This window comes from Helicobacter pylori (genome assembly GCF_014496485.1).
Lineage (GTDB): Bacteria > Campylobacterota > Campylobacteria > Campylobacterales > Helicobacteraceae > Helicobacter > Helicobacter pylori_DD.
Window position 1 is genome coordinate 1 of record NZ_JACTAX010000010.1, and the last position, 57671, is coordinate 57671.

The 57671-nt window shown below is 39.7% G+C and carries 51 protein-coding genes, 7 tRNA genes and 3 pseudogenes (1 of these 61 running past the window's edge); 20 read left to right on the forward strand and 41 right to left on the reverse strand.

Going from position 1 to position 57671, the window contains the following annotated elements; all coding sequences use genetic code 11:
• Window positions 1-647, forward strand: a pseudogene (locus tag IC572_RS05915) (hypothetical protein); the annotation flags it as partial.
• A gap of 183 nt (window positions 648-830) precedes the next feature.
• Here IC572_RS05915 and asd read toward each other — a convergent pair.
• Window positions 831-1871, reverse strand: a complete 1041-nt coding sequence (asd, locus tag IC572_RS05920) for an aspartate-semialdehyde dehydrogenase (protein ID WP_187855389.1) — start codon at window positions 1869-1871, stop codon at window positions 831-833.
• Window positions 1858-3186, reverse strand: a complete 1329-nt coding sequence (hisS, locus tag IC572_RS05925) for a histidine--tRNA ligase (RefSeq protein WP_187855391.1) — start codon at window positions 3184-3186, stop codon at window positions 1858-1860. The genes asd and hisS overlap by 14 nt, the downstream gene beginning before the upstream one ends.
• A 61-nt stretch (window positions 3187-3247) precedes the next feature.
• On the opposite strand from hisS, the gene waaF reads away from it, so the two are divergent.
• On the forward strand, window positions 3248-4297 hold the full coding sequence (gene waaF, locus IC572_RS05930; protein WP_187855393.1) for a lipopolysaccharide heptosyltransferase II: 1050 nt from the start codon (window positions 3248-3250) through the stop codon (window positions 4295-4297).
• Window positions 4298-4486: 189 nt separating this feature from the next.
• Here the strand turns inward: waaF and IC572_RS05935 are convergent, their stop codons facing one another.
• Window positions 4487-4705: a hypothetical protein gene (locus IC572_RS05935; protein WP_000744170.1), complete on the reverse strand. Its 219-nt coding sequence runs from the start codon at window positions 4703-4705 to the stop codon at window positions 4487-4489.
• Window positions 4706-4921: 216 nt separating this feature from the next.
• Between IC572_RS05935 and IC572_RS05940 the strand changes: the two are divergent.
• A pseudogene (locus tag IC572_RS05940) lies at window positions 4922-5912 on the forward strand (aldo/keto reductase).
• A gap of 512 nt (window positions 5913-6424) precedes the next feature.
• Here IC572_RS05940 and fusA read toward each other — a convergent pair.
• The 17 genes from fusA to IC572_RS06025 form a co-directional block, all read right to left on the reverse strand.
• Entirely contained in the window at window positions 6425-8503 is a 2079-nt protein-coding gene (gene fusA, locus IC572_RS05945) for an elongation factor G (RefSeq protein WP_187855395.1), read from the reverse strand.
• A gap of 11 nt (window positions 8504-8514) precedes the next feature.
• Window positions 8515-8982: a 30S ribosomal protein S7 gene (gene rpsG / locus IC572_RS05950; protein WP_187855397.1), complete on the reverse strand. Its 468-nt coding sequence runs from the start codon at window positions 8980-8982 to the stop codon at window positions 8515-8517.
• A gap of 15 nt (window positions 8983-8997) precedes the next feature.
• A complete protein-coding gene (gene rpsL / locus IC572_RS05955) occupies window positions 8998-9405 on the reverse strand; it encodes a 30S ribosomal protein S12 (protein WP_001142321.1) in 408 nt (135 codons plus the stop codon).
• Window positions 9406-9493: 88 nt separating this feature from the next.
• Window positions 9494-18166, reverse strand: coding sequence for a DNA-directed RNA polymerase subunit beta/beta' (locus IC572_RS05960; protein ID WP_187855399.1), 8673 nt, complete (start codon window positions 18164-18166; stop codon window positions 9494-9496).
• Window positions 18167-18387: 221 nt separating this feature from the next.
• The gene (gene rplL / locus IC572_RS05965; protein ID WP_001018228.1) at window positions 18388-18765 is read right to left on the reverse strand and encodes a 50S ribosomal protein L7/L12; all 378 of its coding nucleotides are present in this window, start codon (window positions 18763-18765) and stop codon (window positions 18388-18390) included.
• Window positions 18766-18807: 42 nt separating this feature from the next.
• Window positions 18808-19302 (reverse strand): 50S ribosomal protein L10, encoded by a 495-nt coding sequence (rplJ, locus tag IC572_RS05970; protein WP_042633184.1) that lies wholly within the window; start codon window positions 19300-19302, stop codon window positions 18808-18810.
• Window positions 19303-19410: 108 nt separating this feature from the next.
• Window positions 19411-20115 carry a 50S ribosomal protein L1 gene (gene rplA / locus IC572_RS05975; protein WP_001085839.1) on the reverse strand — a complete coding sequence of 235 codons (705 nt, stop codon included), beginning with the start codon at window positions 20113-20115 and terminating at the stop codon, window positions 19411-19413.
• Between the two features lie 44 nt (window positions 20116-20159).
• Entirely contained in the window at window positions 20160-20585 is a 426-nt protein-coding gene (rplK, locus tag IC572_RS05980; protein ID WP_001085997.1) for a 50S ribosomal protein L11, read from the reverse strand.
• Window positions 20586-20602: 17 nt separating this feature from the next.
• Window positions 20603-21130, reverse strand: coding sequence for a transcription termination/antitermination protein NusG (gene nusG, locus IC572_RS05985; RefSeq protein WP_001846772.1), 528 nt, complete (start codon window positions 21128-21130; stop codon window positions 20603-20605).
• A gap of 29 nt (window positions 21131-21159) precedes the next feature.
• Complete coding sequence (secE, locus tag IC572_RS05990; RefSeq protein ID WP_000362125.1) at window positions 21160-21339, reverse strand: preprotein translocase subunit SecE; 180 nt, start codon at window positions 21337-21339, stop codon at window positions 21160-21162.
• A gap of 141 nt (window positions 21340-21480) precedes the next feature.
• Window positions 21481-21556 (reverse strand) — tRNA-Trp (locus tag IC572_RS05995).
• A 39-nt stretch (window positions 21557-21595) separates the two neighbouring features.
• A complete protein-coding gene (rpmG, locus tag IC572_RS06000) occupies window positions 21596-21754 on the reverse strand; it encodes a 50S ribosomal protein L33 (RefSeq protein ID WP_000865159.1) in 159 nt (52 codons plus the stop codon).
• A gap of 33 nt (window positions 21755-21787) precedes the next feature.
• Window positions 21788-22987: an elongation factor Tu gene (gene tuf / locus IC572_RS06005; protein ID WP_001040574.1), complete on the reverse strand. Its 1200-nt coding sequence runs from the start codon at window positions 22985-22987 to the stop codon at window positions 21788-21790.
• A gap of 127 nt (window positions 22988-23114) precedes the next feature.
• Window positions 23115-23189 (reverse strand) — tRNA-Thr (locus tag IC572_RS06010).
• Window positions 23190-23218: 29 nt separating this feature from the next.
• Window positions 23219-23295, reverse strand: a tRNA-Gly gene (locus tag IC572_RS06015).
• Window positions 23296-23311: 16 nt separating this feature from the next.
• Window positions 23312-23396, reverse strand: a tRNA-Tyr gene (locus IC572_RS06020).
• A gap of 27 nt (window positions 23397-23423) precedes the next feature.
• Window positions 23424-23499: transfer RNA gene (locus IC572_RS06025), tRNA-Thr, on the reverse strand.
• A gap of 186 nt (window positions 23500-23685) precedes the next feature.
• On the opposite strand from IC572_RS06025, the gene IC572_RS06030 reads away from it, so the two are divergent.
• Entirely contained in the window at window positions 23686-25422 is a 1737-nt protein-coding gene (locus tag IC572_RS06030; protein WP_187855401.1) for an ABC transporter ATP-binding protein/permease, read from the forward strand.
• 10 nt (window positions 25423-25432) lie between these two features.
• Here the strand turns inward: IC572_RS06030 and IC572_RS06035 are convergent, their stop codons facing one another.
• From IC572_RS06035 to IC572_RS06070, 7 genes and pseudogenes are all read right to left on the reverse strand, one after another.
• Complete coding sequence (locus IC572_RS06035; RefSeq protein WP_187855403.1) at window positions 25433-26101, reverse strand: HAD family hydrolase; 669 nt, start codon at window positions 26099-26101, stop codon at window positions 25433-25435.
• Between the two features lie 101 nt (window positions 26102-26202).
• Complete coding sequence (locus IC572_RS06040) at window positions 26203-27192, reverse strand: DNA adenine methylase (protein WP_187855405.1); 990 nt, start codon at window positions 27190-27192, stop codon at window positions 26203-26205.
• Between the two features lie 8 nt (window positions 27193-27200).
• Window positions 27201-27887 (reverse strand): annotated as a pseudogene (locus tag IC572_RS07805) (HNH endonuclease).
• Window positions 27888-27981: 94 nt separating this feature from the next.
• On the reverse strand, window positions 27982-28497 hold the full coding sequence (cysE, locus tag IC572_RS06055; protein WP_000886329.1) for a serine O-acetyltransferase: 516 nt from the start codon (window positions 28495-28497) through the stop codon (window positions 27982-27984).
• Between the two features lie 318 nt (window positions 28498-28815).
• Window positions 28816-28902, reverse strand: a tRNA-Leu gene (locus IC572_RS06060).
• Between the two features lie 53 nt (window positions 28903-28955).
• A tRNA-Leu gene (locus tag IC572_RS06065) sits at window positions 28956-29042 on the reverse strand.
• A gap of 70 nt (window positions 29043-29112) precedes the next feature.
• On the reverse strand, window positions 29113-29430 hold the full coding sequence (locus IC572_RS06070) for a F0F1 ATP synthase subunit C (protein WP_000669961.1): 318 nt from the start codon (window positions 29428-29430) through the stop codon (window positions 29113-29115).
• Window positions 29431-29692: 262 nt separating this feature from the next.
• Here IC572_RS06070 and IC572_RS06075 point away from each other — a divergent pair, with 262 nt between their 5' ends.
• Window positions 29693-30808: a hypothetical protein gene (locus IC572_RS06075; protein WP_120866260.1), complete on the forward strand. Its 1116-nt coding sequence runs from the start codon at window positions 29693-29695 to the stop codon at window positions 30806-30808.
• Window positions 30809-30887: 79 nt separating this feature from the next.
• On the opposite strand, the gene IC572_RS06080 is transcribed toward IC572_RS06075, so the two are convergent.
• The 10 genes from IC572_RS06080 to IC572_RS06125 form a co-directional block, all read right to left on the reverse strand.
• Complete coding sequence (locus IC572_RS06080; RefSeq protein WP_187855407.1) at window positions 30888-32954, reverse strand: polyribonucleotide nucleotidyltransferase; 2067 nt, start codon at window positions 32952-32954, stop codon at window positions 30888-30890.
• Between the two features lie 2 nt (window positions 32955-32956).
• A complete protein-coding gene (locus IC572_RS06085; protein ID WP_164500476.1) occupies window positions 32957-33661 on the reverse strand; it encodes a phosphoribosyltransferase in 705 nt (234 codons plus the stop codon).
• A gap of 14 nt (window positions 33662-33675) precedes the next feature.
• Complete coding sequence (locus tag IC572_RS06090; protein ID WP_187855435.1) at window positions 33676-35937, reverse strand: LPS-assembly protein LptD; 2262 nt, start codon at window positions 35935-35937, stop codon at window positions 33676-33678.
• 1 nt (window position 35938) lies between these two features.
• Window positions 35939-36418 (reverse strand): RDD family protein, encoded by a 480-nt coding sequence (locus tag IC572_RS06095; RefSeq protein WP_187855409.1) that lies wholly within the window; start codon window positions 36416-36418, stop codon window positions 35939-35941.
• Between the two features lie 48 nt (window positions 36419-36466).
• Entirely contained in the window at window positions 36467-37741 is a 1275-nt protein-coding gene (gene purD / locus IC572_RS06100; RefSeq protein WP_187855411.1) for a phosphoribosylamine--glycine ligase, read from the reverse strand.
• Window positions 37742-38123: 382 nt separating this feature from the next.
• Window positions 38124-38468, reverse strand: coding sequence for a hypothetical protein (locus IC572_RS06105; protein WP_187855413.1), 345 nt, complete (start codon window positions 38466-38468; stop codon window positions 38124-38126).
• Between the two features lies 1 nt (window position 38469).
• Complete coding sequence (locus IC572_RS06110; RefSeq protein ID WP_187855415.1) at window positions 38470-38940, reverse strand: hypothetical protein; 471 nt, start codon at window positions 38938-38940, stop codon at window positions 38470-38472.
• A 441-nt stretch (window positions 38941-39381) separates the two neighbouring features.
• Window positions 39382-40068, reverse strand: coding sequence for an ABC transporter ATP-binding protein (locus tag IC572_RS06115; RefSeq protein WP_000959617.1), 687 nt, complete (start codon window positions 40066-40068; stop codon window positions 39382-39384).
• Window positions 40062-40766, reverse strand: a complete 705-nt coding sequence (locus IC572_RS06120; RefSeq protein WP_000370662.1) for a di-trans,poly-cis-decaprenylcistransferase — start codon at window positions 40764-40766, stop codon at window positions 40062-40064. Before IC572_RS06120 ends, IC572_RS06115 begins: the two co-directional genes overlap by 7 nt.
• A 39-nt stretch (window positions 40767-40805) precedes the next feature.
• Window positions 40806-43646, reverse strand: coding sequence for an FAD-binding and (Fe-S)-binding domain-containing protein (locus tag IC572_RS06125; protein ID WP_187855417.1), 2841 nt, complete (start codon window positions 43644-43646; stop codon window positions 40806-40808).
• A 71-nt stretch (window positions 43647-43717) separates the two neighbouring features.
• On the opposite strand from IC572_RS06125, the gene IC572_RS06130 reads away from it, so the two are divergent.
• The 3 genes from IC572_RS06130 to crcB are packed head-to-tail and all read left to right on the forward strand — an operon-like array spanning window position 43718 to window position 45172.
• A complete protein-coding gene (locus IC572_RS06130) occupies window positions 43718-44050 on the forward strand; it encodes a rhodanese-like domain-containing protein (protein WP_000888808.1) in 333 nt (110 codons plus the stop codon).
• 2 nt (window positions 44051-44052) lie between these two features.
• On the forward strand, window positions 44053-44733 hold the full coding sequence (locus tag IC572_RS06135; RefSeq protein ID WP_187855419.1) for a uroporphyrinogen-III synthase: 681 nt from the start codon (window positions 44053-44055) through the stop codon (window positions 44731-44733).
• Window positions 44734-44779: 46 nt separating this feature from the next.
• Complete coding sequence (gene crcB, locus IC572_RS06140; protein WP_127956123.1) at window positions 44780-45172, forward strand: fluoride efflux transporter CrcB; 393 nt, start codon at window positions 44780-44782, stop codon at window positions 45170-45172.
• A gap of 50 nt (window positions 45173-45222) precedes the next feature.
• Here crcB and hemW read toward each other — a convergent pair whose 3' ends face one another.
• Window positions 45223-46260, reverse strand: coding sequence for a radical SAM family heme chaperone HemW (gene hemW / locus IC572_RS06145; protein ID WP_187855437.1), 1038 nt, complete (start codon window positions 46258-46260; stop codon window positions 45223-45225).
• A gap of 95 nt (window positions 46261-46355) precedes the next feature.
• Between hemW and IC572_RS06150 the strand changes: the two genes are divergently transcribed.
• The 6 genes from IC572_RS06150 to folP all read left to right on the forward strand — a co-directional run bounded on the left by IC572_RS06150 (window position 46356) and on the right by folP (window position 50825).
• Window positions 46356-46646: a c-type cytochrome gene (locus IC572_RS06150; RefSeq protein WP_000756025.1), complete on the forward strand. Its 291-nt coding sequence runs from the start codon at window positions 46356-46358 to the stop codon at window positions 46644-46646.
• Between the two features lie 161 nt (window positions 46647-46807).
• Window positions 46808-47275: an RNA pyrophosphohydrolase gene (locus IC572_RS06155; RefSeq protein ID WP_000902591.1), complete on the forward strand. Its 468-nt coding sequence runs from the start codon at window positions 46808-46810 to the stop codon at window positions 47273-47275.
• Between the two features lies 1 nt (window position 47276).
• Window positions 47277-48494: an aspartate kinase gene (locus IC572_RS06160; RefSeq protein WP_001941890.1), complete on the forward strand. Its 1218-nt coding sequence runs from the start codon at window positions 47277-47279 to the stop codon at window positions 48492-48494.
• On the forward strand, window positions 48491-49033 hold the full coding sequence (locus IC572_RS06165) for a HobA family DNA replication regulator (RefSeq protein WP_187855420.1): 543 nt from the start codon (window positions 48491-48493) through the stop codon (window positions 49031-49033). Before IC572_RS06160 ends, IC572_RS06165 begins: the two co-directional genes overlap by 4 nt.
• Window positions 49030-49686 carry a DNA polymerase III subunit delta' gene (locus IC572_RS06170; protein ID WP_033613187.1) on the forward strand — a complete coding sequence of 219 codons (657 nt, stop codon included), beginning with the start codon at window positions 49030-49032 and terminating at the stop codon, window positions 49684-49686. The genes IC572_RS06165 and IC572_RS06170 overlap by 4 nt, the downstream gene beginning before the upstream one ends.
• Window positions 49683-50825: a dihydropteroate synthase gene (gene folP / locus IC572_RS06175; protein ID WP_187855422.1), complete on the forward strand. Its 1143-nt coding sequence runs from the start codon at window positions 49683-49685 to the stop codon at window positions 50823-50825. The genes IC572_RS06170 and folP overlap by 4 nt, the downstream gene beginning before the upstream one ends.
• Before the next feature lie 87 nt (window positions 50826-50912).
• Here the strand turns inward: folP and IC572_RS06180 are convergent, their stop codons facing one another.
• The gene (locus IC572_RS06180; RefSeq protein WP_187855424.1) at window positions 50913-51374 is read right to left on the reverse strand and encodes a hypothetical protein; all 462 of its coding nucleotides are present in this window, start codon (window positions 51372-51374) and stop codon (window positions 50913-50915) included.
• 123 nt (window positions 51375-51497) lie between these two features.
• Here IC572_RS06180 and IC572_RS06185 point away from each other — a divergent pair, with 123 nt between their 5' ends.
• The 6 genes from IC572_RS06185 (at window position 51498) to IC572_RS06210 (ending at window position 56823) form a co-directional block, all read left to right on the forward strand.
• Window positions 51498-51695, forward strand: coding sequence for a hypothetical protein (locus tag IC572_RS06185; RefSeq protein ID WP_000225330.1), 198 nt, complete (start codon window positions 51498-51500; stop codon window positions 51693-51695).
• A 53-nt stretch (window positions 51696-51748) separates the two neighbouring features.
• Entirely contained in the window at window positions 51749-52645 is an 897-nt protein-coding gene (locus IC572_RS06190; RefSeq protein WP_001246329.1) for a DMT family transporter, read from the forward strand.
• Window positions 52646-52648: 3 nt separating this feature from the next.
• Window positions 52649-53896 (forward strand): glycosyltransferase family 39 protein, encoded by a 1248-nt coding sequence (locus IC572_RS06195; protein ID WP_187855426.1) that lies wholly within the window; start codon window positions 52649-52651, stop codon window positions 53894-53896.
• 78 nt (window positions 53897-53974) lie between these two features.
• Window positions 53975-54526 (forward strand): DUF507 family protein, encoded by a 552-nt coding sequence (locus IC572_RS06200; protein WP_001237425.1) that lies wholly within the window; start codon window positions 53975-53977, stop codon window positions 54524-54526.
• A complete protein-coding gene (gene carA, locus IC572_RS06205) occupies window positions 54526-55653 on the forward strand; it encodes a glutamine-hydrolyzing carbamoyl-phosphate synthase small subunit (protein ID WP_187855428.1) in 1128 nt (375 codons plus the stop codon). Before IC572_RS06200 ends, carA begins: the two co-directional genes overlap by 1 nt.
• A gap of 165 nt (window positions 55654-55818) precedes the next feature.
• Window positions 55819-56823, forward strand: a complete 1005-nt coding sequence (locus tag IC572_RS06210) for a formamidase (RefSeq protein ID WP_000534792.1) — start codon at window positions 55819-55821, stop codon at window positions 56821-56823.
• Window positions 56824-56920: 97 nt separating this feature from the next.
• Here the strand turns inward: IC572_RS06210 and IC572_RS06215 are convergent, their stop codons facing one another.
• Window positions 56921-57163 (reverse strand): hypothetical protein, encoded by a 243-nt coding sequence (locus IC572_RS06215; protein ID WP_187855430.1) that lies wholly within the window; start codon window positions 57161-57163, stop codon window positions 56921-56923.
• Between the two features lie 113 nt (window positions 57164-57276).
• On the reverse strand, window positions 57277-57671 hold the 3' portion of the coding sequence (gene maf / locus IC572_RS06220; protein WP_187855431.1) for a septum formation inhibitor Maf. Its footprint extends 178 nt past the window's final position; only the last 395 of its 573 coding nucleotides appear in the window; the start codon falls outside the window, past its right edge — the gene reads right to left on this strand; it ends in the stop codon at window positions 57277-57279.

Here is a 57671-nt window from a genome sequence, read left to right on the forward strand (position 1 = left end):
CATTTGAAAATGAAATTAAAGGATTTATTAAAAGGACACAAAGTAGGGTTCGTGCGTATGGGTATCCAAAGACTTTCAATATTGATGAGATAGAAAATTGGGAGCAACAAGCAATTAAAACAAGAGAGCAACGAAAATGTGCGGTAAGTAAAAGTTACAGACAAAGTTATAACCACAACATTAAAGTCAATAACCTTGTTAAGGCTTTAAGACAAGGTAAAAAAGTGAGTAGGACATTGATTGCTAAAGTGCTTGCTAACACCATTGACACCGATGCAGGTTATTGCTTTATCTCAGATTTAGCGACACAACTTGACAATATTAGTCCTAGACTATCTAAAAGCATCGTTACCGCCATAGAGCAAGCAGAGGGAGTAAGACTAACTTATGCGTTGATTGACAAAATCACCTATAATTCACTCCACAATACCTTGAATTTCATTTTTGATATTGATAACCCTTTGAGCGACCAAGCGTTTGAGAAGTTAGTGATTGAAGTCCCACGAGAAGCGTTAAAGAATGTGAAGTTACCACAAATCAAAAATGTATTGACCGCTCAAATCTTTGATGGTGCTTACCACTTTAGAGGTAACGACTATAAATACCAATACCAGACATCACCTGAATTGTTGGATATGTTTGAATAGGAAAGTTACTTAATAACGCTAGTGCTATTTTATTGAATACTGACAATTAAAGCCTTAATGTTTTAAAAAGTAGGGTTTTAGTTGCTTCATTTTTAATAAAACTCATTAAGGGGATAAGGGTTTTAGAACAATCCCCTCTAACTCTCTAATAACGCTTTTTAAAGAATTACCGCTTGACTAAAACTAAGCGTTCTTAATGTAATGCATGGCGATTTTGAGCGCGTTGGTGGCTGCCCCCACTCTTAATTGATCCGCCACGCAAAAGCCGTGCAAAGTTTTCTTATCAAACAAATCCTTCCTCAAGCGCCCTATAAAGATGCTATCCGTGTGGCTCGCTTTTAGGGGCGTGGGATAAAGATTATGGCTAGGATCATCGCAAACAACCACGCTAGGGGCGTTTTTTAAAACTTCATAGACTTCTTTGAGATCGAATTCTTTTTCAAAAGCGATACTCAAACTCTCGCTATGGCTCCTCAATACCGGCACGCGCACGCAAGTCGCGCTGATAGGGAAATCCACGCCCATGATTTTATGGGTTTCATGCGCCATTTTCAGCTCTTCTTTCGTGTAGCCATTCTCCTTAAAAGTGTCAATATGAGCGATCGCATTGAAAGCGATCGGATAAGCGAAAGCCCCGGCTCGCAAAACCTGGTTTAAATCAATAGCGGGGTCTTTTTCCAAATATTCTAATGCGGTTTTTAGCTCATTTTTTAAACTTTCTATGCCCTTATTCCCTGCCCCACTCACGGCTTGATAGGTGCTAACAATCACGCTTTTTATCTTAAAATGAAGGTGTAAGGGGTTTAAGATTTGCGTCATTTGAATGGTAGAGCAATTAGGGTTAGCGATGATATTTAAAGGAGCGTTAAAAATTTCTTTAGCGTTGATTTCAGGCACGACTAAAGGCACATCTTTATGCAATCTAAAAAAGCTCGTGTTATCAATCACTAAGGCCGTTTTTGAAGCGCTTGTAGCAAATTCTTCGCTCACGCTCCCCCCAGCGCTAAAAAAGGCGATGTCTATTTTTTCTCTTTCAAAAACTTCATGCGTGGTTTCTAAAATTTCATAGTCTTTATTGAAAGCTTTGATCTTTTTACCAGCGCTCCTAGCGCTAGCGAGCGGGACAAATTTTTTAATCGGAAAAAAAGAATTTTCTAAACCTTTAATCAGCTCTTGGCCTACCGCCCCACTAGCCCCGACAATAGCGACATTATAAGTCTTCATCGTTTTCTCCAATGATTTCAAGGGCTTTTAAAAAACTCAAGCAATTCAACTGCATGCCTGAATGCATGTTTTTCAAGCTTAAGGTTTCGCTTTTAAATTCTTCTTCGCCAATGACAGCCACAAACTCATGCCCCTTGTGGTTAGCGTAAGAAAAGGGTTTTTTGATTTTTTGAGCTTCTGGATAGACTTCGCTAAAAATCCCGCTTTGCCTTAAAGACTCCGCTAAGCGGTTGGCGTAAGAAAAATACTCTTCATGCATGCAAGCGATTAAGACTTTAGCCTGGGTGGAACGCTCGTCTAATAATTGCATTTCACTCAAAGCCACAATCAATCGATCAATCCCAATAGAAGCCCCCACCCCTTGTAAATTTTCTTTAGAAAAATTTTTAGTCAAATGATCATAACGCCCCCCTGAACACACGCTCCCTAAAGACTTCATATCATTAAGCGTGGTTTCATACACAATCCCTGTATAATACCCTAATCCCCTAGCGATAGAAAAATCAATTTTATACAGGTTTTGAGAAATTTGCAAATCCCCTAGCAGCTGGTATAGCCTTTCTAAATCCTGTATGCCCTTTTTCAGACTTTCATTATAGTCTTTCAAATAAGCAATTTTTTCAAAAAATTCCACATGGCTTAAATCGTTTTGTTTGATTTGAACCATTTCTAAAAGCTCTTTAATGGTGTTTGAATCTAAATCGCACTCTTTTTTTAATTCCTCTTCAACCCCATTCAAGCCAATTTTTTCTAATTTATCTACAATGCGCAGCACTTCATTCACCTGAGAGATCCCAAAATATTCGCATATCCCATTCAAAATTTTTCTGTGGTTGATAGAGACGCAAAAATCTTCTAAATCCAGGGCTTTTAAAGAAGCGATAATCACTTGAATGATCTCAGCATCGCACACCAAACTCTCGCTCCCTATAAAATCAAAATCGCATTGCGTAAATTCCCTGTAACGCCCTTTTTGCGCCCTTTCGCCCCTAAAGACATTGCCTATGGCGTAGCGTTTAAAGGGCATGCCTAGGGTTTGGTGGTGTAAAGAGACAAAGCGCGCTAATGGCACGGTCAAATCAAACCTTAAAGCCACATCCCTATCCCCATGGTCTTTAAAACGATAAATTTCTTTTTGAATATCGCTGCTCGCATCAGGCAATAACGTTTGAGCGTATTCCAAATGAGGGGTTTCAATCGGCACAAAACCAAAACTTTGAAACACGACTGAAACTTTAGCGAGCAACTGGGCTTTTTGTATCGCATCTTTAGGCAAGCGGTCTTTAAACCCGCTCAACACTTTAGGGGTAATCATTCCATTTCCTTGTATTTGTATGCTAAAATTTTAGCTTAAAATCTTTAAAAAAGGGCTATTGATGAGCGTAAATGCGCCCAAACGCATGCGTATTTTATTGCGTTTGCCTAATTGGTTAGGCGATGGGGTGATGGCAAGCTCGCTCTTTTACACCCTTAAACACCACTACCCTAACGCGCATTTTATCTTAGTGGGTCCACAAATCACTTGCGAACTTTTCAAAAAAGATGAAAAAATAGAAGCCGTTTTCATAGATGACACCAAAAAATCCTTTTTCAGGCTGCTAGCCACTTACAAACTCGCTCAAAAAATAGGGCGTTGCGATATAGCGATCACCTTAAACAACCATTTTTATTCCGCTTTTTTGCTCTATGCGACAAAAACGCCCGTTCGCATCGGTTTTGCTCAATTTTTCCGTTCTTTGTTTCTCAGCCATGCGATCGCTCCTGCCCCTAAAGAGTATCACCAAGTGGAAAAGTATTGCTTTTTATTTTCGCAATTTTTAAAAAAAGAATTGGATAAAAAAAGCGTTTTACCCTTAAAACTGGCCTTTAACCTCCCCACTCACACCCCAAACACCCCTAAAAAAATCGGCTTTAACCCTAGCGCAAGCTATGGGAGCGCTAAAAGATGGCCAGCTTCTTATTACGCTGAAGTTTCTGCTGTTTTGTTAGAAGAAGGGCATGAAATTTATTTTTTTGGGGCTAAAGAAGACGCTATCGTTTCTGAAGAAATTTTAAAACTCACTAAAGGCTTATTAAAAAACCCCTTATTGTTCCATAACGCTTACAATCTGTGCGGGAAAACAAGCATTGAAGAATTGATACAACGCATCGCTGTTTTAGATTTATTCATCACTAACGATAGCGGCCCTATGCATGCGGCTGCTAGCGTGCAAACCCCCTTAATCGCTCTTTTTGGCCCCACTGATGAAAAAGAGACTAGCCCCTATAAAGCTCAAAAAGCGATCGTATTGAACCACCATTTAAGCTGTGCGCCTTGCAAGAAACGAGTTTGCCCTTTAAAGAATGAAAAAAACCATTTGTGCATGCGATCTATCACGCCCCTTGAAGTCCTAGAAGCCGCTCACACTCTTTTAGAAGAGTCTTAAACGCCTTTTATGCACTTTTTTAAAACACAGCCACATTAATAAAACTCTGTGTATATAAAAGATTTAAACTTTATTTTTAAAGGCGTGAGAAGAGCGATAAATCCCATCAAAGGTTTTAAAAAATGGTAGGAAATTATAGAATAGTATCCAAAAAAGCGTTTTTAAAAACGCTTTTTTGAGTCAAAGCCATTAGGCCACTGAGTTTTTAGGTTTTTTGGCGTCTTTTTTATCTTTGTGAGCCACTAATTGAGAGCTTAACTCAGGTTTTTTGGCGTCTTTTTTATCTTTGTGAGCCACTAATTGAGAGCTTAACTCAGGTTTTTTGGCGTCTTTTTTATCTTTGTGAGCGTATGCAGAACTCACCGCTAAAACTGATAATAAAACACCTGTCAAGATTTGCTTTTTCATACGAAACTCCTTGTGATGATCTTAAAAGCGAGAGAATTATATTTCTCAAAAGTAAACGAATAGAAACCAATCAAATTTTTGATTGGTTTGGTGGTTTTGCTACCTTAAAAAAACTATAATACAAAAAACTTGATAAATTATCTTTGGTTTTAGAAAGTTTGACAAAAATTAAGATTACGGTTATACTAAAAAACAATATGAAATCAAGGAGTTTGTATGCAACAGCGTCATTTAGGCCCTTTAAAAGTGAGTGCATTAGCTCTAGGGTGCATGGGCATGACTTTATGGGTATGGGGAAGTCCATGATAAAAAGCAGATGGTTAAACTTATCCATAAGGCTTTGGAATTGGGTATTAACTTTTTTGACACTGCAGAGGCTTATGGGGAAGATAATGAAAAGCTTTTAGGCGAAGCGATCAAGCCTTTTAAAGACAAGGTTGTGGTAGCGAGCAAGTTTGGGATTTACTACGCAGATCCTAATGACAAATACGCAACCATGTTTTTAGACTCCAGTCCTAACCGCATTAAGAGCGCCATTGAAGGGAGTTTGAAACGCTTAAAAGTAGAATGCATTGATTTATACTACCAACACCGCATGGATACTAACACGCCCATAGAAGAAGTGGCAGAAGTTATGCAAGCTCTTATTAAAGAAGGAAAAATTAAAGCTTGGGGGATGAGTGAGGCAGGGTTATCTAGCATCCAAAAAGCCCATCAAATTTGCCCTTTAAGCGCGTTGCAGAGCGAATATTCCTTGTGGTGGCGTGAACCTGAAAAAGAGATTTTAGGTTTTTTAGAAAAAGAAAAAATTGGCTTTGTCGCTTTTTCGCCTTTGGGTAAGGGGTTTTTAGGTGCGAAATTTGAAAAAAATGCCACCTTCGCTAGTGAGGATTTTAGAAGCGTTTGTCCTAGGTTTAATCAAGAAAATCTAGCCAAAAATTACGCCTTGGTGGAATTAATCCAAGATCATGCACACGCTAAAGGCGTTACACCAGCCCAACTGGCTCTCTCGTGGATTTTGCACACGCAAAAAATCATTGTCCCTCTCTTTGGCACCACCAAAGAATCCAGGCTCATAGAAAATATAGGGGCTTTGCAGGTTTCTTGGAGTCAAAAAGAATTGGAGATTTTCCAAAAAGAATTGACTGCAATCAAAATAGAAGGGGTCCGCTACCCTGAAAGAATCAATGAAATGGTGAATCAATAAAAGTATTGGGTATTTATAATTGCATTGGCTCTTTTAAAAGAGGTCAGTGTGTTTTTATCCCCCTAACAAACTTTTTAAGGCATTTTAACAAGGCTTTGTTTTAATAAAAAATTGATTATAAAAATTTGAAAAATACCAAAAAGCGTTTTTTAAGATTGAATACAAAAGAGCTTGTTATGAGTCAAGCGGAATTTCCTGTAAGGCGGTCTATGAATTAGGGATTTTTAAAGAGCATTGCTACAAAACACCCCTAACCCCTTAAGAAAACGAATTCCACCATGAAATAAAATCTAAAACGATTAAACGAAGCAACCAAAACCCCATTTTTAAAAATCAAAGTTTTAGTTACCCCTATTTGACAAGACATAGAGCCAAAAATCAATCTTATAGCAAAAAAGGCAATTAGAGAGATAAAAAGGGATAAAAACACTCAAAAAGCCTTTTTAAATCCAAAAGAAAAAAGTTTAAATAGTGCCTACAACACCCTCTCGTAAGAGAGCGTTATAATCAAATCAGCCTTTGCGCTTTTCTACAATTTCCTTAGCGATATTGCTAGGCACTTCGCCATAATGATCAAACTCCATGGAGTAAGTCCCACGCCCTTGAGTGGCTGATCGTAAATCCGTAGAATAGCCAAACATTTCCACCAACGGCACAAAAGCATTCACGATTTTCAAGCCTAATCGGTCATCCATAGAATTGATTTGCCCTCTTCTTCTATTCAAATCGCCAATCACATCGCCCATGTATTCTTCAGGGACTTCCACTTCCACTTTCATCATAGGCTCTAGTAAAACCGGATTAGCCGCGCGACTCGCTTCTTTAAACGCCATAGAGCCAGCGATTTTAAACGCCATTTCTGAAGAATCCACATCATGGTAACTCCCATCATAAAGGGTAACTTTAAAATCCACCACCGGATAGCTTGCCAAAACGCCATTTTGCATCGCTTCTTGAATACCCTTATCCACCGCAGGGATATATTCTTTAGGGATCACGCCCCCTGAAATTTCATTCACAAATTCATACCCACTGCCAGGCTCTTTAGGCTCAAGCTTGATAAACACATGCCCGTATTGCCCACGACCACCGCTTTGCTTAGCGTATTTATGCTCTTTACTCACGCTTGAGCGGATAGTCTCTCTAAAGGCGACTTGCGGCTGACCGATTTCAGCTTCCACCTTAAATTCTCTTTTCAACCTATCCACGATGATTTCTAGGTGCAATTCACCCATACCGCCAATGAGGGTTTGCCCGGTTTCTTCTTGAGTCATCACCCTAAAGCTTGGATCTTCTTCAGCGAGCTTGCCTAACGCCACGCCCATTTTTTCTTGGTCTGCTTTCGTTTTAGGCTCCACAGCGATGTGAATGACTGGCTCAGGAAATTCCATCCTCTCTAAAACGACCGCATTTTTTTCATCGCAAAGCGTGTCCCCAGTTAGCGTGTCTTTTAAGCCCACAAACGCGCAAATCTCACCCGCATAAACTTCTTTAATGTCTTCCCTCTTATTGGAATGCATTTTAAGGAGTCTTCCCACGCGCTCTTTTTTATCTTTGGTGGAGTTATACACATAGCTACCGGATTCTAGCTTGCCACGATACACGCGCACAAAAGTGAGTTGGCCCACAAAAGGATCCGTCATGATTTTAAACGCCAAACCGGCAAACTCGCCATCATCGCTGGATTTCACAAAAGCTTCTTCTTCGGTTTTTGGATCAATCCCCTTAATATCCACAACCTCCGTAGGCGCTGGCAAGTAATCAATGACCGCATCCAACAAAGTCTGCACACCTTTATTTTTAAAAGAAGAACCACAAAGCATGGGGACAAGGCTCATGTTCAAACAACCTGTTTTAATGCCTTTTTTGATTTCTTCAACGCTTAATTCCTCACCGCCTAAATACTTTTCCATCAAGGCTTCATCTTGCTCGGCTACGGCTTCTACAAGCTTTTCTCGGTATTCTTTAGCCCTTTCTAACAAATCGCTAGGGATTTCTTCCACATCGTATTTGGCCCCCATGGTTTTATTATTCCAAACAATCGCTTTCATTTGGACTAAATCAATCACGCCAATGAAAGTGTCTTCAGCCCCAATAGGGATATTAATAGGCACAGGATTGGCTTTCAAGCGAAGCTTAATCTGGTTTTCTACATTATAGAAATTCGCCCCAATCCTATCCATTTTATTGACAAAAACAATCCTAGGCACGCCGTATTTATTCGCTTGACGCCACACGGTCTCGCTTTGAGGCTGCACGCCCCCAACCGAGCAAAACACCGAAACCGCACCATCTAGCACGCGCATGGATCGTTCCACTTCAATAGTGAAATCCACATGCCCTGGAGTGTCAATCAAATTGATTTGGTGATCCTTCCAAAAACAAGTCGTTGCCGCAGAAGTGATAGTGATCCCTCTTTCTTTTTCTTGCTCCATCCAGTCCATTGTCGCCGCGCCGTCATGCACTTCGCCAATCTTATGGCTCACGCCTGTGTAGAATAAAATCCTTTCAGAAGTGGTGGTTTTCCCGGCATCAATGTGAGCGGCGATACCGATATTTCTGATCCTGTTTAATGGGGTTTTTCTAGCCATTCTAACTCCAATTACCAGCGATAGTGCGCGAACGCTTTATTCGCTTCTGCCATTTTATGCACATCTTCTTTTTTCTTAAAAGCCGCACCCTTATCGTTAGCCGCATCCATAAGCTCGTTAGCCAATCTATCCACCATCATTCTTTCATTGCGTTTTCTAGTCGCTTCTAAAATCCAACAAATGGATAGCGACTGCTGGCGACTCGCTCTCACTTCTACCGGCACTTGATAGGTAGCCCCACCCACTCTTCTGCTGCGCACTTCCACTAAAGGACGCACTCTTTCTAGGGCTTTTTCAAACACTTCAATCCCTTTTTCACCGCTTTTTTCTTCAATCTTATTAAAAGCTTTGTAGATGATTTTTTCCGCTACGCTTTTCTTGCCGTCGAACATCATCTTATTGATAAACTTGGTAACCACTTTGTTCCCATAAACAGGATCGCCCAAAACCTCCCTAACGGGTGCTTTTCTTCTTCTCATGTTTTTGTTTTCCTCTTATTTTTTCTTGTTGTCTGTTGCTTTCTTGTCGGTCGCTTTAGCTTTTTTAGTCCCATATTTAGAGCGTGAAACCGTTCTTTTATTGACCCCTGCAGTGTCTAAAGCACCACGAACAATGTGGTATTTCACACCGGGTAAATCCTTAACCCTACCCCCACGCACTAACACAATGGAGTGCTCTTGCAAGTTATGCCCTTCACCAGGGATGTAACTGATCACTTCAAATTTACTAGTCAAACGGACCTTAGCGACCTTTCTTAAAGCCGAGTTAGGCTTTTTAGGGGTAGTCGTATAAACCCTAGTACAAACCCCTCTTCTTTGAGGGCATTCCACTAATGCAGGTGATTTCGTTTTTTTAACCACCTTTTTCCTTTCTTTTCTAATCAACTGATTGATAGTAGGCACTATTTTTCCTTATTCTAAAAATTTAAAACTAAAAGTTCCCCCATTCTACCCTAATTTTTCTTTTAAAAATCTTAACCGATTTTTTATATCAAAATTTAGGGCCATCTTCAAGCGTTCTTAGCACGATTTTTTTATTCTTATACATGCCCGTTCCCACAGGGATCATCCTCCCCAACACCACATTCTCTTTCAAATCCTCTAAAAAGTCTTTTTTCATCGCAATACTGGCTTCTGTTAAAACTTTAGTCGTTTCTTGGAAAGAGGCCGCTGAGATGATGCTATCGCTCCCAATAGCCGCTCTGGTGATCCCTAAAAGCACCGGTTCAGCGATCGCTGGCTCGCCTTTTAAAGCGATCACACGAGCGTTTTCTTCTTTGAAGAGTTTTTTACTGACTAAATCCCCTTCAATAAACTTGCTATCCCCGCTGTCTAAGATGCGCACTTGTCTTAACATTTGAGACACAATGATTTCAATGTGTTTGTCTGCAATGCTCACCCCCTGCCTGCGATACACTTGCTGGACTTCGCTCACAATGTATTTATAAAGCTCTTTTTCGCCGCTGATCCTTAAAATATCATGGCTTGAAATTACTCCATCCGTCATCGCCTCTCCTGCATGCACAAATTCATCGGCATGCACTAAAATTTGCTTGCCTTTATCCACAAAATAGTCCATGGAACGGCCATCTTTAGAAGTTACGATGATGTGTTCTTTATTGCGAATGGGTTTGCCAAAACTCACTATCCCATCCACTTCAGAAAGGATCGCCACATCTTTAGGCTTGGGTTTTCTCGCTTCAAAGAGTTCAGAAACCCTTGGAAGACCCCCAGTAATATCCCTGGATTTAACGGTCGCTTTAGGGATTTTCGCTAACACTTCAGCCTGCTCCACGCTAGAGCCATCGCTAATAGCGATAGAAGTTTTTGGCTCTAGGAAATAACGCGCTTCTTCGCCATTAGCCCCCTCTAAAAACAAGCTTGGTTTATACCCGCTTGGAATGTAATCATTCACCACTAGGCTTGTGATACCGGTATTTTCGTCTTCTTTTTCAGCGACTGTAACCCCTGCGATAACATCCACAAAACCCACCTTACCTTTAAAGTCCGCAATGATAGGGGTGTTGTAAGGATCCCATGTGGCAATCGTTTTGAAAGTGTTAGTCGTGGGTTTAGAGATCACGCTATTAGCGCTCACTTCACTATTATCATCAATCAAGATCTCAGAACCCCTAGCGATATAATGGCGAGCGGCTTCCCTACCATTATCATCAGCTACCACCGCAAACAAGCCTTTTTCACTCACCATATCGCCCTTTTTGATCCCATGGGTGCGCTCTAAATGGTTAGCCTCTAAAACATAGTATTTGATTATGCCTTTTTCTTTGGCATACACATCTTGCGCAATAGGGTCATTATCCTTGACTAGCAATTCGCTCGCATAAGGGATGCGATTAGGCACATTCCAGCCCTCTTGGATAATATCAGCGATACTTCCTCCCTTATGCACTTTATGCCCACTAGCATAAGGCAAATACACTTTCCCCTCAATCTTACCGCCAACGCCGGCTAATTCGCTCGGCTTGACAATATCGCTTCTTCTTAAAACGAACTTAGCTTCTTGCTCGCCATTTTTCACGCTCACAACGACTTCTTCATAGACCGTTTCAATGCGTAATTCCCCATCAAAAGGCGCTTTAATCTTAGGCTCTACCACTAAAATAGAAGCGTTACGGCGGTTAGCGATAATGTTTTTACCCTCTTTATTCGTGTAAGTCCTAAGGTTGTAAAAACGCACAAAACCTTCTTTGCTCGCTACAATTTCGCGCTCATCCTGACTCCTGCTCGCTGTCCCGCCCACATGGAAAGTCCTTAAAGTGAGCTGCGTTCCAGGCTCCCCGATAGATTGTGCGGCTACCACGCCCACCGCTTCACCTGGATAACTCATCTTGCCTTCGCCCAAATTCAAGCCATAGCATTTCGCGCACACGCCCTTTGGTGCTTTACAAGTTACTGGGGTGCGGATCGTAATGGATTTAATCCCGGCTTCAACCACCTTTTTAGCGCCCTCTTCATCAATCAAAGTGTCCGCATAAAGCAAGATTTCATTCGTAATGGGATCGATCACATCTTCTAATAAAACGCGCCCAAAAATACGCTCTTCTAAAGGCTCGATCAATTCACTCCCCACCGCAATATCCGTGATTTCAATCCCTTCATGCGTGCCGCAATCATCAGCTACTACCTTGACATTTTGCGAAACATCAATGAGCTTTCTTGTCAAATACCCCGCATTGGCTGTTTTTAGCGCTGTATCCGCTAAGCCCTTTCTAGCGCCATGCGTGGAGTTAAAGTATTCTAAAACATTCAACCCCTCTTTAAAGTTAGAAATAATGGGCGTTTCAATGATACTGCCATCCGGCTTTGTCATAAGACCCCTCATCGCTGAAAGCTGACGGATTTGCGCCGCGCTACCCCTTGCGCCGCTATCAACCATCATATAAATAGAGTTAAAGCCCTCTTTATCTTTTGCGATAGCGGTCATCATTTCTTTACTCATTTTGTCATTGACTTCAGTCCAAGTGTCAATGATCTTATTGTAACGCTCTTGATCAGTGAGCAGCCCTTGATCGTATTGTTGCTGGATTTTTTTAACCTCTACTTTGGCTTTTTCCACCATTTTTTGCTTGTCTTTTGGCGTGATAATATCTTCCATAGAGATAGAAATACCAGCCTTAGTCGCATACCTAAAGCCAAGCGTTTTCAAATGATCCAAAAAGGTTGCGGTAATACCGATACCGCCCACTTTATGCACATAATCCACAAGCACGCCAATATCTTTTTTCTTCATGGGTCTGTTCCACAAATCCGTAGGGATAAAATCAGGCAAAATGGACTTAATGATCATGCGCCCCGCGCTCGTAGCGATAATATTCCCTTGATCTAAAACCCTAATCTTTGCGTGGATGTCTAATTCTTTCGTGTCAATAGCGGTGATGATTTCATTCACGCTAGAAAAAAGCTTATGCTCGCCCTTGACCCCACTCTTTTCTAAAGAAAGATAATAAAGCCCTAAAACCATATCCTGGCTAGGAATGGCTACGGCTTTACCGCTAGCGGGTAAAAGAATGTTCATAGAGCTTAGCATGAGCACCTTGCATTCAGCGATCGCTTCCTGGCTTAAAGGCACATGCACCGCCATTTGATCCCCGTCAAAATCGGCGTTAAACGCTGAACACACTAACGGGTGCAATTGGATCGCTTTGCCGTCAATGAGCTTTGGATGGAACGCTTGAATGGATTGCTTGTGCAAGGTAGGAGCACGGTTGAGTAACACCGGATACCCCTCTGTGATTTCTTGCAAGCACCCCCACACTTCATTGCTTTTTTGCTCAATCATGCGTTTAGCTTGTTTGAGCGTGGTAGCATAGCCTCTCTCTTCAAGCTTGGATAACAGATGCGGTTTGAAGAGCTCTAACGCCATGTTTTTAGGCAACCCGCATTCATCCATTTTAAGATTAGGCCCCACCACAATCACGCTTCTGCCTGAAAAATCCACGCGCTTACCTAAAAGGTTTTGCCTGAAACGCCCTTGCTTGCCTTTAATGATCTCGCTGAGCGATTTTAAAGGCCGTTTGTTAGCCCCTTTAACCGCATTGGTGCTACGGCCGTTATCAAAAAGCACATCCACGGCTTCTTGCAACATCCTTTTTTCGTTGCGCACAATGATTTCTGGCGCCCCAAGCTCCATTAGGCGTTTCAAACGTTGGTTACGATTGATGACACGACGATACAATTCATTCACATCGCTGACCGCAAACTTCCCGCCATCTAGAGCGACTAAAGGCCTTAAATCCGGTGGCAATACCGGTAAAACCGTGAGCATCATCCATTCAGGCCTGTTACCAGAATTTAAAAAGCTTTCTACCACTTTCAAACGCTTAATGAGTTTTTTCTTTTTCGCATCCGAGTTAGTGTCTTTCACCTCTTCTTTCAAACTCTGCAATAAGGTAATCAAATCAATTTCTTCTAACAAATCCTTGATCGCTTCGCCGCCCATTTGCGCCACAAAGCCCCTATCTTCGTATCTTCGTGAGATATTTTGATACTGCTCTTCATTCAAAATATCGTATTTCATCACAAGCTTAGTGCCTTCATTGTCATAAGCGGCTTCGCCTGGCTCTTTAACGATATAAGCTTCATAATACAACACGCGCTCTAAATCTTTCATCTTAACGCCTAAAAGCGTGCCGATACGGCTAGGCAAGGAATTGACATACCAGATATGCGCTACAGGAGTGGCCAATTCAATATGCCCCATTCTAAAACGCCTGACTTTGGAATGCGTGATCGCCACGCCGCATTTTTCGCATGTGCCAATATCTTTGAAGCGAGGCTTTTTGTATTTACCGCACAAGCATTCATAATCTTTAGTGGGACCAAAGATTTTCATGCAAAACAAGCCGTCTCGTTCAGGTTTTAGGGTGCGATAATTGATCGTTTCTGGCTTTTTAACTTCCCCATAACTCCAAGAATGGATTTTTTCAGGGCTGGCTAGAGTGAGCTGGAAAGAGCTAAAGTCTTTAGGCCTGTCATCTTCTTTGATCATAATGGGTTTAGGCGCTCCATCCTCATCCACATCGTCCCCAAAAATATTAATATCCAAAGCGAGCGACTGCAATTCTTTAGTCAAGACATAGAAAGTCTCAGGGATTTCGCTCTCGCCCACTTGCTCACCTTTAGCGATAGCCCTATAAGCGTTCTCTCTGCCTCTAATATCATCGGATTTAATGGTAAGCATTTCTTTTAAGGTGTGCGCCGCGCCATAAGCTTCTAGCGCCCACACTTCCATTTCCCCAAACCTTTGACCCCCAAAGAGCGCTTTACCCCCAACGGGTTGGTGCGTTACTAGGCTATAAGGGCCTGTGCTTCTGGCATGGACTTTTTCATCCACTAAATGGTGGAGTTTGATCATATACATATAGCCCACATTCACGCGTTCCCTCATTTTTTCGCCGGTGCGCCCATCATACAGATCCATTTTGCCATCCATAGCGATCTTGGCTAACTCAAATAGCTTGTAAAATTTTTCTTGCGAGATGCCTTCAAACACAGGGATAGCCATCTTAACGCCCTTGCTCCAATCTTTAGCGTATTCCAAAAGCTCTTCATCAGAGCAATTCTCAAGAACATGGATTGTCAAGGGGTCTTTTTCATTAATGGCGTTAGCGATTTCTAGCATTTTAGCGCGCAATTCTTTGGCAAAGTCTTTGGTTTTATCCTCTAGCATGCTAGCGATTTGTTTCCCAAACTCTTTCCCCACTAAGCCTAAATGCATTTCTAAAATCTGCCCGATGTTCATGCGGCTTGGCACGCCTAAAGGGTTTAAGACAATATCTACAGGCTCGCCATCAGCGGTATAAGGCATATCCGCAACCGGCACGATATTAGACACAATCCCTTTATTCCCATGCCTTCCTGCCATTTTATCGCCCACTTTAAGCTTTCGTTTTGTAGCGATATAGAGCTTGACTTTTTTGATCACGCCATTAGGCAAAATATCATCTTTTTCTAAAATAGAGAGCTTTTCTTCATGCTCTTCGCCCAAAACTTTCTTTTGCTCTAAAAAATTGTTTTTAGTGATTTCATAGTGGTTTTGCACTTCTTTAGAATACTTTTTGACTAAACTAGCCAAAGTGAAGCGGTTGATTGAAGCGATTTCTTCTTTAGGGATTTGATCGCCTTCTTTATAGTCCTTACCATTATGGCTGAAAGGCTCTTCTAAAATCGCTTGAGAAAGGAGCGAACTAACGCGCAACAATTCTTCTCTATTGAGCATGGTCAAGCGGTCAAAATGCTCCATATCAAGCTTGGCTTTTTCTTCTTCATACGCGCTCAAAACTCGCGCGTCTTTCTCATAGCCTTTTTTAGTGAAGACCTTCACGTCAATCACCGTGCCTTCCAAACTGGGGGGACAATACAAACTCTTATTGACCACATGCCCGGCTTTATCCCCAAAAATAGCCCTTAAAAGCCGTTCTTCAGGCGTGCTTTTAATCTCGCCTTTAGGGGAAGTCTTGCCCACTAAAATCATGCCAGCGCTCACATAAGTGCCGACTTTAACGATCCCGCTTTCATCAAGATGAGCGAGCGCTTCTTCTTTCACATCAGGAATATCAGCGGTAAATTCTTCCACACCATGCTTAAGCTCCCTAGCGTCCACTTCTTTTTCATAAATGTGGGTGGAAGTGAAAATATCATCTTTAGTGATGCGCTCACTCACCACGATCGCGTCTTCAAAATTGTAGCCATTCCAAGGCATGAACGCCACGCGCACATTTTTCCCTAACGCTAACTCGCCCCTATCCATGCTAGGGCCATCAGCGATGATTTGCCCGGCTTCCACTTTATCGCCCACCTTAACGATAGGGACTTGATTGAAACTGGTGTTTTGGTTGGTGCGCAAGTTTTTTTGCAAAGAATACGCATCAATATAGGCCTCTTCTTTGCCTTCGCCTAAAATGTAAATATTTTTAGAATCAATTTTTTCTACAACGCCTGCGCGATTAGCCTTGATCGCTCCCCAAGAATCCCTAGCGATAATTTTTTCAATCCCTGTGCCTACAATGGGGGCGTCGCTTCTTAACAAAGGCACGGCTTGGCGTTGCATGTTAGTCCCCATTAAGGCGCGGTTGGCGTCATCATGCTCTAAGAAAGGAATGAGCGATGCGGCGACCCCTACTAGCATGCTAGAGCTTAAATCCATTAAGGTAACTTTACTCTTTTCGTTTAAAACGATCTCGCCTTCCACGCGCGTTTCAATCAAATCGCCCAAAATATTACCCTCTTCATCAATGGGGGTGCTTGCGGGAGCGATGATGTGGCTGTCTTCTTGAATAGCGGTCAAATAAATCGTCTCACCCACTACCTTGCCATCCACAACCTTTTTATAAGGGGCTTCAATAAAGCCTAAATCATTCACCCTCGTGAAAGTGGAAAGGGTGTTGATCAGACCGATATTTTGACCTTCTGGAGTCTCAATGGGACAAATTCGGCCATAATGCGTGGGGTGCACATCTCTGGCTTCAAACCCTACCCTGTCTTTGACTAACCCCCCTTCACCGAGTGCTGAAAGGCGGCGTTTGTGCGTAACCTCACTCAAGGGGTTCGTTTGATCCATAAATTGCGAGAGCTGGCCGCCCATGAAAAATTCCATGATGGTGCTGGTGATCATTTTAGAATTGACTAAATCATGGGGCATGAGCGAATCAAAAGCCCCGCTCATGGTAGTGAGCTTGTCTTTAATGGTCTTTTGCATTTTCACTAAGCCTGAATGCAATTCATTGGCCAATAATTCCCCAACGGCCCTAATCCTACGATTGCCCAAGTGATCCCTGTCATCAATCTTGCCCTGATTGTTTTTGATTTTCATGAGGTATTTAACGGTGGTGATAATATCTTCATGCGTTAAAGTCGTAATGTAATCAGGCACATGCAAGCCTAACTTGTGATTCATTTTCATGCGCCCCACCATGGTCAAATCATAGCGTTCAGGGTCAAAGAAAAGTTTTTTGACAAATTGCTTAGCCACTTCAGTCGTAACAGGATCGCCTGGCTTCATAACCTTATGGATACGAATCGCCGCTAGAGCGTTTTCATCGTCAATCTTTTCAGTTTGCTTGAGCAATTTCAAAGACTCATAATCGGCCAAAAAAGAATGGATAATGGAAGCGTCATGCCCTAACGCTAGATCGTTGATGATCACAAATTCTTGCACGCCTAAATCGTGGATTTTTTCTAATTTGTTTTTATCTAGCTGAGTGAGCATGTCCAATAAGACTTCTTTCCCCACCATAACAGGCTCAGCTAAATGACGATTGATTAAAATATCCATAGGGTATTCCACCCATTCTAAATGGTTTTCTTTAAGCTCTTTAATCTTTCTTGAAGTGAGCTTTTTACCCGCTAAAAGAATAACCTTGCCTTGAGGATCTTTCAAGTCAAATTCCATTCTTTGATTAGCGTCTAATGAAGCAAACGGGATCAAATATTTATCGTTTTCATAACGCACTTTAACAAGCGGGTAGAACATTTTAATGATGTCTTGTTTTTGATAATCCATCGCCCTGAATAAAATGGTAACAGGCACTTTACGGCGTTTGTTGATACGAGCATACAAAACATCTTTAGAATCGTATTCAAAATACAGCCACGAACCCCTATCAGGGATGATTTGCCCTGTGTAAATGAGCTTGTTTAAAGAAGTGCTGGATTCTTCTTCTTTGAAAATCACACCGGGGCTTCTGTGGAGTTGATTGACCACCACGCGCTCCACTCCATTAATGATAAACGAAGTGCGTTCTGTCATCAAAGGGATCTCACGAATGAAAATGCTTTGTTCTTTAATATCCTTGATTCCGTTCTTTTCGCCACTTTTGGTATCTTTTTCCCACAAGATCAAGCGCACTTTAATTTTGAGCGGGATAGAATAGGTAATGCCTCTCTCCATCGCCTCTCTAACGGTGTATTTAGACTTGCCAAATTCGCAACCTGCGTATTCTAAAGTGATGCGGTTATGCTCATCTTGGATAGGGAAAATGGATTTAAAAACCTTTTCAATCCCGCTCTCTTTGCCATCTTTGGAATACAAGAAAGAATCATAGCTGTCTCGTTGTAGTAATAATAAATTAGGAACTTCTAAATCTGTCGGGGTTTTTGTAAAATCAGCTCTCAAGCGGTTTTTTAGGGGAATTTTTTTTGACATATTTCAAGCCTTTGATCAAAAATTTTGAGTTATTTAATGCATTAATTCAAGTAAGCATTGCAAAAGGATCTTTAAATTTTAGAACCATCCATGATAAAAATACCAAACCCACCTGCAATACTAACCACTTTAGGCCACACGCTCACAAACAAAATCATGGAGCAAAATCATCTGCCACGCTAGATCAGAGAAAGGCGCAAAGGCCTTTCTGTTTTTAAGTCTTACTTGACTTCAACCTTAGCGCCTACTTCTTCAAGTTTCTTCTTGATGGTTTCAGCTTCTTCTTTATTCACGCCCTCTTTAAGCACATGAGGGGTTTTTTCGGTAGCGTCTTTAGCTTCTTTCAGGCCAAGTCCAGTGATTTCACGAACCACTTTAATCACCTTAATTTTTTCAGCACCGCTATCAGCCAAAATCACATTAAATTCGGTTTTTTCTTCGCTCTCAGCCGCTGCACCGCCAGCTACAGCCGCACCGGCTACGACCGTTGGAGTCGCGCTCACGCCAAATTTTTCCTCAAACATTTTAACCAATTCAGAAAGCTCTAAAACGCTCAATGAACCAATATACTCTAACACTTCTTCTTTTGAAATTGCCATAATCCAATCCTTCAAATTTTTTTAAATTAAGCCGTAAGGCTCTTAGTTTTCTTCTTTCGCTTTACGCAAATTGTCTAAACCGGTCACAAAATAACGTGCCGGAGCCGTCCAAACAGAAAGCAACATTCCCATAAGCTCTTCTTTGCTTGGGAGTTTTGAAACCGCTTCCACATGAGCTACGCTAACGCTTTCTTTATCAAACAAGCCCGCTTTCAACACAAAGTGATCTTTATGCTCTTTTTGGAAATCAAACACGAGTTTAGAGAGAGCGATTTGATCACCGCCCCACAAAAACACATTGGTTTCTTTCAAATCCAAATCAGAATAGCCAGCCTCTTTCATGGCAATATGAGCGAGAGTGTTCTTAATCACTTGCACTTTAATGCCTTGAGTGCGAGCCTTATTCCTTAAAGCTTCCAACTTTTTCACGCTAAGACCCTTATAATCGCAAATTAAAAGGGCTTTGGCATCTGCAAATTGCGATTTTAAGTTAGCGACTAGCTCTACTTTATGCTGCCTTTGATGTTGTTTTTGCATCTTTTCCTCCTTTCTAGACTAGACCTCTGCAAGATTATCTTTTTAAAAAAGAAATTTTAAGCTTTTTAGCTCTTACGATCTTCAGCCTAAGATTAAAAACTCCTAACGCTATTTAATATCCATCAATTCCTGTGCGTCCAAACTCACTGAAGGCGACATGGTGAGCGAAAGAGCAGCGTTTCTAATATACTTGCCTTTCGCGCTACTGGGTTTTAGGCGGTTGATCGTTTTAACCAACTCAAGCATGTTTTCTTTGATTTTTTCTTCAGGAAAACTCGCTTTGCCAATAGGGGCATGAACATTGCCCTTTTTATCCACCCTGAAATTCACTTGACCGCTTTTAGCGTTACTGACCGCTTTAGCAATATCCATCGTAACGGTTCCAGTTTTAGGGTTTGGCATCAAACCTTTAGGGCCTAAAATCCTACCCACTTTACCGACAACCGCCATCATATCAGGCGTTGCGATCACCATGTCAAAATCAATACGGCCGTTTTTGATTTCTTCAGCCAAATCGTCTCCGCCAACGACATCAGCCCCAGCGTTCTTGGCTTCATCTTGTTTAATGTCTTTTGCAAAAACAGCCACCCTCACTTTTTTCCCTGTTCCATGAGGAAGCACCACCGCACCGCGCACCATTTGATCCGCATGCCTTGGATCAACCCCTAGCCTTAACGCTACTTCCACGGTTTCATCAAATTTGGCTGAAGCGAGGGATTTAACCACCTCTACGCCTTGCTCTACGCCATACGCTTTATCGTTTTGAATTTTAGAAAAAAGTTTTTCCAATCTTTTAAATACTTTTTTTGCCACGATTCTAATCCTTAAAAATTTCTTTCAATTCCAACAAAACCCAATTAATCCACAACTTCTACGCCCATGCTCCTAGCGCTACCCATAACGATTTTTTTGGCCGCTTCCATGGTGCTTGTGTTTAAATCTTCCATTTTCAATTGTGCAATCTCTTCCACTTGCTTGTGGGTGAGCTTTGCGATCTTATTTTTGAGCGGGTTGTCAGAACCTTTTTCAACCCCAGAAGCTTTTTTGATCAAATCCGTTACCGGAGGCTTTTTAGTGATGAAAGTAAAACTTTTGTCTTGATAAACCGTGATAATCACTGGGATATTAAAACTCCCCATGTCTTTAGTTCTCTCATTAAAAGCCTTACAAAATTCCATGATATTAACCCCTCTTTGGCCCAACGCTGGCCCTACGGGAGGTGAAGGGTTTGCCTTACCGGCAGGGATTTGAAGTTTGATTTCTCCGACTACTTTTTTAGCCATGTTTTCTCCTTAAAAAGTTATATAATTTTTTCCACTTGCGAATGCAAAATCTCTATTGGAGTGTTCCTACCAAAAATAGAAACATTGAGCTTGAGTTTGCGGTGCTCCACATCATACTCTTCCACCGTAGCGGTAAAGTTCGCAAAAGGGCCTTCCACCACGCGCACCACTTCGCCTTGCTCAAAAAAGATTTTTGGCTTGGGGGCTGCTCGGTTATTCATTTTTTCTAAAATATGCCCAATATCCGCTTCACTCAATGGGGTTGGCTTTTTATTTTCTCCAATAAAACGGCTCACTCTTGGCAAAGATTGTATCTTATGCCACAAAACCGTATCTAAATCCACCTTAATAAAAACATACCCAGGATAAAGGCTTCGTTCCGTTACTTTCGTCTTGCTTTTTTTAGAAACCTCTATAATATCTTCAGTAGGCACAATAATCTCTTGTATCCTGTCTCTTATATTATGGTCGTTCGCTAGATTCTCAATCGCTTTCTTAACGGACTGCTCGCTCCCTGAATAAGTTTGTATGGCATACCAATCCATCATTATTCTCCTTATTTAAAGCCACCAACCTATAGAACACTAGAGACAAAAGCCCCTAGAGAAAAATCCAACAAAGCTAAAAACAGCGTGATAGCACTCACAACCACCAAAACAGAAACAAGTGCATTGCGTATCTGCTCCTTAATAGGAAATATCACTTTAGAAAGCTCTTCTCTAGCTAATTTATATTGCATGAGCCATTTATCCATAGTTTCTTTTCGCCCTCACTTAAACTTAATACATTTATACATTAAAAGAATTTTCAATTTTATCCAAAATAGCTTAAACTAAAATTAAAAAATTAAAAACAATCCAATTGAAACAAAAATTTGATAGAATAAATTAGTAGATGGCAGGCCAGGAGGGACTCGAACCCCCAACAACCGGTTTTGGAGACCGACGCTCTACCATTGGAGCTACTGACCTAACCTCCCCTCCTTTTAAATCACAACACAAAAGAAAGAACTAGCTCTTCAATTTGATTTCTTTATGAAGAGTGTGTTTGTTTTCCCTTGGGCAGAACTTCTTAAGCTCCAGTTTTTCAGTGTTAGTTTTAGCGTTCTTGGTTGTGCTGTAATTGATGTCTTCACAATCAGAACACTTCAACCCTATTTTAACTTTCATAATGACCCTTTATGGTAACTCTTTTTGCTAATATTATTCAATAATATTACTCACAACACCAGCACCAACGGTCCTACCGCCTTCACGAATCGCAAATTTAGTTCCCAACTCTAACGCAACAGGGCTAATCAACTCTACAGTGATTTTCACATTATCGCCAGGCATAACCATTTCTACGCCTTCAGGAAGGGTGATAGAGCCAGTCACATCAGTCGTGCGCACATAGAATTGCGGACGGTAGTTGGTGAAGAATGGAGTGTGTCTCCCGCCTTCTTCTTTAGAAAGGACATAAATTTCTCCCTCAAATTTCTTGTGCGGAGTGATAGAACCTGGTTTGCATAGAACCATACCGCGTTCTACTTCTTCTTTTTTAGTTCCTCTCAAAAGCACGCCCACATTATCGCCGGCTTCACCTTTTTCCAACTCTTTCCTAAACATTTCTACACCGGTTACAGTCGTTTTTTGTGTAGGTCTGATACCAACGATTTCCACTTCATCGCCTACTTTCACCACGCCTCTTTCAATCCTACCTGTAACCACAGTCCCTCTACCCGCAATAGAGAACACATCTTCAACCGGCATCAAGAAAGTTTTTTCAGTGTCTCTTTCCGGAGTAGGGATATAGGCATCCACTTCAGCCATAAGTTTAAGCACTTTTTCACCCCATTCACCCACATTACCAGCCTTTGCTTCTTCTAAAGCTCTCAAAGCTGAACCCGCTATGATAGGAGTGTCATCGCCAGGGAATTCATACGCACTCAACAACTCGCGCACTTCCATTTCCACAAGCTCTAACAATTCTTGGTCATCTACCATGTCTTGTTTGTTTAAGAAAACAACAATGTGAGGCACGCCTACTTGACGAGACAATAAGATATGCTCTCTGGTTTGAGGCATAGGGCCATCAGCTGCAGAAACAACCAAAATCGCTCCGTCCATTTGTGCCGCACCGGTGATCATGTTTTTTACATAGTCAGCGTGTCCTGGGCAATCCACATGCGCATAGTGTCTGTTTTCAGTCTCATATTCAATGTGAGAAGTAGCGATAGTGATCCCTCTTTCTTTTTCTTCAGGGGCGTTATCAATATTATCATAGTCTTTCATTTCTGCAAGACCTTTCAAAGAAAGCACCGCTGAAATCGCTGCACTCAAAGTCGTTTTACCATGGTCTACATGCCCAATGGTTCCAATATTAACATGCGGCTTAGTTCTGTTAAACTTTTCTTTTGCCATTTGTATTTCTCCTTAATTTTATTGAAATGGATTTTAGAATTATACTAAACAAAATCCTAAGTATTCCTAAATGCTACCACAAAATTTAAGACATTTCTGTCTTATCGCCATTCAAGAGATTATAAACTGGAGCCTATAAGCGGAATTGAACCGCCGACCTCTTCCTTACCAAGGAAGTGCTCTGCCTCTGAGCTATATAGGCGTCTCAAAAACTAAAATGTTATCCTAAAATGGAGCGGGAAACGGGACTCGAACCCGCGACCCTCAGCTTGGAAGGCTGATGCTCTAGCCAACTGAGCTATTCCCGCATCTAAAAAAACAAAATGGTGGTGAGACGTGGATTCGAACCACGGAAGACATAGTCAGCAGATTTACAGTCTGCCCTCGTTGGCCACTTGAGTATCTCACCAAAAACTTCACAAAATAACATTTTAACTGGAGCTGGCTAAGGGACTTGAACCCCCGACCTGCTGCTTACAAGGCAGCTGCTCTACCAACTGAGCTAAGCCAGCAACTAAAATAATCAAAGACTTGGGATTATAGCAGTTTTATACTTGACTTGTCAAGAAATGATGACAGAAAGCTAAATTATTCGTATGGCACAGAGCATGGTTAAAATTTAGCTATAATCTAGCTCAATTTGGCTTAATACAGCTCAAAGCTCATTACATATGAAAGAATTTATGGACACTTAAATTATGGCGAAAAAAAAACATAAAATTTCTACTTTAAAATACTTTTTACGCTCTTTAAAGCAAATCTACATGTTCATCACTTTCAAGGAAAAAATGGTTTTTTTCCTGCTTGTGCTGATGGCGGTTTTTTCTTCTTTTGTGGAAGTGATGTCCCTAACCCTCCTGATGCCTTTTATCACTCTCGCTTCCGATCCTAGTAGGGCTTTAGACGATAAAGATTGGAAAATGGTCTATGATTTTTTCCATTTTTCATCTCCCGTTCGCCTTATGTATTTCTTTAGTTTTTGCTTAGTAGGGATTTATTTGTTCAGGATGTTTTATGGGGTGTCTTTCACTTATTTGAAAGGGTGTTTTTCCAATAAAAAAGCTTATCAAATCAAGCAACAACTTTTTTTACAGCACATTAAAAGCAACTACCTCTCCCACCTTAACCACAACTTGGATTCTTTAAGAGATATTATCAATAATAAAGCGGATGGCATGTTTATGAGCTTTAACGCTTTTTTGAATCTACTCACTGAATTAACCGTGATCGTTTTTTTCTATTCCACGCTATTAATCACTAACTGGAAGTTAACGCTTGTATTCACTCTAATCATCTCTATACAAATTTTTATCATCACTAAAAAAATCACCATTCTTATTCAAAAAAAGGGCGAAATAGCGGCAAAATCTAGGGCACAAACGCTTAAAGTTTTTTCCAAATTTTTCAGCAATTTCAAAATCACTAAACTCAAAGACAACCACGAAGAAGCCCACAAGCTTTTTGGAGAAAATAGCCGTAAAGCCCATGACACCGAGATCATTTACGCCACTTTGCAAGTAGTCCCCAGGTATTCATTAGAAACGGTGGGTTTTAGTTTGTTGATTTTAGCGGTCGCTTACATTTTATTCAAATACGGCGAAGCTAAAATGGTGCTTCCTACCATTTCTATGTATGCTCTAGCGCTTTATCGCACGCTCCCTTCTGTTACTGGCGTTTTGAATCAATATAATGAAATCGCTTACAACCAGCTTGCGACTAACATTGTTTTTAAAAGCCTTACTAAAACCATCGTTGAAGAGGATTTAGTCCCTTTAGACTTTAATAAAAAAATCACTCTTCAAAACATTTCATTCGCTTATAAGTCAAAACACCCGGTTTTAAAGAATTTTAACCTCACCATTCAAAAAGGTCAAAAAGTCGCTCTCATAGGCCATAGCGGGTGCGGAAAATCCACGCTGGCGGATATTATTATGGGGCTTACCTACCCTAAAAGTGGGGAAATTTTTATTGATAACACCCTTTTAACCAACGAAAACAGGCGCTCATGGCGTAAAAAAATAGGCTATATCCCCCAAAATATTTACCTTTTTGATGGCACTGTGGGGGATAATATCGCTTTTGGGAGCGCCATAGATGAAAAACGCTTGATTAAAGTGTGTAAAATGGCTCATATTTATGATTTTTTATGCGAGCATGAGGGCCTTAAAACCCAAGTGGGCGAAGGGGGTGCTAAGCTTAGCGGCGGTCAAAAACAACGCATAGGCATTGCAAGAGCCTTATACGATAACCCTGAAATTTTGGTTTTAGATGAAGCCACTTCAGCCCTAGACAATGAAACCGAGAGTAAAATCATGGATGAAATCTATCAAATCGCTAAAAATAAAACCCTAATCGTTATCGCCCACCGCTTAAGCACGATCGAACGCTGTGAAGTCATCATTGACATGAGCCAGCACAAAGACAAGCTTGGCTAATCAGCTGGCTTTATTCTTGCTTGAAGTTTTGTAAATCAAACCCCTTAAAGCTCTCCAAATACTTCCCTTGATAGCCGTTTTGACCCACTAAATTTTTCAAAACCTTGCTGTTGTAACCCAAAAACGCCACTTCATTAGCCTTAGCGCTTTCATAGTCATTGACGCTATCGCCTATCATTAGCATGCGGCTTGGGCTATAGGCGTATTTTTGAATGATATTGGCGATGATCTTGGGTTTATTAGGCGGACTCCCTTCAACGCTCCTAAAATACTTAGTAATCCCTAAAAACTCGCACAACACTTGCAATTCGCTATGCAAGGCCGCTGAAGCGATATGGAAAATGTAATTTTGATAATGCTTATCAATAAACGCCATCACTTCGCTATTCAAATGCTCCCTATCAAAAAGCTTTTGTTCTATGATAGCGCCAAACTCTAGGGCTAATGCATCCACTTCTTCTTGAGCGATAGGGGTTTTTAAAATCTCGTTATAAAAATATTGGATTTTTTCATTCCTTGAAATCCCCCCACTTTGATAATGATAAACTTCAAATTGCTTCAAATCCTCTTGATTCTTGTTGCCATGCTTTTGAAACAACGCCTTAAACCCTTCATATTTTAAATGCATGCTGTCAAAGATCACGCCATCAAAATCCCATAAAACCACTTCAAGTGCCATGATTTCCCCTTTTTTATAGGCTTATTTTGGTTTCATTTTACCTTATTCAAGCGGTATTTAAGCGATTATTTTTGCCATTTAAGGTTAGGCTATCTTGACTCTTATTTGATAAGAATATGCAAACACTCTTTGGTGTGCGCGGCTTTATGGGCGCGTTTGTTATCCGCTTTAAAACGCATGTAAGTTTTGGTAGTTAAGGAGTAAGCGCCGTATTTTTTTAAGATATTTTTAATCTCTGTCTCGCTCATAAGCCCTTCATTGTTATAGCTTAAAAAAATATATTTGAATCGTGCTTTTTTGATCAAGTTTTCAAAAGTGTTTAAGATTTGAGAACGAGAGCAAAAAGAGGATTTCTGATAACTGGGCAAGCCGGTTTTGCCTTTTGGAGCAAAGGGCGTATAAGCAGCAATCGTGTTCAATAAATGGTAATTCGCCCCGTATTGCCTCGCATTGTAAGGAGGGTCTAAATACAAAATATCCCCTGAAATCTTTCCAATCAAATCATTAGAATCCTGCTGGTACACTTCATTAGCGTTTAAGCTCAAATCAAAATGAGCGCCTTTTAAGATGAGTTCTTTTTGAGCGCTTTTTTTAAGGCGTTTTAAAAAAGCCCCATAAACTGAAGCGGTGTTAGCCACCTTGTCTGCACTCTCTAATAGCGATGCGAGCAAAAAATAATACGCATGATTATCAATGTTTTGAGAAAGTTTAAGCTCTTCAATTTTTAGACGCATCGCATCAATTTTTTGAGCGTTTGTTTCGCTAAAATACTGCCTTGAACTCCCCCCTAAAGAATAATGCGAATGGATAAAACCTTTTTTTAAAGCAACGCTATTAAGCCCATTAATAAGCTCTTCTTGATTGGGGATTTCTTGAGTGTTGCCGATATAATTTTGATTCAAAACAAAGCTATAATATTCCAAATCATTAGAAATAACCTTATTAACGGCTTTTTTAAACGCGCGCCCCACAATACCAGTCCCAGCGAACAGATCACAAAAAATCGCGCCAGAGAGATCATTGCCCACAACCGCATGGATATTTTCCTTAATAAAGGGAATGAGCTTGTATTTAGAACCGATGTAGTTCATTGCAACCGCTATAAAGTAGTTTTTTGATGGTATCCATTTTGATACCCCTCATAATAGCCTTTTTGATGCCCTTCATTGTATATCCTACCATTACAAGTTTTCCTGTATTGTATGGGGTCATACTGGTAACAACCCACACAGCCGTCATATTCAGCCTCCCCTTCATAGAAAGGATAACGATTGCCAGGAATTTTTGTTGCGTCAAATCTATAGCCAGTCTCTTTGCATTCTTTACAAATCTGGCGTTTCTTAATCATTACAAGCTTTGCATAAAGCCTGAAAATCATCAAAAGCTTGTGTGCTTAAATCAGAAACTCTTGAATCATCCTTGTGGCCGTCTTTATGATCCACCTCTATTTGAGTGTTTTCAGAGTTGCCGTGTGCACCGCACATAGTGCAACATTGTTGTTTATAGTGGTTTTTAATGTCTTGACGGATACTTTGATTAAAAACACATTCGGTATTATAGCCATTCAAGCGTATTCTATCAATGGAATTTCCTGGAGTTTGCCCTTTATCAAATTCTAATATAAATTTCTAACCAAAGATGAGTTATTCCTACACCAACTCCCCCCATTACCTAGCTGTAATCCTTGGTATTTTTCTACAAATTCTGTAACGCTTACTCAACGACTCACCCTGTTTTTATCAGGTTGTGCGAGTTCCAAAAATAACTCTTTTTTACTTTTATTCATCTTTAAAATTCTCTCTATAAAATTTCATAAATTCTAATCAATTTATTTCAAAATAACCCGCATCGCGCAAATTAGCTCAACCGCTTGTCTAGAATTAACGATCCTTTGTGATGGTTTTGGCTTTAGCGCCTACAGCCGTAGAGCCCGTGGGTAAATCTGAAAGCACCACCGCATTAGCCCCAATCTTCACATCATCGCCCACGCAAATCGCGCCCAAGACCTTAGCCCCTGCCCCCACTACCACTCGGTTGCCTAAAGTAGGGTGGCGCTTGCCCTTAAACTTGCCCGTGCCCCCTAGGGTTACGCCATGATAAATAGTAACATCATCTCCAATCTCTGTGGTCTCGCCAATCACCACACCCATGCCATGATCAATAAAAAGCCCTCTCCCAATCTTAGCGCCCGGGTGGATTTCTATCCCGGTAATAAAGCGCGCTAACTGAGAAAGCGCACGCGCAATAAAATAAAACCCCCGCTTGTGCAACGCATGCGCTAGGCGGTGGCAAAGCAGTGCATGAATGCCCGGATAAAGCAAAAGAACCTCCCACTTATTCCTAGCTGCCGGGTCTTCTTGCAAGACACGCTCCAGGCTATAAGACAAATCCAGCATGATAGAGTCTCCGGTTGGAATATATTTGAATCAACATGACTTAAGCAGATTTTTTCTCATCCATTCCAATAAAACTTGATGCAAATTTTTCTTGTCATTATACCCAAACTCACACTCCTTTTAATGGAGTAAAATTAATAGAGTAAAACGCTCTCTCTTTTAATTTTTTTTAAATTCTCTTAAACAACCCTTTAAAAAAGGCTTAAAAAAAACCCGCTAATCCATCATTGATTTGGCATTTATTTGGGATAAAACTATTTTAATGAAAAAATTTTAAACGAAAAAGATAAAAAGCAGATTGAAAAAAATTACTAGTAGTGGTGCCGAAGGTCGGACTCGAACCGACACGGGATTGCTCCCACCAGATTTTGAGTCTAGCGTGTCTACCAATTCCACCACTTCGGCGTGTATAAAGCAAAGAGTGAGATTATACCCACTTATTCCTTAAAGAAACTTAATGGTGCACTGGGCGAGACTCGAACTCGCACGAGATTGCTCCCACCACCCCCTCAAGATGGCGTGTCTACCAATTCCACCACCAGTGCTAAAAATTTAAAACAGATATTATAGCTAAATCATGCTTTTTAAGCAATAATTTAGCCCATCAAAAAACCTTTAACTTAAGAATGGGTTACTATAAATAGCGATAATAGCAAACACTAGAGTATAAATCACTTGCGCTTCAATCATCGCCATGGCCACGAACATGGTTGTGAGCAATTTACCGCCCACTCCTGGGTTTCTCGCTGTGCCTGTAATGGTCGCTGCGGCCGCATTCCCCATGCCGATCGCCCCACCAAAAGCGGCAATCCCTAAACCGATCATCGCTCCTAAGATAGAATAAGATTTAATCATATCCATCCCACCCATTCCGCCATCATGAGCGAAAGCAACGCCCGCTAAAGCCAGAAAAAATAACGCTAAAAATTTCATTTTCGCACTCCGTTTCAAAAATTAGGCTTGATTTTCATTTCGAATCGTTCCTCTACTTTCAAAAATACAAGCAAGAATCTATTCTAATACAAACTAGCTTAAAATCTCTTTTAAAATAATAAATTTTTATTAAATTATTAGAAATAAGGAAGTTTTTAAAAAACAAATTTGCTTTAAGCAATAAGTTATCCTTAAAAACTTAAAACAATCCATTAGTAGTATAATGATGTGGTCAATAAATTAGATACAACAAAGGATCACAATGCCAAAAGATAACAATAAAGAACTCACTCTACTTGAAAGGGTTTTGGGTAGCAGAATAGAAGTTCTGCCGACTTTGCCAAGAAAACAAACACTTGATAGCAATTATCAACGCATGATTTTAATTAAATCAAATGAGCTATACGATAAGCTAGGTCATATCATCAATCATGGCCTTAGCTCTTTGCCTATTTTTACAACAAGTGTTCCTTTAGATAAATTAGTGTTATATAAAGATGGAAAGGTTTCATCTATGTTAAAAGGTGTCAAAGGGTTTGGGGGCCATGAAGGTTTTGAGATAGTAGGTGCTATTGAGCTAACTACAGGGATTATGAACCATATTGCCCCTATTCTTAATTATAAACTAGCAGAAATCTATTATGAAGCATATGCCGAAACTAATCGTCTTTTTGACGAAAACCAAAGGCTACTCACACAACAAAACATCTTTGTTGCCCAACAAGTTAATGCCTTAAAAGCTAAAACTAAATTTCTCCAAGAAGTTTATAAGGATATTTCTCAAATTTCTAAAAGTGATATTTGGAGACAATCAACATGCACAAATTTACAAAGAATACACATTGAATTAAATGAAATTTTTTATAATTTTATATCCCAAATAAATCAAGGGCTAATATTAAAGAACTTTAATGATGTAAGTGGTAACCACATTTGTGCAAGATACGCTCTTTCTCATTATATTTTTGCGTTGGTTTTAGAATATGTTGCTGCAGGACTCATTGATAATGAGAGCATGAAATTTTTAAAAGCCAAAGTTGAAGAAGCTTTTGATAGTTTTAACAAAACAACAAGTGATTTGGAAAGAGAATTAAATTTTATCCAAAATAGCAATTTTCAAACACAAAAATATATTTGGAATAATCCGTTTCTTGGCTGGTGGTATGATAGCTGGAACAACCAACCACAACCACAACACAACCCTTATCAGCAAAACGAATTAAATAGGTTGAATAATGAAAATATAAATATAGAATATATTAAAAATAATGTTTTAAGTTATTTTGATATAAAAAGGGATAGAGAAGCTCTTTTTAATTTAATTGAAGCCCCTAAACAATACCTTCAAAATATTGTTATCACCCACGAAGAGAAATAAAAAAGAGTGTATACATTTTAGCCAAGTCCTATGTATTAGATTGGTTTTACATAGGACTATGGATAATTTAAGAGATGGATTAAGCCAAATCCAAAGCGATTTTACCCTTATTGAAACTAATCACCCTACATTTGATGCTATCGCCTTCTTTTAAAACCACTTGACACCTGTCCATGTTTTGTTTTCTTAACAAGCCTTCGCCCCCCTTAGGCAAGCTTAAAAACGCCCCAAAATCCACGATTCTCTTCACTTGAGCTTCTAGCACCTCATCAATAGCGTATTGCTCCAATTCTTGATCTAAAGAATGCAAATAGTTTAAAATAAATTCCTTAGTTTTAAAAACACGCTCTTTATTCCCCATGATTTTCACTTCACCGCTTGGTTTGTTCAAATCAATTTTAACCTCAAACTTTTCTACTATCTCTTTAATCACACGCCCCCCTTGACCGATAATTTCTACAATTTTATCGGGCGCAACATTAAAAATCTCCGTTGTAGGCAAATGGGAAAAATTGATCACAATCTTTTCTTTCGCTTCATGCATGATTTTTAAAATATGTTCTCGCGCTTCTTTAGCTTGGAGTAAGGCTTGGTATAAAACCTCTAGTTGGATACCGCTCATTTTGGTATCCATTTGCATAGCCGTAATGCCTTCTAAATTCCCGGCAATCTTAAAATCCATATCGCCTTCTGCGTCTTCTAAGCCGCTAATATCGCTCAAAATAGCGTGATCTTGCCCTTCGCTCACCATGCCCATAGCCACCCCAGCGACTAAATCATAAATTTCCACACCGCTTGCATAAAGGGCTAAAGACCCTGCGCACACGCTCGCCATTGAGCTTGAACCATTGCTTTCTAAAATCTCAGAAACCAATCGTATCACCTGCTCTTTATTTTTAATGCTCGTTTCTAAGGCCCTTTTAGCCAAATTCCCATGCCCTAATTCACGCCTTGAAGTCGCGCCAATAGAACTCGCTTCGCCCACGCAAAAAGGAGGGAAATTATAATGAAACATGAAGCGCTCTTTGATAGGAGTTTTATGCTCCAAACTCTCATGGGTTTGAGCGTCATTATCCGTGCCTAAAACCCCTACCACTAAGCTTTGAGTTTGCCCCCTAGTGAATAAAATGGAGCTGTGCGCCATAGGGAGCAAATCGCTCTCTATCAAAATGGGCCGCACTTCTTCTAACGCGCGCTTATCCGGGCGGATTTTATCTTGAATAATCATGCGTCTAATCTCGGTTTTTTTCACCTTCTCTAAAGACCATTCAATTTCTTCTAAACTGAATTCTGAGTGGGCTTCACTGATTTTTTTAGCAATTTCATTGAAAACATTCTCTCGCTCGCTCAAAGCAGAACTTTCAATGCCTTTAATGATTTCATCAAAATACTGATTTTTTAATAAATCTAACAGCCTTTCATTAAAAATTATTCCTTGGCTTTCTTTAAAAAGCAGCTCGTTTTGGTGAGGCGTGAAAATCTCTTCATAAAGCGTGCAAGTTTCTTTCAAACTTTTTTGAGCCAATTCTAAAGCTTTTAGCATTAAAGGCTCTTCTAAAGCGTTTAATTTTTGCCCCAAAGAGCGCATTTCTATCATGTTCAAACTCTCTTTCGTGCCGGACACGAACAAATCCAAACTGGATTGATTCAAAAGGCTTGTGTTAGGGTTAATGATAAATTCGTCATCAATCCTAGCGATCCTGCAAGCGCTCACGCTTTTAATAGGAGCGATATGGGCTAAAAAGAGAGCGGCTGAAGCGGCGTTTAAAGCAGAAACCTGCAAATCATTTTCAATATCATGGCTTAAAACCATTAAAGTGATCTGGGTAGGGTAGCGGTAGTCTTTAGGGAATAAAGGGCGTAAAGTCCTATCTATAAGCCTAGAGGTTAAGATTTCAAAATCTTGCGCCCTGCCTTCTCTTTTAACAAAACCGCCTGGGATCTTTCCGGCTGCATAAGATTTTTCTAAAAACTGCACCACTAAAGGCAGAAAATCTTCACTCACAGGCTCTCTTTCTATACACACGCTCGCCAAAATGATGGTTTTTCCTAAGCGATACATTAGAGAGCTGGTGGCTTGTTTGGCCACTTGTTTGAGAGCGAATTCTTCGGTTTTGTTACTAGAATTGATGGTGATAAAATCCATATTTAATGTTCCTTTTTTAAATTGGGCGCGTTGTTAGCGCCCAAGTATTTTTCAATTTCTTCATTGCTTAATCGCTTGAGTTCTTTATAATGGTGTTCCACAGAGACAAAACATTCAGGGCGATACACGCTAATCACCCCATCGCACAAACTTTCTAAGCCTTGAGCGACATTTTGCGCGAGAATGGGGGTTAAAATATAAATGTCTTGGCATTCTTTTTTCAAGCAAGTTTGCACGCCTAACCCTGCTCTAAACCCGGTTTCAATCCCCCTATCTACGATAAAAATATTTTTATCTTTTAAACTTTTGATCGCATTGCCTTTGCGATACTGATAAATGTGAGACAAAATGTCTTCTTCATAAGCTCGCTTGGCTTCCCCATAAACATAGTCTAAAGTGATGTCAAAGGAATTGATCAAGCTTTCATTCATCACTATATCCATGCTTTCACTCACTAAAGCGATCTCGCATTTTGGGTTTAAGGGAGCTAGGATAGGTTCTAAAAAAAGTATATCATAAGTCGCTCCAAATTTTTGCGCTAAAGCGTGAGCTAAATACAGAGCGTTAAAACTCAAAGCGAGCATGATGGAATCTTTTAAATCAATGTGGTGCGTGTGGATTTCATTAATCAATTTGTTTAAAGCGTCTTCTTCATTAATAAAACGCATGCCCTCAATATCGGTGATATGGCTAAAGTCCGTATTCAAATCTATTCCTTTTTTTACTTACGCTGTAAAGAGCGGTAAGTTACATTGGTTTTAGTGATCGGTGAAAAGTCTAATTCTAGCTTAACATAGTTATTTTCAAACACTCTTATAGGTTGGTTGGGATCGCCGGTGAGGATAGGGCGTCGTTGGTTGACGAATTGAAAGCCAATCCCAAAACAACGGATTTTTTTATAAATCCCCACATTCCAATTTAAAACCACATTGTTTCTAATATCATAACCCACATCCGCGCTCATGGAAAAATAACCAAAGTCGTTGCTAAAACCCGCCTTTAAATAATCCGCAGGATTTTCTACAATGCTGTTAATCCCACTGCTAAAATTGTTTTTTAAAAAATAAGAGAGGTTAAAGCTTAAAAACTTGCGTTGGTAATTGGCGTTCACAGAGATTTCTTCTAGGCGGTTTTGATAAAACGAATAAAAGACATTCCCAAAGATGTTCAATCCTGTTAAGGGCGAAAACCCGATCTTGCTCTCTAGTGGCATTCTAAAGGGTGAAACTTTATCGTCAAGATTGATGAGTTGCGATATTTTAAAATACAATAACTCTTGCCCCCCTAAGCCATAAAGGTATTGCGTTAGGGTTAAATCCACCGTCTTATTGCTCGCATTGCTAGGTAAAATGCTGCTAGGATTCCACACGGAGTCATACAAACGCCCTTGATAATCATAATCTCTCAATAAAGGCGAAGTGTAGCTGTTTAGAGCTTGCGCGCTTAAAGCATACATATTTTGAGAAAACAAGCCGTTTTTAAAGGTGTAATAAGGGATGTTGAAAATCGCTTCTAGTTGGATCGTGTGGAAAAGCTTGTTGTATTCTCTGGCTAAATCCGTATTGACATACATGGAAAAATTTGAAGACACAAAATTCCCAAATTCCCTTGATTCATTAGGGATCGTAGGCACGAAGGAATTTTTAGATTGCATTAAAGCCACATTAGATAGTTGGAGATCATTCCAAAGCCCTATAGACAAATACTTTTTAAACAAAGAAAATTGCAAGCCCACCGGCACATTCAAAGCGTTTTGCACATAGCCATAACCAATCTCTCTTGCGGTGTTTCTAAACTGATAATCCACTGAATACAACAAATTTTTAAAATACAAAGAATTTAAATATTTATGGTATTGCAAATTAGGGACAGATTGGAAAGTGCGGTTATTGTTGATTTTATTCAGGTTTAAAAAATACTTGATATTCAAGCCGTAATAATTGTTTTCTGTTTGCAAATAGTAATTCGCCCTAGACATGTGCGTGGCGTCTGTGATGCGCTTATTAACCTTTTCAAAACGCACATAGTCCAAATCGTTCATGTATAAAAAGTCAATGTAATGCCCGTTGTCAATATTAGACTTAAGATGAAAGTATTTTTGTAAAGTGTCCCTGCTAGAGCTTAAAAATTCAAACCCGTAGATATTTTGATTTCTCAAATCGTAGCGTTTGACGTATTGGGTGTAATTCCTAAAATAGCGCGCGTTGAATAAAAACCTGTCGTCTTTAGAGTTGATGTAGCGCGCTTCAAAATTCAATCCAAACCCCCTTTTATAGCGGATTTGTGGGGTAAAGGTCATATCCCATGAGTTTTTGGGGGCTAAATAAAAGGGTTGCAAATAAATAAAGCCGTCTAAGTTGGAAGTGCCAAACTCAGGGTATAAAAACCCGGTGGTTCGCTTGTTGCTCGTGGACATGAAAATATAAGGCAAATACAATACAGGAATATCGCCGATATAGATCTTAGGATTCCACATTGACAAATGCGATTTTTGCATGTTGAATGAGCCTGAAGTCGCATTGACATGCCAAATGGGGTTATCAATGCTGCACCCTGAAGCGCTCATGTTTTTAACCTTATATTTTTGATCCTTCCCGCTAGCAATATCTGCGCTCACCCAAATCCCGCTCACGCTGTCTTGGACATAAAAGGGGAAAATGATCTCATATTTTTCATTCAAACTCAATTTCACGTAATCGGTTTTAACGAGCAAACCCTCGCCCCTATAAACCTTGATATTGCCTTCTAATAACGCTTCTTTAGTCTTGGTGTCATAACGCACCTTGTCCGCTAGAATATACACGTCATAATTCAATAGGATCGCATTCCCTGAAGCGGTTATCACATTGTCTTTAGCGCTCACTTTATCCGCAAGGATTTCAAAAATCTTATGGTTTTGTTTGTCAAATCGTTGCATGGCGATTTCTTTAGCCTCTGATGCGCTCAACAAAAAAAAGACCGCCAAATACAACCAACGAATCATTTTAAAACAACACCAAAAGACTTTTGCTTTTTTCTTCATGCCACGCCCTATGATAGGGGTTTTTAAACACCACAAACCATAAAAAGGGGCATAGAAAAACCACGATTTTTAACCCTAAACGCTTCAATAAAATAGCCCTACTGGGGCAATCTGCTAAATAAATATCAATAATTTTAATCCTAAAAACCAGTTTAGCCAAACTTATCTTGCACAAACACACAAAAAAGATTTCATAAACGCCATACAAGATGATAAAACCCATCACAACAAACGCGCTGTAATAAATGGGGTTAGCTAGCCAGTATAAAGAATGCAAAAAATCGCATGCGTCTAAAAGATCGCTCAATAAAAACACCACTAACAAACCATCGGTTAAAAACGCTAAGATGCGCCAATACAAGGGGCATAAACGCATTTTTTCACGCATAAGGAGTGTTTCTATGATTTCAGTTTCTTCTTTTTCTAAATTTGGAGAGCGCATTCAAAAACAAACAAGACAAACTCTTTGGTTTGTCTTAAACTTTAACCTTTAAGAATATTCTTTCAAATCCAACACCTTAAAACCAATATCCTTGCGATAAAACATGCCTTCAAAATGCACCTTTTGAGCGATTTCATAAGCATGGTTTCTGGCTTCTAATAAGGATTTTCCTCTGCCAATGGCAAAGATCACCCTCCCCCCACTGCTTTCAAACACGCCATTATCCTGCTCCACCTCCCCTAAAATCAAATGACCCTTTTTTTCATCAACCGGATCAATATAAAGGGTTTGCTTGGGCGAAGAGCTAGTGGGGTAATTCCTAGAAACAAGCGCGACACTCATCACAAATTCTTTAGAAAACACCAATTCAAGAGAATGCAATTCCCCCTTGGCTGTAGCCAAACACAAATCTAAAAGCGAGCTTTCTAAAAGGGGTAAAATCGTCTGGCATTCAATATCTTTAAAACGCACGCTAAAATCCAATAAATACGGCTCTAAAACGCCCTTTTCTTCTATGATTACAATTTCAGCGAGTAAAACCCCTTTAAAAGGCGTGTTGTCAGCTTGAAGTTTCTCTAAAGTGGGTTTAAAGATATGATTTTTTATTTTCTCTTCTAATTCATTAGAGAAAAAGTTTGCAGGAGCGATAGCTCCCATACCTCCTGTATTGACCCCATTATCCCCCTCTAATAAGCGTTTGTAGTTTTGGCAAAAGGGCAACAAGATAAAATCATCATTGGCTATGAGCGCTGTAACTGAAAGCTCAAACCCCTCTAAAAAAGGCTCTATGATCACAGGCTCATTGCTTTGTTTAAAAGCGTCTTCAAGGATTTTTATCGCTTCTTCTTCTTGATGGACAATGCTTGTGTTTTTATTCAACGCTTTAATCACTAAGGGGAAAGAAGCGTTTTGAATATAACTGAGAGCTTCTTTTAAGTCGTTTGTTTCAAAGTAAGACGCGCTTTTGATACCGCATTCTTTAACAAAAGCTTTCATATAGCTTTTAGAAGCCTCTAACTTAGCCGCTTCTTTAGAAGCCCCAAACACTAAAATCCCCGCTTTTTCTAATCTCTCTGTAAGCCCTAAAATCAAAGGCTCTTCTTCTGAAATGATGGCTAAATGGATTTGTTTTTTAAGGGCTAATTCCACGATATGCTCGTAATGTTCGCATTCCAGATTTTCGCCTAAATCTTGAGTGCCACCATTACCCAAACAAAAATACAAAGCATTCACTCGCTCATCTTGCTGAAGCCTTTGAGCCAAAGCATACTCCCGCCCTTTATTCCCCACAATTAAAACATTATAGCTGTTGTTATCTTTCATGTCTTTCCTAAAATGTGGTTGTTTTTAAACCCAGATGACCGCTACTTTTACATGTGCATAAGTTCAACAAACCTACACTAATAAGACTAGGAGGATTTTCTTAGGGGCAGATTTAAAAAATGCCATCACACAAAAACCACTACCTTAGCCTAACTTATTTTTTCAACGAACTTGCCATCAATAAGAAACACGAATCATCTAGGCGATTCTTACAATTATACTTAAATTTTAAAGAAATTCCATGCAAAACTATACAGCATAAAAAACACAATCAAAAAATAGAAAACGAGAGAAATTATAGTCGTGGGTATGGGCGGTAAGGTTTCAATTGCGTTCAAATTTCTAATTTTTTGCTCTTAATCTTTTAGAAAAAATTCAAATTCTAAGGATCTATCTTTTCGTTAGGATTATTGGAGCGATTGGTTTTATCGCATTTAAATGAAAAATTTTTGCCGTCAAACGCTCTAAGGACAAGACCTGATTGTTTGCACAATTCCAATGCTTTGTTAAGCTTTTGATTTCTTATCTCTTCCAATTGTTTAATATTCGTATCAAGATAGGCTTCATAGGTTTCTTCTGTCATTATAATTACTCCAAATGTTAAAATACTATAGCCTTTATTTTGATAATAGGTTTTAAGTGCAACAAGGATCACTAAAGCATAAACACCTAAAAGCGCCAATAACCAAAGAGTTATTTTACTTATTATGTATAATGCTTTTTTCACTTCAATACCTAAACATAGGATTATCAAAATAATCAAACATTTTAGTATTGTTTTGTGGCTGTGTATTTTGATGATTGGAGTTAAGAATGTTGTTTGTAGGGTTTTCTAAGGGCTTTTTTGTAGCCGGCTCATCGCATTCAAACGAAAAATTGGTGTTATCAAATTTTTTAAGAACACGATTTTGTTGTTTGCAAAATTCTATCAATTTTTGAAAATTTTCTTGAGATTTTTTTTCTTGCTCTTCTTTTTGCCTACGCTGTTCTTTAAGATTTTTTTCTCTTAAAAGTTCTGTATGCCACCTTGAGATTTCAGCGTCTCTTTTAACTTCTGCTTCTTTTAATCCAATATTGCTAAGTTTTTTAAACTTAATACAATTTTCAAGAGATTTAAATAAAGAAAGACATAAAGAATCTTCAATTTCTAATTCATCTAGTTGCTTGCCAATTTTATACTGAAACCAAATATTATTCATGTGTAATTCCTTGTGAGAAATTATTATTCTACCAAAAACAATAAGACAAAAATTCTAACCATCTCTAATTTTAATACCCCATCAAACTTAATGAAACCTAAACTCAACGAAACCAAAACCCAACATAAATATTACTAAAAAGATTTTTTCTAAAGATCTCACCACCAACAAAGCGATAACTCGCAATTCAATCTTAGGCTTCATCTGCAACAATACAATCTTTAGCAATCAAGACATCTGTTATGATTAGACATGACTTTAGATTTTATTTTTAATAGTAAAACTCATTCCCCCTACAACCCCAAACTAAACCCCCTAACCCTAAAGAGCGCTTTTTTAAGAAGTTATCATTTAACTAGCGTCAAAATCTTTTATTTATTATAAAAAACGCTTTTAGTATTTCTTAAAATATTATCACTCAATAGGAAATCCTTTACTGATTTATTTCAGCCTTTCTTTATACGCCGCTTCCAAACTGCTATACCCTTTTTTCAATTCTCCCACATCCCCAAAAGCCACCACTTTAGCTTCTTTTAAAAAAATCGCGCTGTCTAAATACTTTTCCACATCCACCACCAAATGCGTAGAGACTAGCAAGCTTGCGTTTTGGCTAAACTCCTTAGCGATTAACTCAAAAATCTCTTCTCTTGCGATAGGGTCAATCCCAGCCACCGGCTCATCAAAAAGATATAAAGAAGCGTTTCGTGATAGGGTTAAAATCAGCTGTAATTTTTCCCTCATGCCTTTTGAAAGGGCTTTAAACTCTCTTTTTAAAGGCACGCTGAAGCGTTTGAGCAAATCTAGGGCTTTTGATGAATCAAAATCGCTGAAAAAATCCCTGTAAAAAGCGATCGCTTTTAAAGGCGTTAATTTAGGATCTAAAAAATCCCCATCGCTTAAAAACGCCACGCTTTTTTTCGTCTCTATGCCGATCTTTTGATTTAAAATTTTCACTTCCCCCTGATAGTTCAAATTCAATCCGGCTAAAATTTTTAACAGAGTGGTTTTGCCCGCCCCATTAGGGCCTAAAAGCCCTATAAATTGTTGTTTGGGTAGTTTTAAATTGATATTGTCTAACGCTTTTAAACTCCCATAAGTTTTAGTCAAATTCTCTATTTCTACTAGCATTTTAATTCCCCGAATTTGCGCACTCTTTTGTAAAAATCGCTAATGATGTTTTCTAAATCTTTAGGGGTGAAATCAGGCCATAAAATCGGCGTGAAAAACAATTCCGCATAACTAGACTGCCACAATAAAAAATTAGACAAGCGCATTTCCCCCCCTGTTCGTAACAACAAATCCACTTCCGGCAAATCATGCGTGTCTAAACGATTAGAAATTTCATTTTCTAAGCTTTCTAAAAGGCTTATATTGTTAGGCGGGCTTTCTAATAAGCTTTTAAACGCCCTTGAAAGTTCGTTTTTAGATCCGTAATTAAGGGCTAAAACTTGCGTAAAATCCTTAAAATGCCTGGTATCGTTTTCAAGCCGTAAAATCGTATCTCTCAATTCTTTAGAAAAGCCCTCTAAATCCCCTATCGCCCTGAAGCGTATGTTATTATCCAAGTAAGTGGATCGCTCATCTTTAAGGTATTTTTTAAGCATTTTCATCAAAAAATCCACTTCACTTTTAGGGCGTTTCCAATTTTCCGTAGAAAAAGCGTATAAAGTCAAGCATTCTAGCTTATGGTTAGCGCACCAGATCGTGATGTCTTTAAGGGTTTTTACGCCCTTTTTATGCCCATAAGCCCTAGCTTTATTCTTTAATTTAGCCCATCTGCCATTACCATCCATAATAATGGCAAGATGTTTGAGAGTGTTATCCAATGCCTTTACCCTTTAAAGAAAGTCTTTAATTATACACCATTAAAGCGTGCAAGCATCCACTAAATAAGCGATATGCTGCCAAGCGAATTGGGTTTTTTCACTCAAACCAATTTCGCAAGTGCTAGAAGTGGAAAAGCCCCTTTTAAGATCATAGGATTGGTAAAACGCTTGAAAGCCGTTTAAAGCGCTCTCGTTCAATTCAGGGGTAAAAAAGCCCTTATTCCCCGCAAAGCCACAACAACCCGTCTCTTTATGGATAACAATCTCGCCCAAAGTGCATTTTTTAGCCAAATTGAATAATAACTCTTCTTTATTTTCTAGCTTTAAAGCGCACATCGTGTATAACCCTATGTCTTCGTTAATGGGGTTGAATTTTAATTTAGGGCTTAGAACTTCTTCAATATAGACGCTCAAATCATAGACTTTCAAATCCTTATAAGCTTTCATTTGCTTGAAAAAATGCGTCGAACATGCGCTATGGTCTAAAACAATGGGGATTTTTCCCTCATCGCTTAATTGTAAAAAAATCGCATGGTTTTTTTCATTGTTTTGTTTGGTTAAGTCGGTGTAATTGATGAAGGCTTTCCCGCAACAAAGCGCATCCAATCCATTAGGATACATTACCGAAACTTTGGCTTTTTGGCATAAGGATTCAAACACTTCTTGAATGCATCTTTTATCCGCCATTTCTTTTGATGGAGCAAACGAGCGGTTGATGCAGGTGCTGAAATAAATGACTTTTTCTTCGCTCTTATGCGTTTTATTTTCTAAAGGATAGGCGTTGTTTTTGGGCATGTAATGAAAGGCTTTAGGGAAAGGTTTGATGAACTTTTTAATCCCTTTAGTTAGGCTCACCAAGTTGTGAGTGCCTATGAGTTTTTGAACCACGAAAGCGCTTTTTAAAGAAAAACGAGCCGCACTTGTGGTTGTTTGCATGTGATTAAGGATCTTTGAAGCGATCTTTCCGCCTTTAGGGTTTTTTTGATAATAATTTAAAGCGATCTTTCCGGTATCAATTTCTAAAGGGCATAGCATAGAGCACATATGGCACACCGCGCAAGTGGCATGCGCTAAATATTCAGACTCTTTTAAAAGCTCATCTAATAAAACTTGATCTTCATCATAACCATGGCTTACCCTTTCTTTTAAACGCTCTACCTCTCTGTGGATAACGATTCGTTGTCGTGGCGTTAAAGATAAATCTTTACTGGGGCAAATCCTTTCACAAAACCCGCATTCCATGCACATGTCCAGATGCTCTTCAATAGGGTAAATGCTCTTTAAATTTTTAGTGTGGATTTCTTTATCGTTTGTGATGATCACATCAGGGTTTAAAAGGCCATTAGGATCAAACAATTCTTTGATTTGTTTGTGGATTTTGTAGGCTTTTTCTCCCCACTCCATTTCCACAAAAGGGGCTACCATCCTGCCTGTGCCATGTTCGGCTTTAATAGAGCCAGAGCTTTTGCTCACCATTAAAAACATCTCATAAGCTAGATTTTCAAACGCTTTTCTTTCAGCTTCATTTTCTAAAATCGGCGTAACGACAAAGTGCAAATTCCCGCTTAAGGCATGCCCAAAAATAATGCTGTTATCCTTAAAGCCATGTTTTTTTAAAAGCCCTTCAATCGCTTTTGCCCCCTCTACAAAATCCTCTTGACTGAAGCACACGTCTTCAATGATCACAGAGCTTTGGCTTTTTCTTTTTGACGCTGCGATAGGGAAAATGCCTTTTCTGATCTTCCACCACGATTGATAAATGTTAGGATCACTGCTGATTTGAGAATCTAAAACGACCGGTATTGTGCTCAAGGCGTTTAAAATCGCTTGCATGTTGTTTTCTAAAATTAAAGGATCATCGCTTTCGCTTTGAATGAGTAAACATGCGTTAGGCTCTTTGACTTCTAAAATCACGCTAGGCATGCCCTCTAAATTTTTCACGCTTTTTAAGCACGCATAATCCATAAGCTCTGCTGAAGAAATCATTTCAGGTTGTTTGGCTTTTAAGGTGGCTAAAATTTGAGCGGCTTTGGCGCATCGCTCCAAATTTTCATAAAACAATAACGCGCAAGTTTTATAAGCGTAGTCTTTCACGCATTCTAATTCCACGCTTGAAATAAAGCCTAAAGTCCCCTCAGAGCCTATGAATAAATGGCTGATGATCTCCATAGGATCTTCAAAATCAATGAGAGCGTTTAAGCTATAGCCGGTGGTGTTTTTGATCTCGTATTTTTTCTTAATTAAAGCGTGCAATTCTTTGTCTTCTAAAATCTCTTTTCTTAAATTCAAAACCCCTTCAATCAAATCTTTGCGCGCGTTTTTGAAATCCTCAACGCTCTCTTGATTGGCCGTGTCTAAAAGAGTGCCATCAGCTAAAATGACTCTTAAGGATTTTAGGGTTTTGTAGCTGTTTTGCTCCACCCCGCAACACATCCCGCTAGCGTTATTAGCGACAATCCCCCCTATCATAGCGGTGTTTATCGTAGCAGGATCTGGGCCTATTTTTTTATGGTAAGGTTTTAATAGAGCGTTCGCATGGCTTCCTATGACTCCGCATGAGAGCTGAATGCTTGTAGCGTTATTTAAAATGTGAGCGTCTTTGAAAAAATGCACCACCACCACTAGCACCCCATCACAGCTCGCCTGCCCTGATAAGGAACTCCCAGCCGCTCTAAAAGTCAATGAAACGCTATGCTTTTTGGCTAAAATACAAATCTTTTGGACTTCTTCTTCATTTTTCACCCAAGCGACTATTTTAGGGATATAACGATAACATGACGCATCAATGCCATAAGCCAAACGGCGTAAATAATCCTTAAAGATCCGCTCGTTTAAAAACCCGCTCGCTTCGGTAAAAAAAGCATGATAATTTTCTTCCACACACTCTCCTTAAACATTCTTATTTATCAAATCATTGTAACATAACCTTACTTTAAAAATTAAGGATAAACATGCTTGAAGATTATGCAATCAGTTTAGAAGAAGTCAATTTCAATGATTTTATCGTCGTGGATGTGCGCGAATTGGACGAATATGAAGAATTGCATTTGCCTAACGCTACGCTCATTAGCGTCAATGACCAAGAAAAGCTCGCTGATTTTTTATCTAAACACAAAGATAAAAAAGTGTTGCTCCATTGCAGGGCTGGCCGCAGGGCTTTAGATGCGGCTAAAAGCATGCATGAATTAGGCTATACGCCCTATTATTTAGAGGGCAATGTCTATGATTTTGAAAAATACGGCTTTAGAATGGTCTATGATGACACTTGCGCTAAAAAAAACTAGGCATGAGGGAGATTGTATGGGTGCATTCTCAAAGAATCGCCCCTTATAAGACTCTCATTTTAAATGAATTGCACTACTATCCTTTAGAATTGGATTTAACCCCTTTCAACGCCCTGATTTTCACTTCTAAAAATGCGGTGTTTTCCTTGCTAGAAACTCTAAAAAACAGCCCCAAACTCAAAATTTTACAAAACATTCCTGCTTACGCTTTGAGCGAACCCACCGCAAAAACCTTACAAGATCACCATTTTAAAGTCGCCTTTATAGGGGAAAAAGCCCATGGCAAAGAGTTTGCTCAAGAAATCCTTCCCTTATTGGAAAAAAAAAGCGTTTTGTATCTTAGGGCAAAAGAAATTGCCTCTTCTTTAGACACCATTCTTTTAGAGCATGGCATCAATTTCCAACAAGCCGTTGTTTATGAAAACAAGCTCAAACATTTGACTTTAAGCGAACAAAACGCCCTAAAACCCCAAGAAAAGAGCGTTCTTATTTTCACCGCCATAAGCCATGCAAAAGCCTTTTTGCACTATTTTGAATTTTTAAAAAGTTACACCGCTATAAGCATTGGCAACACGACCGCTTCTTATTTACAAGAACAAGGCATTCCAAGCTATATTGCCAAAAAACCCTCCTTAGAAGCGTGTTTAGAACTGGCTTTAAGTTTGAGGATTAAGGAATGTTAAAAACACCTCATTATAATGCTCTCAGTTATTTTTTAAAGGATGATGCATGAATCTTGTCTTTTTATGGGCCGCTTTAGGGGGGGCTATAGGGAGTTCGTTAAGGTATTTTGTGGGCAAAATGATGCCCAGTAAATTTTTAATGTTTGAAAGTTTCCCTTTAGGGACTTTTAGCGTGAATGTCATAGGGTGTTTTGTCATCGGCTTTATGGGGCATTTGGCTGTTAAAAAAGTTTTTGGCGATGATTTTGGGATTTTCTTTGTTACCGGAGTTTTAGGGGGTTTTACGACCTTTTCTTCTTATGGGCTAGACACTTTAAAACTCTTGCAAAAATCCCAATACCTTGAAGCCATTTCTTATGTCTTAGGCACTAACATTTTAGGGCTTATTGGGGTAGCCATTGGTTGGTTTTTGGCTAAAAATTTTATAGGCATTAATTAAAAAACGCTTTCTGGCGTTTTATTAACGCTTGATTGAAGCAAAGCCTAAAATCACAACAGCCACAAAGCCATTTCATCGGCCATGAAAAAATCGCTCGCTATCAATCGGTTATTTTTAATGAAAGCCTTATTTTCTTCAATCAAAAACTTTACTTTATTTTTATCTAACAAACTAAGTTCAACCCCCAGCACGCACCTCAAGCCTAAAAACAGCTTTTCTAAGCGCTTGTCTTGTTTATTAAGCGTCTCAACTTGGCGTTTTAGGGGGTCTTTAATGTAGTTTTCTATGAGTTTTTTTGCAAAAAAGCGCTCATTCGCCACGCAGCCCACAGCCCCAGCCCCACACCCTAAATAATCTTTAGCCCCCCAGTAAGCCAAATTATGTTTGACTTGATAATCTCTAGCGTAATTAGACACTTCGTATTGCTTGAAAGAAAAGCCCTCTAAAGCCTCTCTCACCACATTGTCAAAATCCACGCATGAGGGTTTTTTGGCGTTTTTTTCTAAATTCGTGTTTTTTTCAACGCTCAAAGCGTAAGCGCTCAAATGGTTGATAGGGAGTTCTTTAGCGAGGTTTAATTCTTCTTTTAAGGAGGTTTCATTGTCTAATGGGGTGTTATAAATCAAATCAATGCTGACATTTTCAATCCCGCTTTTTAAAATAGTTTCTATCACAGGGGCGATATTTTTGGAATGTTGGCGCTCTAAAAACAACAATTTATCCTCCCTAAAACTTTGCACCCCTAAACTCAAGCGGTTGATCCCTAAATCTTTTAAGCCTTGACACCAAGCTTTAGAAATCAATTCAGGGTTAGCTTCAGTGGTGATCTCACAATCCAAGCTCAAGCGCGCATGTTGATGAATGCTTTCAAAAATCCTTTCAAAAGCCTTCACGCTTAAAGTGTTGGGCGTGCCGCCGCCAATAAAAACGCTTTCAATTGGTTCGTCAGTTTGACTTAAGGCATGCTTTAAATCCAAGCATAATGCTTGAGTGTATTTTTCTTTTAACCCATGCTTATTTTCATAGGAATTGAAAGCGCAATAACCGCATTTATTTTCACAAAAGGGGATATGAATGTATAAAATCATATTTATTTCTCTCATTTTCACTTCATTTTTTAAGCAAAACTTAAACTTGTAATTGTATCATTTTAGGATTATTTTGGTAATCAAGGAGACAAACGATGAAAAAGGTTATTGTGGCTTTAGGCGTTTTGGCGTTCGCAAACGCTTTAATGGCAACCGATGTTAAAGCTCTTGTAAAAGGTTGTGCCGCTTGCCATGGGGTTAAGTTTGAAAAAAAAGCTTTAGGCAAAAGCAAAATCGTTAACATGATGAGTGAAGCGGAAATTGAAAAAGATCTTATGGATTTTAAAAGCGGTGCCAACAAGAATCCTGTCATGACCGCACAAGCTAAAAAATTAAGCGATGAAGACATCAAAGCTTTAGCCAAATACATCCCCACTCTCAAATAAACCCTCTCAGTTTTAATAGCGTTATTTGGGCGCTATTAAAATGGGTTTCAAGCCCTTTTTTCTTAATTTTTGATTTTAGTGGCATTCTTAACCCTACTTAAAGCCAGCATACACTATAATACGATCTTAATCACATTAAGAAAGAGCTAAAATAAAGACCTATGCTACATAAAAAATATCGTCCTAACGTTGCGGCCATTATCATGTCGCCAGACTACCCTAATACATGCGAAGTTTTTATCGCTGAACGCATAGACATTGAAGGGGCTTGGCAATTCCCTCAAGGAGGCATTGATGAGGGAGAGACCCCATTAGAAGCGCTTTATAGAGAATTACTAGAAGAAATTGGCACGAATGAAATAGAGATTTTAGCGCAATACCCCAGATGGATCGCCTATGATTTCCCAAGCAATATGGAGCATAAATTCTATGCGTTTGACGGGCAAAAGCAACGCTATTTTTTAGTGCGCCTAAAGCATGCGAACAACATTGATTTGAACAAACACACGCCAGAATTTAGAGCCTATCAATTCATCCATCTTAAGGATTTGCTTAAAAAAATCGTCCCCTTCAAACGCCAAGTGTACCGCCAAGTCATTGCTTATTTCAAAAGAGAGGGGTATTTATAGGGTGTTAATCGTTCAAAAATACGGCGGCACGAGCATGGGCAGCATAGAAAGAATCCACAATGTCGCTCAAAGGGTTTTAGAAAGCGTTAAATTAGGGCATCAGGTGGTGGTGGTGGTTTCTGCGATGAGCGGCGAAACCGACAGGCTTTTAGAATTTGGCAAGAATTTTAGCCATAACCCTAACAAGCGAGAAATGGACAGGATTGTCAGCACGGGGGAATGGATTTCAAGCGCGGCTTTGAGCATGGCGTTAGAGAGATACGGGCATAGGGCCATTTCCTTGAGCGGGAAAGAAGCGGGCATTTTAACCAGCTCGCATTTTCAAAACGCTGTGATCCAATCCATTGACACTAAACGCATCACAGGGCTTTTAGAAAAAAACTACATTGTGGTGATCGCTGGGTTTCAAGGCGCTGATATTCAAGGCGAAACAACGACTTTAGGGCGTGGGGGGAGCGATTTGAGCGCGGTCGCTTTGGCCGGGGCTTTAAAAGCGCATTTGTGCGAAATTTATACGGATGTGGATGGCGTTTATACCACCGATCCGCGCATTGAAGAAAAGGCTCAAAAAATCGCGCAAATCAGCTATGATGAAATGCTTGAACTGGCTTCTATGGGGGCTAAAGTGTTATTAAACCGCTCGGTAGAATTAGCCAAAAAACTCAGCGTGAAATTAGTGACTCGCAATTCGTTTAACCATAGCGAAGGCACGCTCATTGTCGCTGAAAAAGACTTTAAAGGAGAACGCATGGAAACCCCTATAGTGAGCGGGATCGCATTGGATAAGAATCAGGCTCGTGTGAGCATGGAGGGCGTGGAAGATCGGCCTGGCATTGCCGCTGAAATCTTTGGCGCTTTAGCGGAATATCGCATTAACGTGGATATGATAGTCCAAACGATCGGCAGAGATGGCAAAACCGATTTGGATTTTACGATCGTTAAAACCCAAATAGAAGAAACCAAGCAGGCCTTAAAGCCTTTTTTAGCGCAAATGGATTCCATTGATTATGATGAAAATATCGCTAAAGTTTCCATAGTGGGCGTGGGCATGAAGTCGCATTCTGGGGTAGCGAGCGTCGCTTTTAAAGCCCTAGCCAAAGACAATATCAATATCATGATGATTTCCACAAGCGAGATTAAAATTTCGGTTTTGATTGACATTAAATACGCTGAATTGGCGGTTAGAACTTTGCATGCGGTGTATCAATTAGATCAATGAAAAATTTCTACGATTGGATCAAGGAATTTGTGCGCGATCAGGGGGAATTTATCGCCCAACAAAGCGGGTGGCTGGAATTAGAACGATCAAGTTATGCCAAGCTCATCGTGCAAACCATTTCGCATGTGCTTAATGGCGGATCGCTGTTAGTGAGCGCGGATTCTTCTAGGCATTGGTTTTTAAACTACATTCTTTCTAACTTAAACCCTAAAGATTTAAAAGAGCGCCCCTTATTGTCCGTCATTGATTTTAACGCTTCTTCTTTCTACCCCAAAAACGATGCGAATCTCTCTCTAGCCACCATAGAGATGACTTATCAAAACCCCATGTTTTGGCATGTTGGGAAAGTTGAAAATGAAGGCTTGAAAACCTTACTATTGAGTAAAATCCCTAGTTTTTTATGGCTTTTTGAAGAGCTTAAAGAAGATTGCTTGCTTTTAAAAGAGCATGATAGTTTGCTAGATTATAAATTATTACAACTCTTCAAACTCTTTGAAAACGCGCTTTTTAGCGCGCTATACAATAAGGTTGCTTTGTGAAAAACTCCAACCGCCTTATTTATACGGATAATCTTGAAGAGAGCCTAGAAGAGACTGCAAGCCTTTTTGAACACCACATTAAATTCTACACCGAGATTATTGAAAAAGACAAAAAGGTGATCAAAACTTTTAACAAGGATTTTAAAATAGAGCATGCCAAAGAAGTGATTTCAAAGGCTCACCTAAAACACAGCGAACTGAACGCCTTTTTAATCGCCGCTCCTAGCTATGGCGTAGAAGCCCAAAACGCGCTTTTAAAAATCTTAGAAGAACCCCCGAATAACGTTTGTTTTATCATGTTCGCTAAAAGCCCAAACCATGTGTTAGCCACCATTAAATCCCGCCTAATCAAAGAAGACAAGCGCCAAAAAATCCCCCTAAAACCTTTAGATTTGGATTTATCCAAGCTAGATCTGAAAGACATTTATGCGTTTTTGAAAAATTTAGACAAAGAAAATTTTGATTCCAGAGAAAATCAGAGGGAAAGGATTGAAAGCCTGTTAGAGAGTATCAACAGGCATAAGATCCCCTTAAATGAGCAAGAATTGCAAGCCTTTGATTTAGCGATCAAGGCTAACAGCTCTTATTACAAGCTCAGCTATAATCTTTTACCCCTGCTTTTAAGCCTTTTATCTAAAAAGAAAACGCCATGATTGTAAAACGCCTTAACCCTAATGCACTCAAAAACGCTCTGCAAAAAATAGGCCCAGAAAAGATCGCGCAAGATCGTATGCGCCAAAAAGGCGTCAGCTTTGTTTTTGAAATCCAACACCTGCCCTTAAGCGCAACACTCATTTTAAAGCAAGAGGCCATAAGCGTTGGGGGCGATTTTGCCACGCCAAGAGATTGTATTTTAGCTAAAGAGCCTTTTTATGATGGGGTGTTGATTGTGAGCGCTAAGCAATTAGAACGCCTTATTGTGAAGTGCCATTCCCAACCCTTTGGGCTTAAACATTTAGCGCAAGAATTAAAAAGCCACCTCAAAGCCCCCAAACCTAACGCCCCACAGATCATGGCGGTTTTGAATCTCACGCCGGATAGTTTCTATGAAAAAAGCCGATTTGACAGCAAAAAAGCGCTTGAAGAAATCTATCAATTACTAGAAAAGGGTATCACGCTCATTGATATAGGCGCGGCCAGTTCAAGACCGCAGAGTGAAATCATTGATCCAAAAGTAGAGCAAGATCGCTTGAAAGAAGTTTTACTAGAGATCAAATCCCAAAAACTCTACCAATACGCTAAATTCAGCATAGACACCTACCATGCCCAAACCGCTAAAATGGCTTTGGAGCATTGTTTTTCTATCCTTAATGATGTGAGCGGTTTTAATAGCATTGAAATGCTAGAAGTCGCCAGAGATTACAAACCCACTTGCATTTTAATGCATACTCAAAAAACCCCCAAAGACATGCAAGAAAATGTTTTTTACCACAATTTATTTGATGAAATGGATCGCTTCTTTAAGGAAAAACTAGAGATTTTAGAAAAATACGCGCTTCAAGATGTTATTTTAGATATTGGGTTTGGATTCGCTAAATTAAAAGAGCATAATTTAGCCTTAATCAAGCATTTAAGCCACTTTCTTAAGTTCAAAAAACCCCTATTGGTGGGAGCGAGCCGTAAAAACACGATCGGGCTTATCACCGGGCGTGAAGTTCAAAACCGGCTCGCTGGCACTTTGAGTTTGCATTTAATGGCGTTGCAAAATGGAGCGAGTATTTTAAGAGTGCATGACATTGATGAGCATATAGATCTCATCAAGGTGTTTAAGAGTTTAGAAGAAACGGATTGAACCAAAATTTTTAGCTTTGATCCCACTGGGCGTTGGCTATCATCAAAACGCTATTTTTGATGATCAATCCTTGATTAACCCTAATATTCAAAGGATCACATCCATAGACGAAGGGTTGTTGTAAGCGTTTTGGTAGCGTTGCAAAAAATCGTTATGGTTGGTGGCGTTAAAGGTTTGAAAGGCTTTTTTGTGCAAGCCATTCACCGGTTGCTTGGGGGCGTTTTCCACTTCTTTAGAGAATTTCCCGTTATAAAAATCCGTCAAACTATAAAGCGACTGAGCGGCAAGGCGTTTTTGGCTCTCATCCATTCCGGCCGTAGCCCTTAAAAAAGCCTCATACTCTCTATCGCTCATCAATTCTAAAACCAAAAAGCCGTAAGTCTCTCGCTTGTCAGGGTTAAAGGGGAGGTTTTCTGTTGGAGCGTCCTTTTTTTCTCGCTCTATTTTTTCTGTGCCTTCAATAGGAGCTAGGTCTTCTTTAGGGGTGCTTTTAGCGTTTAAAAGCCCATAGAGGTTAGAATCAAATTGATTGATAGAAGAAACAGCCATGTGAATTTCCTAAAATTGAATTTTACGCTAATGTTAAGCAAAATCCATTCCCTAATGAGATAAGCCTCATAGCATGGGGTTTTAACAAAACAAGGGACTTGAAAAGCTTAAAAGAGTTTTCTAATAGTGGCATTCAAACCCTTTAAAAAGGGTCTAGGAGTTTATTTTCAAAAAGGATTCGTGTTTTTTGTGTTTTCATATTTCTATAAGGAGCTTAAAATGGATAAACAAAAGGTAAAACTCCTAGAGCATTGTTATACCATGATTTTATCAATCAATGCAACTTTTATGCGTTTAGAGCTTAAAAACTTTAATCCTTAATTAGAGATTTTAGGTTAAACTACCCTAAAAATCTTTATTGATGGGTAAAAGGCATGCGTAATACCATTTTATTTGGCGTTTCAATGATACTTTTGGCGAATTTATGCTTTGGGATCATGAGTGCGTTTGTTAAAATCACAGCGGATTATTTTTCCCCTATGGAAAACGTGTTTTACCGCTCCATTACCATGACGCTTTTACTCTTACTTATTTATCCTTTCAAACCCTACCGCTTGAAGAGTTACAAACAAGGCGGTTTTAAAAAACTCGCCTTTAGGGTCGTTGTGGGGGGCTTAGCCATGCTGGCGTTTTTTTATAATATTGAAAAAATTTCGCTCGCTACCGCGACGGCTTTCTCGCAATGCGCGCCCATTTATACGGTGCTCCTTTCCCCTTTGCTTTTGAAAGAAAAACTCAAAAGAAGCGCGTTAATTTCCGCATGCATCGGGCTAGTGGGGGTGGTGTTGATCTCCGATCCTAGCGTGGAAAATGTGGGACCGGTTGAAATTATTATGGGTATATTGAGCGGGATCTTTGTGTCTTTAGCGTATATCACTTTAAGGGATTTGAGGGAATATTACGACAAGCAGGCCGTGATTTTAGCGTTCGCCTTTGGCATGAGCCTTCTTGGATTAGCGGGCATGTTCATTGATATTCCTTTTTTATCCACAGGCATTCACATCCCTAGAAAAGAGGATATTTTGTGGATTTCTTTAATAGGGATTAGCGGGACTTTAGGGCAGTATTTCTTAACTTATGCTTACATGAACGCTCCTGCTGGGATCATCGCCCCGATTGAATACACCCGCATTGTTTGGGGGCTGTTGTTTGGGCTGTATTTAGGCGATACATTTTTGGATCTTAAAAGCTCTTTGGGGGTGGCTTTGATCTTATGTTCAGGCTTACTCATCGCCTTGCCCGCTCTTTTAAAAGAATTAAAAAAAATTTAAGCCATGCAACTAAGCCCCTTACAAAGCGCTCTGTTATATTTCCGCTATTTTATTTATCCAGAGAAAAAAACAAGGAGCTTTGATTTAAGCGATTTAGTCTTTACCATCATGGTTTTTTTAGTCCTAGCTTTGGGGCTGTTGATGAGTGGAGAAATTTCTATCAGCTACAATGAAGCGAAGGATTTTTTTTATAGCAGCGCATGGTTTGTTCAAATCGCTCAAAAAAGCACCGCCATTTTAGGTCAAAATGATTTGGCTTTGAGGTTGCCTTTTTTGATCGCTCATCTCATTAACATGTTTTTATTCTATCTCATAGGGCGAAAGATCTTAAAAAAGCCTAAAGACGCCCTTTATGTGGTATTGACTTACGCTTTATTGCCTGGGGTGAATCTCTTTGCGATTTTACTAGCTAAAAGCGTGCTGGTGTTAAGCCTTGGGCTTTTGGTTAGCTATTTGTATATCAAAACCCAAAAAATCCCTTATTTAACCCTTAGCGCTTGCGCGTTTTTAGACGGCGCGTTCATCCCGCTTTTACTAGGGGTTTTTGCCTACGCTTTAAGGAGACGCTATTTTAAGAGTGCGATCTTTATTTTGGTGGTTTTAGGCGTGAATACCGCTCTTTTTAGCGGGAGATTCAATAAGGGCTTGCCTAGCGGGTATTTTATAGACACATGCTTAGAACTCATGCTCTTATACTCGCCCTTATTGTTTCTCTACTACCCTTATACGCTCTATAAAGCCCTTTTGGATAAAAAGCCATCGTTACTAGCCTTTATGAGCACGAGCGGTTGGCTTTTCCCTTTGCTTTTGAGCATGCGCCAAGAGATAGATTTAAGAACTTTCGCCCCCTTAGCGTTAATCGGTTTGCCCTTGTTTATTAAAAGCGTTTTGAATAGCCTTAGGGTGCGTTTAAAGGAATTTAGGGGGCAGTATTATTTGCGCGTTTTTAGTTTGTATCTTTTAATGCTCACTGAAACGCTTTTTTTATGGGGGAGTAAAATTTCTGGCGCTAATGAAAAATTATTAAACCGGCATTTCTTGGCTAAAGAAGTCGCCACAGCCTTGCAATTAAGGGGTATCCATCAAATCCGCACTAACGATAAACAACTCGCTTTAAGGCTCCAATTTTATGGTATTAGAGAGGGGGGGAGGTTAAGACTGATTAACACTAAAATTTCTAAAAAACGCCCGGATATTACAATCATCTACGCTGATAAAATTCTACAATCCTATAGTTTGGTGCGCCATTAAATTAATTCTTTAAAAAGCGTTTTATCTAAAAAACGATAAAATGCACTCTAAAAATAAATAAAATACGCGAGAAAAATCATGAGACTCAAACTAACCCATATAAACCATATAAGCCATAAGATTGCTAACGACTTTATCCATTCAAAACTATTAGAATTAAAAGCCCCTAGGGAATTATTGTGTGAATTGATAGAAGGGATTTTGGAAAAAAGCGTTAAAAAAGAAAACGCCATTGATGAGCAAGCCAGAGAGCTTTTAGAAGAAAACACCGATGAGATAGAATTCATGCGGATGGATGAAAGGCAGCTTTTTTGGATGATTAAAAGACAGATCGCTCAAAAAGAGGGCTTTCATTTGTTTTGGGAAGAAAGGTGCAGCGATTTATCGCACCAGATTTTGAACAAAATCTTAGATGAAGATTTGATCATGTTTAGCGTGTCTGAAAATTTGATAAGAAACTTGATTTACAAATCCATTGACACCTATTCTAAAGCGTATGAAAGCATTGAAAATGAAGTGCATGAAAAAATCAAGCATTACAAACGCAAACTCCCCGTAGGGAGCGATGAATACGAGTTGGTGTTTGAAAGGCTCTATGAAGAAGAATTAAGACGCAAGGGCTTTTTATAATGGTCTCTCTCTATTTAGAAAACGGGCTTTTTTTACAAGCGCAAAGTTTTGGGGCTAGCGGCACGCAAGTGGGCGAACTTGTTTTTAACACTTCCATGAGCGGCTATCAAGAAGTCATTAGCGACCCTAGCTATAAGGGGCAATTCGTGGTTTTTAGCATGCCTGAAATTGGGGTTGTGGGTGCTAATTCTAAAGATGATGAATCCTTTTTTTCATGCGCAGGGGTTTTAGCGCGCCATTACAACGAATTTTTTTCTAATTCAAGGGCAGATTTTAGCTTGAGCGCTTATTTAAAAGAGCGCGGCGTTTTAGGGATTTGTGGCGTTGATACCAGGAGTTTGATCAAAACCTTACGCCATCATGGGTGCTTGATGATGGTCGCTTCCACGATAGAGCATGACAAAAACAAGCTTGAAGAAATTTTAAAAAACGCTCCTAAAATTTCTCACTCCCCCTTAGTGTCTAGCGTTTCTACGCCAAAAATCATCACGCACCAACGCGCTACTTTTGATTTCAAAACCCTAGATTACAAGCCTTTTGATGAAAAAACTCCGCATAAAATTATCGCCGTGCTAGACTTTGGGGCTAAGGGCAACATTTTAAACGAGCTTCAAAATGTGGGGTTAAAAGCCCTTATTTACCCGCACCACACTAAAGCTAGCGAGCTGATTAAAGCCTATGAAAAAAAAGAAATTAGCGGGATTTTTCTTTCTAACGGCCCCGGCGATCCTTTGAGCTTGCAGCAAGAAATTGGCGAAATCAAACAACTCATTGACGCTAGAATCCCCATGTTTGGCATTTGCTTAGGGCATCAATTGCTCTCTATCGCGCAAGGCTACCCTACTTACAAGCTCAAATTTGGCCATCATGGGAGCAACCACCCCGTTAAAAACCTAAAAACAAACGCCGTTGAAATCACCGCGCAAAACCACAACTATTGCGTCCCTGAAGAAATTGAAGAAATCGCTGTTATCACGCACCGCAATCTTTTTGACAACACCATTGAGGGCGTGCGTTATAAAAACGCTCCCATTATTTCTGTCCAGCACCACCCAGAAAGCAGCCCCGGCCCCAAAGAGAGCCATTATATTTTTAAAGAATTTGTGGGATTGTTAAAGGATTTTTAGGGGTTTTTAAAACAGCGATTATAGAGGCTGAAAAGCGCTTTAAAAATAGATTTAAATCTTTTTATCAAAAAATCTCGCATTTACTCTAAATTAGTTCTCTTGCAATAGTATTCTCTTGCAATAATTGTTATTGTTATTGCGACAAAACTTTTAGAAGGAGTTATTATGGGAAGTATCGGTAGTATGGGCAAACCTATTGAAGGGTTTTTAGTGGCAGCCATTCAGTTTCCTGTGCCAATTGTCAATAGCCGTAAGGACATTGATCACAATATTGAAAGCATTATCAGAACCTTGCATGCGACTAAAGCGGGGTATCCAGGAGTGGAGCTTATCATTTTCCCTGAGTATAGCACGCAAGGTTTGAATACCGCTAAGTGGCTTAGTGAAGAGTTTTTATTAGATGTCCCGGGTAAAGAGACAGAGCTATACGCTCAAGCGTGTAAAGAGGCGAAAGTTTATGGTGTTTTTTCAATCATGGAACGCAATCCTGATTCTAACAAAAACCCCTACAACACCGCCATTATTATTGATCCGCAAGGTAAAATCATTTTAAAATACCGCAAGCTATTCCCATGGAATCCCATTGAACCATGGTATCCTGGGGATTTAGGAATGCCTGTGTGCGAGGGTCCGGGCGGATCAAAATTAGCCGTGTGCATTTGCCATGACGGCATGATTCCAGAGCTCGCTAGAGAAGCGGCCTATAAAGGGTGCAATGTGTATATCCGCATTTCAGGCTATAGCACTCAAGTCAATGATCAGTGGATTTTGACCAACCGCTCCAACGCATGGCACAATTTGATGTATACCGTGAGCGTGAATTTAGCCGGCTATGATAATGTCTTTTACTACTTTGGTGAGGGGCAAATCTGTAACTTTGATGGCACGACTCTTGTTCAAGGGCACCGCAACCCTTGGGAGATTGTAACCGGGGAAATCTATCCTAAAATGGCAGACAACGCTCGCTTAAGCTGGGGCTTAGAAAACAACATTTACAACCTAGGCCATAGAGGGTATGTGGCTAAACCGGGCGGAGAACATGACGCAGGCTTAACCTACATCAAAGACTTAGCCGCTGGTAAATACAAATTGCCTTGGGAAGATCACATGAAAATCAAAGATGGCTCTATTTATGGCTACCCTACCACCGGTGGGCGTTTTGGGAAATAATCCCTAACCTTGTATTTTTACTAGAACCTGTTTTTAAAGGTTCTAGTGTCCCCCCTATTTTAATTTTTTCAATCAATTTTTACGAATAGTCTTCTATTTATTGTAGAACATGTAAAAAACCCATAATAAGCGTAAGCCCCCATAAAGCGATATAGCCCACACAAAACCATGTTATTTTTGATAAAGACCACCACCACATTGTAGATGATAGAGCGCTAAAATCCATAATAATGCCATAGCCAAAATAGATCATTCCCGCTAAACATGCCAATTTATGAGCATGGTAGTAAGTGCTAATCCCAAAACCACCACCAAGATTGATAAAAGAATACGAGACCAAGACCCCATGACAACTCCTTAAACATCAAATGCTAGAGTATATCGTTTTTTTTGTTTGTCAAGGGGTTTTATCAGTCAGTGGATAGTGTTTTAATATTTATAAAACAATAGCGTTTATAACGATGCAATTTCAGCCCCTAATTTTAGCGCCCCTAACAAGCCTTCCACATTCAGCCCCAACCCCACGCTTAAATTCTCGCTTGAGCTTTTAATATAGGGCCTATGAAAGTCTTCTAACCGCACACAGCCCGCGCTTTCTTGCCACAATCCGCTCTCTAAATATTTTTCTATCTCGCTAGGATCAAACGCCTTTAAACGCGCTCTAAAAACCGACAGATCCAGCCATTCTAATTTAGGAGAAATCAATGCAGAGCAGGTTAAAACCTCTATTTCATTGCCATTTTGGCGTTTTAAAAATTCAAGGGCTTCTCGCTTGTTTTTAGCTTTTCGTTGCATGCGATTACCCACGCTCACCACGCTATCAGCCACCACGATAACGCAATTATTCG

Excerpts from the sequence above, each read along its gene's own strand:
- asd (WP_187855389.1), bottom strand. The coding sequence starts at position 1,871 with ATGAAGACTTATAATGTCGCTATTGTCGGGGCTAGTGGGGCGGTAGGC.
- hisS (WP_187855391.1), bottom strand. The coding sequence starts at position 3,186 with ATGATTACCCCTAAAGTGTTGAGCGGGTTTAAAGACCGCTTGCCTAAA.
- waaF (WP_187855393.1), top strand. The coding sequence starts at position 3,248 with ATGAGCGTAAATGCGCCCAAACGCATGCGTATTTTATTGCGTTTGCCT.
- IC572_RS05935 (WP_000744170.1), bottom strand. The coding sequence starts at position 4,705 with ATGAAAAAGCAAATCTTGACAGGTGTTTTATTATCAGTTTTAGCGGTG.
- fusA (WP_187855395.1), bottom strand. The coding sequence starts at position 8,503 with ATGGCTAGAAAAACCCCATTAAACAGGATCAGAAATATCGGTATCGCC.
- rpsG (WP_187855397.1), bottom strand. The coding sequence starts at position 8,982 with ATGAGAAGAAGAAAAGCACCCGTTAGGGAGGTTTTGGGCGATCCTGTT.
- IC572_RS05960 (WP_187855399.1), bottom strand. The coding sequence starts at position 18,166 with ATGTCAAAAAAAATTCCCCTAAAAAACCGCTTGAGAGCTGATTTTACA.
- rplL (WP_001018228.1), bottom strand. The coding sequence starts at position 18,765 with ATGGCAATTTCAAAAGAAGAAGTGTTAGAGTATATTGGTTCATTGAGC.
- rplJ (WP_042633184.1), bottom strand. The coding sequence starts at position 19,302 with ATGCAAAAACAACATCAAAGGCAGCATAAAGTAGAGCTAGTCGCTAAC.
- rplK (WP_001085997.1), bottom strand. The coding sequence starts at position 20,585 with ATGGCTAAAAAAGTAGTCGGAGAAATCAAACTTCAAATCCCTGCCGGT.
- nusG (WP_001846772.1), bottom strand. The coding sequence starts at position 21,130 with ATGGATTGGTATGCCATACAAACTTATTCAGGGAGCGAGCAGTCCGTT.
- secE (WP_000362125.1), bottom strand. The coding sequence starts at position 21,339 with ATGGATAAATGGCTCATGCAATATAAATTAGCTAGAGAAGAGCTTTCT.
- rpmG (WP_000865159.1), bottom strand. The coding sequence starts at position 21,754 with ATGAAAGTTAAAATAGGGTTGAAGTGTTCTGATTGTGAAGACATCAAT.
- tuf (WP_001040574.1), bottom strand. The coding sequence starts at position 22,987 with ATGGCAAAAGAAAAGTTTAACAGAACTAAGCCGCATGTTAATATTGGA.
- IC572_RS06030 (WP_187855401.1), top strand. The coding sequence starts at position 23,686 with ATGGCGAAAAAAAAACATAAAATTTCTACTTTAAAATACTTTTTACGC.
- IC572_RS06035 (WP_187855403.1), bottom strand. The coding sequence starts at position 26,101 with ATGGCACTTGAAGTGGTTTTATGGGATTTTGATGGCGTGATCTTTGAC.
- IC572_RS06040 (WP_187855405.1), bottom strand. The coding sequence starts at position 27,192 with ATGAACTACATCGGTTCTAAATACAAGCTCATTCCCTTTATTAAGGAA.
- cysE (WP_000886329.1), bottom strand. The coding sequence starts at position 28,497 with ATGCTGGATTTGTCTTATAGCCTGGAGCGTGTCTTGCAAGAAGACCCG.
- IC572_RS06070 (WP_000669961.1), bottom strand. The coding sequence starts at position 29,430 with ATGAAATTTTTAGCGTTATTTTTTCTGGCTTTAGCGGGCGTTGCTTTC.
- IC572_RS06075 (WP_120866260.1), top strand. The coding sequence starts at position 29,693 with ATGCCAAAAGATAACAATAAAGAACTCACTCTACTTGAAAGGGTTTTG.
- IC572_RS06080 (WP_187855407.1), bottom strand. The coding sequence starts at position 32,954 with ATGGATTTTATCACCATCAATTCTAGTAACAAAACCGAAGAATTCGCT.
- IC572_RS06090 (WP_187855435.1), bottom strand. The coding sequence starts at position 35,937 with ATGATTCGTTGGTTGTATTTGGCGGTCTTTTTTTTGTTGAGCGCATCA.
- IC572_RS06095 (WP_187855409.1), bottom strand. The coding sequence starts at position 36,418 with ATGCGCTCTCCAAATTTAGAAAAAGAAGAAACTGAAATCATAGAAACA.
- purD (WP_187855411.1), bottom strand. The coding sequence starts at position 37,741 with ATGAAAGATAACAACAGCTATAATGTTTTAATTGTGGGGAATAAAGGG.
- IC572_RS06110 (WP_187855415.1), bottom strand. The coding sequence starts at position 38,940 with ATGAATAATATTTGGTTTCAGTATAAAATTGGCAAGCAACTAGATGAA.
- IC572_RS06115 (WP_000959617.1), bottom strand. The coding sequence starts at position 40,068 with ATGCTAGTAGAAATAGAGAATTTGACTAAAACTTATGGGAGTTTAAAA.
- IC572_RS06130 (WP_000888808.1), top strand. The coding sequence starts at position 43,718 with ATGCTTGAAGATTATGCAATCAGTTTAGAAGAAGTCAATTTCAATGAT.
- IC572_RS06135 (WP_187855419.1), top strand. The coding sequence starts at position 44,053 with ATGAGGGAGATTGTATGGGTGCATTCTCAAAGAATCGCCCCTTATAAG.
- crcB (WP_127956123.1), top strand. The coding sequence starts at position 44,780 with ATGAATCTTGTCTTTTTATGGGCCGCTTTAGGGGGGGCTATAGGGAGT.
- hemW (WP_187855437.1), bottom strand. The coding sequence starts at position 46,260 with ATGATTTTATACATTCATATCCCCTTTTGTGAAAATAAATGCGGTTAT.
- IC572_RS06150 (WP_000756025.1), top strand. The coding sequence starts at position 46,356 with ATGAAAAAGGTTATTGTGGCTTTAGGCGTTTTGGCGTTCGCAAACGCT.
- IC572_RS06155 (WP_000902591.1), top strand. The coding sequence starts at position 46,808 with ATGCTACATAAAAAATATCGTCCTAACGTTGCGGCCATTATCATGTCG.
- IC572_RS06165 (WP_187855420.1), top strand. The coding sequence starts at position 48,491 with ATGAAAAATTTCTACGATTGGATCAAGGAATTTGTGCGCGATCAGGGG.
- folP (WP_187855422.1), top strand. The coding sequence starts at position 49,683 with ATGATTGTAAAACGCCTTAACCCTAATGCACTCAAAAACGCTCTGCAA.
- IC572_RS06180 (WP_187855424.1), bottom strand. The coding sequence starts at position 51,374 with ATGGCTGTTTCTTCTATCAATCAATTTGATTCTAACCTCTATGGGCTT.
- IC572_RS06190 (WP_001246329.1), top strand. The coding sequence starts at position 51,749 with ATGCGTAATACCATTTTATTTGGCGTTTCAATGATACTTTTGGCGAAT.
- IC572_RS06195 (WP_187855426.1), top strand. The coding sequence starts at position 52,649 with ATGCAACTAAGCCCCTTACAAAGCGCTCTGTTATATTTCCGCTATTTT.
- IC572_RS06200 (WP_001237425.1), top strand. The coding sequence starts at position 53,975 with ATGAGACTCAAACTAACCCATATAAACCATATAAGCCATAAGATTGCT.
- carA (WP_187855428.1), top strand. The coding sequence starts at position 54,526 with ATGGTCTCTCTCTATTTAGAAAACGGGCTTTTTTTACAAGCGCAAAGT.
- IC572_RS06210 (WP_000534792.1), top strand. The coding sequence starts at position 55,819 with ATGGGAAGTATCGGTAGTATGGGCAAACCTATTGAAGGGTTTTTAGTG.